At 71.7% G+C, this 55841-nt stretch carries 54 protein-coding genes and 2 pseudogenes (2 of these 56 cut by a window edge); 37 read left to right on the top strand and 19 right to left on the bottom strand.

What is annotated here, in order from left to right; genetic code table 11:
- Together hemC and ACFIF2_RS24650 are read left to right on the top strand one after the other, a co-directional pair.
- Positions 1–207, top strand: partial view of a hydroxymethylbilane synthase gene (hemC, locus tag ACFIF2_RS24655; RefSeq protein WP_395575409.1) — the final stretch only. It extends 753 nt beyond the left edge of the window; the window shows 207 of its 960 coding nt (coding positions 754–960); its start codon lies off the left edge, out of view; its stop codon occupies positions 205–207.
- Positions 204–1901, top strand: a complete 1698-nt coding sequence (locus tag ACFIF2_RS24650; RefSeq protein WP_395575408.1) for a uroporphyrinogen-III synthase — start codon at positions 204–206, stop codon at positions 1899–1901. The genes hemC and ACFIF2_RS24650 overlap by 4 nt, the downstream gene beginning before the upstream one ends.
- A gap of 198 nt (positions 1902–2099) precedes the next feature.
- On the opposite strand, the gene ACFIF2_RS24645 is transcribed toward ACFIF2_RS24650, so the two are convergent.
- Together ACFIF2_RS24645 and ACFIF2_RS24640 are read right to left on the bottom strand one after the other, a co-directional pair.
- Complete coding sequence (locus tag ACFIF2_RS24645) at positions 2100–2279, bottom strand: DUF397 domain-containing protein (protein ID WP_395575407.1); 180 nt, start codon at positions 2277–2279, stop codon at positions 2100–2102.
- A complete protein-coding gene (locus tag ACFIF2_RS24640) occupies positions 2276–3109 on the bottom strand; it encodes a helix-turn-helix transcriptional regulator (protein WP_395575406.1) in 834 nt (277 codons plus the stop codon). The genes ACFIF2_RS24645 and ACFIF2_RS24640 overlap by 4 nt, the downstream gene beginning before the upstream one ends.
- Before the next feature lie 150 nt (positions 3110–3259).
- Here ACFIF2_RS24640 and ACFIF2_RS24635 point away from each other — a divergent pair, with 150 nt between their 5' ends.
- The 3 genes from ACFIF2_RS24635 to ACFIF2_RS24625 all read left to right on the top strand — a co-directional run bounded on the left by ACFIF2_RS24635 (position 3260) and on the right by ACFIF2_RS24625 (position 6139).
- Positions 3260–3616: an ATP-binding protein gene (locus tag ACFIF2_RS24635; protein ID WP_395575405.1), complete on the top strand. Its 357-nt coding sequence runs from the start codon at positions 3260–3262 to the stop codon at positions 3614–3616.
- A gap of 309 nt (positions 3617–3925) precedes the next feature.
- On the top strand, positions 3926–4948 hold the full coding sequence (locus ACFIF2_RS24630) for a helix-turn-helix domain-containing protein (protein WP_395575404.1): 1023 nt from the start codon (positions 3926–3928) through the stop codon (positions 4946–4948).
- Positions 4949–5218: 270 nt separating this feature from the next.
- Positions 5219–6139 carry a nitroreductase/quinone reductase family protein gene (locus ACFIF2_RS24625; RefSeq protein WP_395575403.1) on the top strand — a complete coding sequence of 307 codons (921 nt, stop codon included), beginning with the start codon at positions 5219–5221 and terminating at the stop codon, positions 6137–6139.
- On the opposite strand, the gene ACFIF2_RS24620 is transcribed toward ACFIF2_RS24625, so the two are convergent.
- Positions 6136–6603 (bottom strand): MarR family winged helix-turn-helix transcriptional regulator, encoded by a 468-nt coding sequence (locus tag ACFIF2_RS24620; protein ID WP_395575402.1) that lies wholly within the window; start codon positions 6601–6603, stop codon positions 6136–6138. The two genes, ACFIF2_RS24625 and ACFIF2_RS24620, sit on opposite strands and share 4 nt — an antisense overlap.
- 127 nt (positions 6604–6730) lie before the next feature.
- Here ACFIF2_RS24620 and hemB point away from each other — a divergent pair, with 127 nt between their 5' ends.
- On the top strand, positions 6731–7723 hold the full coding sequence (hemB, locus tag ACFIF2_RS24615) for a porphobilinogen synthase (protein ID WP_395575401.1): 993 nt from the start codon (positions 6731–6733) through the stop codon (positions 7721–7723).
- A 43-nt stretch (positions 7724–7766) separates the two neighbouring features.
- Here hemB and ACFIF2_RS24610 read toward each other — a convergent pair whose 3' ends face one another.
- Positions 7767–8555, bottom strand: a complete 789-nt coding sequence (locus ACFIF2_RS24610) for a DUF4232 domain-containing protein (protein ID WP_395575400.1) — start codon at positions 8553–8555, stop codon at positions 7767–7769.
- A 208-nt stretch (positions 8556–8763) separates the two neighbouring features.
- Here ACFIF2_RS24610 and ACFIF2_RS24605 point away from each other — a divergent pair, with 208 nt between their 5' ends.
- From ACFIF2_RS24605 to ACFIF2_RS24590, 4 genes are all read left to right on the top strand, one after another.
- Positions 8764–10245 (top strand): helix-turn-helix domain-containing protein, encoded by a 1482-nt coding sequence (locus tag ACFIF2_RS24605; protein WP_395575399.1) that lies wholly within the window; start codon positions 8764–8766, stop codon positions 10243–10245.
- A gap of 105 nt (positions 10246–10350) precedes the next feature.
- On the top strand, positions 10351–11253 hold the full coding sequence (locus tag ACFIF2_RS24600; protein WP_395575398.1) for an SAM-dependent methyltransferase: 903 nt from the start codon (positions 10351–10353) through the stop codon (positions 11251–11253).
- Positions 11254–11354: 101 nt separating this feature from the next.
- Positions 11355–12605: a PLP-dependent aminotransferase family protein gene (locus ACFIF2_RS24595; protein ID WP_395575397.1), complete on the top strand. Its 1251-nt coding sequence runs from the start codon at positions 11355–11357 to the stop codon at positions 12603–12605.
- Positions 12606–12667: 62 nt separating this feature from the next.
- Positions 12668–13528, top strand: coding sequence for an arylamine N-acetyltransferase (locus ACFIF2_RS24590; protein ID WP_395575396.1), 861 nt, complete (start codon positions 12668–12670; stop codon positions 13526–13528).
- Between the two features lie 52 nt (positions 13529–13580).
- Here the strand turns inward: ACFIF2_RS24590 and argS are convergent, their stop codons facing one another.
- Positions 13581–15338: an arginine--tRNA ligase gene (gene argS / locus ACFIF2_RS24585; protein WP_395575395.1), complete on the bottom strand. Its 1758-nt coding sequence runs from the start codon at positions 15336–15338 to the stop codon at positions 13581–13583.
- A gap of 221 nt (positions 15339–15559) precedes the next feature.
- On the opposite strand from argS, the gene lysS reads away from it, so the two are divergent.
- Positions 15560–17302, top strand: a complete 1743-nt coding sequence (gene lysS / locus ACFIF2_RS24580) for a lysine--tRNA ligase (protein WP_395575394.1) — start codon at positions 15560–15562, stop codon at positions 17300–17302.
- A 65-nt stretch (positions 17303–17367) separates the two neighbouring features.
- Here the strand turns inward: lysS and ACFIF2_RS24575 are convergent, their stop codons facing one another.
- The 3 genes from ACFIF2_RS24575 to ACFIF2_RS24565 form a co-directional block, all read right to left on the bottom strand.
- The gene (locus tag ACFIF2_RS24575) at positions 17368–18708 is read right to left on the bottom strand and encodes a DUF2637 domain-containing protein (RefSeq protein WP_395575393.1); all 1341 of its coding nucleotides are present in this window, start codon (positions 18706–18708) and stop codon (positions 17368–17370) included.
- Positions 18709–18797: 89 nt separating this feature from the next.
- Positions 18798–19712, bottom strand: coding sequence for a DUF3558 family protein (locus ACFIF2_RS24570; RefSeq protein WP_395575392.1), 915 nt, complete (start codon positions 19710–19712; stop codon positions 18798–18800).
- Positions 19713–19829: 117 nt separating this feature from the next.
- A complete protein-coding gene (locus ACFIF2_RS24565) occupies positions 19830–20705 on the bottom strand; it encodes a DUF3558 domain-containing protein (RefSeq protein ID WP_395575391.1) in 876 nt (291 codons plus the stop codon).
- A gap of 204 nt (positions 20706–20909) precedes the next feature.
- Between ACFIF2_RS24565 and ACFIF2_RS24560 the strand changes: the two genes are divergently transcribed.
- Positions 20910–22103, top strand: coding sequence for an RtcB family protein (locus tag ACFIF2_RS24560; protein ID WP_395575390.1), 1194 nt, complete (start codon positions 20910–20912; stop codon positions 22101–22103).
- Positions 22104–22133: 30 nt separating this feature from the next.
- Here ACFIF2_RS24560 and ACFIF2_RS24555 read toward each other — a convergent pair whose 3' ends face one another.
- Complete coding sequence (locus ACFIF2_RS24555) at positions 22134–22913, bottom strand: SDR family NAD(P)-dependent oxidoreductase (RefSeq protein ID WP_395575389.1); 780 nt, start codon at positions 22911–22913, stop codon at positions 22134–22136.
- A gap of 53 nt (positions 22914–22966) precedes the next feature.
- Complete coding sequence (locus ACFIF2_RS24550; RefSeq protein WP_043372042.1) at positions 22967–23305, bottom strand: YnfA family protein; 339 nt, start codon at positions 23303–23305, stop codon at positions 22967–22969.
- Positions 23306–23423: 118 nt separating this feature from the next.
- Here ACFIF2_RS24550 and ACFIF2_RS24545 point away from each other — a divergent pair, with 118 nt between their 5' ends.
- The 4 genes from ACFIF2_RS24545 (at position 23424) to ACFIF2_RS24530 (ending at position 27608) form a co-directional block, all read left to right on the top strand.
- Positions 23424–24548 carry an LLM class flavin-dependent oxidoreductase gene (locus ACFIF2_RS24545; protein WP_395575388.1) on the top strand — a complete coding sequence of 375 codons (1125 nt, stop codon included), beginning with the start codon at positions 23424–23426 and terminating at the stop codon, positions 24546–24548.
- Positions 24545–25291 (top strand): CE1759 family FMN reductase, encoded by a 747-nt coding sequence (locus tag ACFIF2_RS24540; RefSeq protein WP_395575387.1) that lies wholly within the window; start codon positions 24545–24547, stop codon positions 25289–25291. Before ACFIF2_RS24545 ends, ACFIF2_RS24540 begins: the two co-directional genes overlap by 4 nt.
- A 61-nt stretch (positions 25292–25352) precedes the next feature.
- Positions 25353–26171 (top strand): response regulator transcription factor, encoded by an 819-nt coding sequence (locus tag ACFIF2_RS24535; RefSeq protein ID WP_395575386.1) that lies wholly within the window; start codon positions 25353–25355, stop codon positions 26169–26171.
- The gene (locus ACFIF2_RS24530; RefSeq protein ID WP_395575385.1) at positions 26172–27608 is read left to right on the top strand and encodes an ATP-binding protein; all 1437 of its coding nucleotides are present in this window, start codon (positions 26172–26174) and stop codon (positions 27606–27608) included.
- Positions 27609–27614: 6 nt separating this feature from the next.
- Here ACFIF2_RS24530 and ACFIF2_RS24525 read toward each other — a convergent pair whose 3' ends face one another.
- Positions 27615–28148: a DUF4396 domain-containing protein gene (locus ACFIF2_RS24525; protein WP_395575384.1), complete on the bottom strand. Its 534-nt coding sequence runs from the start codon at positions 28146–28148 to the stop codon at positions 27615–27617.
- A 159-nt stretch (positions 28149–28307) separates the two neighbouring features.
- Between ACFIF2_RS24525 and ACFIF2_RS24520 the strand changes: the two genes are divergently transcribed.
- The gene (locus ACFIF2_RS24520) at positions 28308–28499 is read left to right on the top strand and encodes a hypothetical protein (protein ID WP_395575383.1); all 192 of its coding nucleotides are present in this window, start codon (positions 28308–28310) and stop codon (positions 28497–28499) included.
- Positions 28500–28600: 101 nt separating this feature from the next.
- Here ACFIF2_RS24520 and ACFIF2_RS24515 read toward each other — a convergent pair whose 3' ends face one another.
- The 3 genes from ACFIF2_RS24515 to ACFIF2_RS24505 all read right to left on the bottom strand — a co-directional run bounded on the left by ACFIF2_RS24515 (position 28601) and on the right by ACFIF2_RS24505 (position 30113).
- Positions 28601–28846: a hypothetical protein gene (locus ACFIF2_RS24515; protein WP_395575382.1), complete on the bottom strand. Its 246-nt coding sequence runs from the start codon at positions 28844–28846 to the stop codon at positions 28601–28603.
- A gap of 8 nt (positions 28847–28854) precedes the next feature.
- On the bottom strand, positions 28855–29208 hold the full coding sequence (locus ACFIF2_RS24510) for a hypothetical protein (protein WP_395575381.1): 354 nt from the start codon (positions 29206–29208) through the stop codon (positions 28855–28857).
- A 302-nt stretch (positions 29209–29510) separates the two neighbouring features.
- Positions 29511–30113, bottom strand: a complete 603-nt coding sequence (locus tag ACFIF2_RS24505; protein ID WP_395575380.1) for a CGNR zinc finger domain-containing protein — start codon at positions 30111–30113, stop codon at positions 29511–29513.
- 107 nt (positions 30114–30220) lie between these two features.
- Between ACFIF2_RS24505 and ACFIF2_RS24500 the strand changes: the two genes are divergently transcribed.
- Together ACFIF2_RS24500 and ACFIF2_RS24495 are read left to right on the top strand one after the other, a co-directional pair.
- Entirely contained in the window at positions 30221–31003 is a 783-nt protein-coding gene (locus ACFIF2_RS24500; protein WP_395575379.1) for an MBL fold metallo-hydrolase, read from the top strand.
- Positions 31004–31175: 172 nt separating this feature from the next.
- The gene (locus ACFIF2_RS24495; protein WP_395575378.1) at positions 31176–32453 is read left to right on the top strand and encodes an MFS transporter; all 1278 of its coding nucleotides are present in this window, start codon (positions 31176–31178) and stop codon (positions 32451–32453) included.
- Between the two features lie 660 nt (positions 32454–33113).
- Here ACFIF2_RS24495 and ACFIF2_RS24490 read toward each other — a convergent pair.
- Entirely contained in the window at positions 33114–33887 is a 774-nt protein-coding gene (locus ACFIF2_RS24490) for a hypothetical protein (RefSeq protein ID WP_395575377.1), read from the bottom strand.
- A gap of 117 nt (positions 33888–34004) precedes the next feature.
- Here ACFIF2_RS24490 and ACFIF2_RS24485 point away from each other — a divergent pair.
- Both ACFIF2_RS24485 and ACFIF2_RS24480 read left to right on the top strand, forming a co-directional pair.
- A pseudogene (locus ACFIF2_RS24485) lies at positions 34005–34462 on the top strand (transcriptional regulator); the annotation flags it as partial.
- Positions 34463–35005: a flavoprotein gene (locus tag ACFIF2_RS24480; RefSeq protein ID WP_395575376.1), complete on the top strand. Its 543-nt coding sequence runs from the start codon at positions 34463–34465 to the stop codon at positions 35003–35005.
- Between the two features lie 58 nt (positions 35006–35063).
- On the opposite strand, the gene ACFIF2_RS24475 is transcribed toward ACFIF2_RS24480, so the two are convergent.
- A complete protein-coding gene (locus ACFIF2_RS24475) occupies positions 35064–35690 on the bottom strand; it encodes a hypothetical protein (RefSeq protein WP_395575375.1) in 627 nt (208 codons plus the stop codon).
- Positions 35691–36062: 372 nt separating this feature from the next.
- Between ACFIF2_RS24475 and hemL the strand changes: the two genes are divergently transcribed.
- From hemL to ccsB, 7 genes are all read left to right on the top strand, one after another.
- On the top strand, positions 36063–37379 hold the full coding sequence (gene hemL / locus ACFIF2_RS24470) for a glutamate-1-semialdehyde 2,1-aminomutase (RefSeq protein WP_395575374.1): 1317 nt from the start codon (positions 36063–36065) through the stop codon (positions 37377–37379).
- 35 nt (positions 37380–37414) lie between these two features.
- Positions 37415–38062: a histidine phosphatase family protein gene (locus tag ACFIF2_RS24465; RefSeq protein ID WP_395575425.1), complete on the top strand. Its 648-nt coding sequence runs from the start codon at positions 37415–37417 to the stop codon at positions 38060–38062.
- A 139-nt stretch (positions 38063–38201) separates the two neighbouring features.
- Positions 38202–39500, top strand: coding sequence for a hypothetical protein (locus tag ACFIF2_RS24460; RefSeq protein ID WP_395575373.1), 1299 nt, complete (start codon positions 38202–38204; stop codon positions 39498–39500).
- Positions 39501–39566: 66 nt separating this feature from the next.
- Positions 39567–40229, top strand: coding sequence for a TlpA family protein disulfide reductase (locus tag ACFIF2_RS24455; protein WP_395575372.1), 663 nt, complete (start codon positions 39567–39569; stop codon positions 40227–40229).
- A 1-nt stretch (position 40230) separates the two neighbouring features.
- The gene (locus ACFIF2_RS24450; protein WP_395575371.1) at positions 40231–41001 is read left to right on the top strand and encodes a cytochrome c biogenesis CcdA family protein; all 771 of its coding nucleotides are present in this window, start codon (positions 40231–40233) and stop codon (positions 40999–41001) included.
- Positions 41002–41004: 3 nt separating this feature from the next.
- A complete protein-coding gene (locus tag ACFIF2_RS24445) occupies positions 41005–42771 on the top strand; it encodes a cytochrome c biogenesis protein ResB (RefSeq protein ID WP_395575370.1) in 1767 nt (588 codons plus the stop codon).
- Positions 42768–43907 (top strand): c-type cytochrome biogenesis protein CcsB, encoded by a 1140-nt coding sequence (ccsB, locus tag ACFIF2_RS24440; protein WP_395575369.1) that lies wholly within the window; start codon positions 42768–42770, stop codon positions 43905–43907. Before ACFIF2_RS24445 ends, ccsB begins: the two co-directional genes overlap by 4 nt.
- 229 nt (positions 43908–44136) lie before the next feature.
- On the opposite strand, the gene ACFIF2_RS24435 is transcribed toward ccsB, so the two are convergent.
- Positions 44137–45537 (bottom strand): condensation domain-containing protein, encoded by a 1401-nt coding sequence (locus tag ACFIF2_RS24435; RefSeq protein WP_395575368.1) that lies wholly within the window; start codon positions 45535–45537, stop codon positions 44137–44139.
- 177 nt (positions 45538–45714) lie between these two features.
- Here ACFIF2_RS24435 and ACFIF2_RS24430 point away from each other — a divergent pair, with 177 nt between their 5' ends.
- Positions 45715–47415: a carboxylesterase/lipase family protein gene (locus ACFIF2_RS24430; RefSeq protein ID WP_395575367.1), complete on the top strand. Its 1701-nt coding sequence runs from the start codon at positions 45715–45717 to the stop codon at positions 47413–47415.
- A gap of 199 nt (positions 47416–47614) precedes the next feature.
- A pseudogene (locus ACFIF2_RS24425) lies at positions 47615–47932 on the top strand (hypothetical protein); the annotation flags it as partial.
- Between the two features lie 16 nt (positions 47933–47948).
- Here ACFIF2_RS24425 and ACFIF2_RS24420 read toward each other — a convergent pair.
- Positions 47949–48551: a TetR/AcrR family transcriptional regulator gene (locus ACFIF2_RS24420; protein ID WP_395575366.1), complete on the bottom strand. Its 603-nt coding sequence runs from the start codon at positions 48549–48551 to the stop codon at positions 47949–47951.
- A gap of 246 nt (positions 48552–48797) precedes the next feature.
- On the opposite strand from ACFIF2_RS24420, the gene ACFIF2_RS24415 reads away from it, so the two are divergent.
- Positions 48798–49364, top strand: a complete 567-nt coding sequence (locus tag ACFIF2_RS24415) for a hypothetical protein (RefSeq protein WP_395575365.1) — start codon at positions 48798–48800, stop codon at positions 49362–49364.
- Positions 49365–49377: 13 nt separating this feature from the next.
- Positions 49378–51294: a serine/threonine protein kinase gene (locus ACFIF2_RS24410; protein WP_395575364.1), complete on the top strand. Its 1917-nt coding sequence runs from the start codon at positions 49378–49380 to the stop codon at positions 51292–51294.
- 39 nt (positions 51295–51333) lie between these two features.
- Here the strand turns inward: ACFIF2_RS24410 and ACFIF2_RS24405 are convergent, their stop codons facing one another.
- Positions 51334–51732 carry a PLD nuclease N-terminal domain-containing protein gene (locus ACFIF2_RS24405; RefSeq protein ID WP_395575363.1) on the bottom strand — a complete coding sequence of 133 codons (399 nt, stop codon included), beginning with the start codon at positions 51730–51732 and terminating at the stop codon, positions 51334–51336.
- 77 nt (positions 51733–51809) lie between these two features.
- Here ACFIF2_RS24405 and ACFIF2_RS24400 point away from each other — a divergent pair, with 77 nt between their 5' ends.
- The 5 genes from ACFIF2_RS24400 to mqnE all read left to right on the top strand — a co-directional run.
- Positions 51810–53267 (top strand): menaquinone biosynthesis decarboxylase, encoded by a 1458-nt coding sequence (locus ACFIF2_RS24400; RefSeq protein ID WP_395575362.1) that lies wholly within the window; start codon positions 51810–51812, stop codon positions 53265–53267.
- Positions 53264–54169 carry a menaquinone biosynthesis prenyltransferase MqnP gene (gene mqnP / locus ACFIF2_RS24395; protein ID WP_395575361.1) on the top strand — a complete coding sequence of 302 codons (906 nt, stop codon included), beginning with the start codon at positions 53264–53266 and terminating at the stop codon, positions 54167–54169. The genes ACFIF2_RS24400 and mqnP overlap by 4 nt, the downstream gene beginning before the upstream one ends.
- Positions 54170–54200: 31 nt before the next feature.
- Positions 54201–54905 (top strand): UbiX family flavin prenyltransferase, encoded by a 705-nt coding sequence (locus tag ACFIF2_RS24390; RefSeq protein WP_395575360.1) that lies wholly within the window; start codon positions 54201–54203, stop codon positions 54903–54905.
- A gap of 91 nt (positions 54906–54996) precedes the next feature.
- Entirely contained in the window at positions 54997–55455 is a 459-nt protein-coding gene (locus tag ACFIF2_RS24385) for an Lrp/AsnC family transcriptional regulator (RefSeq protein WP_395575359.1), read from the top strand.
- Between the two features lie 73 nt (positions 55456–55528).
- A protein-coding gene (gene mqnE / locus ACFIF2_RS24380) for an aminofutalosine synthase MqnE (RefSeq protein ID WP_395575358.1) crosses the window boundary here: on the top strand, positions 55529–55841 show its start. The gene runs 851 nt beyond the window's last position; only the first 313 of its 1164 coding nucleotides appear in the window; its start codon is at positions 55529–55531; its stop codon lies off the right edge, out of view.

The following is a 55841-nucleotide window of genomic DNA, read 5'->3' as shown; positions in this document are numbered from 1 at the left end:
GCCGACCTTCTGGCCGACGGGCAGACTGTCAAGGAAATGCGCCTGCGCGGCGTCGTCGGCACGACCGACGGCTCGACGCTGGTGCAGCTGTCCACCACCGGTCCCGTGCCCCAGACGCACGACGCGGCACTGGCACTCGGTCGCGAACTCGCCACCGAGATGCTCGCCCAGGGCGCGGCCGGTCTGATGGGGGAGCGAGCACATTGAGCCCCACCGCCTTTCCCGCCGGTCCGGAACACGGGCACGTCACCTTCCTCGGTGCCGGACCCGGAGATCCGGGACTGCTGACTCTGCGCGCCGTGGAGGCGCTGGCGCACGCGGACGTCCTCGTCGCCGAGCACGAGGTGCTCGACGTCGTACGCACGCATGCGCGGCAGGGTGTGTCCGAGGTGCACACGGATGCCGATCCGTCGGATCCGGGCACAGGGACGCCCCAGCTGACGGTAGTTGACGGTGCGTCAACGGCCGTCGGTGTCCCCGCTGTGCGGGATGCCGCACATCTTGTCATGGAGGCCGCGCGGGGCGGCAGGCGGGTCGTGCGTGCGGTGACCGGGGACCCCGGGCTCGACACGTACGCCGCCGAGGAGATGCTGGCGTGCGCCGCGGCCGGGGTGCCCTTCGAGGTCGTCCCCGGTATCGCGAACGCCGTCGGTGTGCCCGCGTACGCCGGTGTGCCGCTGCGGGACGCCGAGGGCACCGACGTGCGGTTCGTCGACGCCCGTACGGCCTCGGACCGCTGCTGGACCGAGGTGGGCGCCTCCGACGGGACGGTCGTGGTGTCGACGACGCTCGACTCGGTGGCGGCGGCCGCCGGTGAGCTGGTGTCGGCGGGCCGCAAGCCGGACACCCCGCTGACGGTCACCATCGCCGGTACGACGACGCGGCAGCGCACCTGGACGGCGACGCTCGGCACGGTCGCGCAGACGCTGAAGCAGGCGAAGGTGCTGCCGTCCCCGGACGGGGGCCGCCCGGTGATAGCCGTGGTCGGCGAGCGCAGCGCCCCCGCCCGGCGCGACCAGCTGTCGTGGTTCGAGTCCAAGCCGCTGTTCGGCTGGAAGGTCCTCGTGCCGCGTACGAAGGAGCAGGCGGCGTCGCTCTCCGACCAGCTGCGGTCCTACGGGGCCGTCCCCAGCGAGGTCCCGACCATCGCGGTCGAGCCGCCGCGCACCCCGCAGCAGATGGAGCGGGCGGTCAAGGGCCTGGTGACGGGTCGCTACGAGTGGATCGCGTTCACGTCGGTCAACGCGGTGAAGGCGGTCCGGGAGAAGTTCGAGGAGTACGGGCTCGACGCCCGTGCCTTCGCGGGCATCAAGGTCGCCGCGGTCGGCGAGCAGACCGCGAAGGCCCTCGTCGCCTTCGGCGTGAAGCCGGACCTGGTGCCGAGCGGTGAGCAGTCCGCGGCCGGTCTGCTGGAGGACTGGCCGCCGTACGACCCGGTCTTCGACCCGATCGACCGCGTCTTCCTGCCGCGGGCGGACATCGCCACGGAGACCCTGGTCGCCGGTCTGATCGAGCTGGGCTGGGAGGTCGACGACGTCACCGCGTACCGCACGGTGCGCGCCTCGCCGCCGCCGGCCAGCACGCGGGAGGCCATCAAGGGCGGTGGCTTCGACGCGGTGCTCTTCACCTCGTCGTCCACGGTGCGGAACCTGGTCGGCATCGCCGGCAAGCCGCACAACGTCACGGTGATCGCGTGCATCGGCCCGGCGACCGCCAAGACGGCCGAGGAGCACGGGCTGCGGGTCGACGTCATGTCCCCCGAGCCGTCGGTCACCAAGCTGGCGGAGGCCCTGGCCGACTTCGGCCTGCGGCGCCGCGCGGCGGCCCTGGAGGCCGGCGATCCGGTGACGCGGCCGAGCGAGCGGCGGCCGGGGGCGCGGAGGCGGCGGTCTTCGACGTAGTGGTCGACTTGGGTTCGCGACACAGAAGCCCCGCCGTTCCTGGTGAACGGCGGGGCTTCTCGCGCGGTGGGCGGCGGGCGGCGGGCGGCGGTCTCGGAGGTTCTCAGGTGATTCCCATGCCGTGCCCTGGTGCTGAGAAGGGCCCTTCTCAGCATCGTGGCGGAGGGACTGGCCTGATGGCCGCAGGAGGTCGGTCCGTCAGCGGGCGGTGGCGTGCGGCAGGAAGGCCGCCCAGGCGGTGGGGGTGAGGGCGAGGCGGGGACCGGTGGGGTTCTTGGAGTCGCGGACGAGGACCTGACCCTCGTCCGGGGTGGCCACCTCGACGCAGTCGGGGCCGCTGGATGTGCTGTAACTGCTCTTTATCCACTCCAGCTTCATGTCTCTCCAAGCACTTTCTCGATGAGGGCCTTGGACTCCCGTGGGCTGAGAGCCTGTGCCCGGATGATTCCATACTGGATGTCCAGGAGCTGTACCTCTTTCGGCTCCGCGATCACGCGGCTGATGTGCGCCACCTCGACATGACCGACCGTCGTGCCGTCCCCGAGCCTGAGCAGCCTGAATGGGCCGTCGAGCCCCGAGTTCTCCTCGCGGTTCAGGGGCAGCACCTGAAGGTCGACGTTGTGGAACGCGGAGACTTCCAGTAGTCGTTCGAGTTGTCCGCGCATCACCATCTTGCCTCCGATGGGCCGACGAAGAGTCGACTCACACTGGACGAAACTGAAGACGGCCTGGGCCGATGTGTCGTTGACGATGTCCTGGCGAGCTACGCGGGCAGACACCTGCTGGTCCAACTGGTCGGCGGTGAAGGGCGGACGGCGAGCGCTGAGCACGGCCCGTGCGTACTCCTCGGTCTGCAACAAGCCGTGAACGACAGAGTTGTTGTACGCGCACAGTTCCGTGGCCCCCGCCTCCAGCTTCTTCAAGTCCCTCACCTTCTTCGGGTACCGGACCTCCGCCACGTCCTGCTTGAGCGCCGCGATTTTCCCGCCCGCTCCCAACGCCTCGTCCGCCGCGTCCAGATACTCGGGTCGGGGAATCCGCCGCCCCCGCTCCACCGACGAGACCAGTTCCTCGCCGTACCCGATGGCCACCCCGAACTCCGCCTGAGTGAGGCCGGCCGACTCCCGCCACAGCTTCAGTTGCCGTACGACGGTCCGCATCACCGCCCCCGCCTCTTCGTCGTCCAGCCCCGCTTCCCACTCGCTCATGCCGCCGCCCTCCCCTCCCCTGACCAACCTTCACCCTCGCGACCGGTCACCCCGGGCAGCCCGGACGGAACCGGACGCGTCACGGACAGCCACCGACCGCACGGGCCACCGTTCTTCACAGCGTATGCGCGCGCGAACACGCTGGGTGACATGAATCAGGGAATCTCCATCCACCGGGAGCTGCCGTTGGACCCGGCGCGGTTGATCGTGGCCGAACTCGCGACGAATGCCGCCCTGCACGGGCATGTCCCCGGACGTAGCTTCCGCCTCGCCCTCTCCGTCGTGCCTCCGCACACGCTCCGTATCGAGCTGACCGACACCCGAGGCGACCGACTCCCGGTCAGCCCTCGGACGACCGTGGACGGGTGCGCGGACTCGGGATACGGGCTGCTCCTAGTCGAGGAGTTGGCGGACCGCTGGGGCGTGCGGTGCGGGCCGGTGCCGTCCAAGACCGTATGGGCGGAACTGGACCTCGCGGCTGAGGCGAGAGATGTCACGGGACCGTAGCGGCGGGTGGTGGCCGCGGCCGTGGAGCCCAGGAACGCGGGACCCGGTGGGCGGGCCGTCGGGGCGGCGGGCGGTAAAAGACCAAAGAACCCTGGGAAAAAACCTACCCAACCGACCAAACCCGGACTCGATCACACGGGCGGGTGAAAAGCGGCCGAATAGGTGGCGTGCGGAGTGTTCCGGCGTGCAGGCTCTGCGGCGAGGCGAGTTGATGCCTCTGGAATATCCCAGACGACATGAGTCGGCCCCCGCCCGGGACTTGCACTCCCAACGCAGGGGCCTGACCAACGAGGAAGAGAAGGCTTCCCCATGGCTGAGCAGAAGACTAACGCCGACGTGCGCCCGAGTCAGGGTGTTCGCCGGTCCACCACCCACTCCGGTGTCATCCACGTACGCACGTACCAGTCGGGTCAGTACGTCGTCATCGGCAACCACCTCGCCCAGCACCGTGCGCTGTCGCTGACCGCGATCGGGCTGGCCACGCACATCCTGTCGCTGCCGGAGGGCGCCCTCGTGGACATCCGGACCCTTGCCGACCGGTTCCCCGAGGGGCGTGAGCGGATCGCTTCCGGGTTGCGGGAGTTGGAGGAGCACGGCTATCTGGAGCGGGTGCGTGAGCGCTCGGAGACGGGGCGCCTGGTCACCCGTACGTACGCTCATCACACGCCGGAGGGGGCGGTCCCGCACATGGTGCGGAGGCGTACCGTGGCGGCGGCGCGGGACCGCGGTCCTGCTGCTCGCTCCTCGGCAGGAGCGCAGGAGCCGTCCCAGGAGGGCGACCAAACCGTCCGTGTCCCGGACCGGCCGCCGCTCCGGAGCGTTGAGCCCAAGGCCGTGGATGTACGCCCTGACACCCCCGGACTGCCTGAAGTGGCTGTCCCGTCCGCGTCCCGGGGAGGGAACGGGCATCCGCGCCGGCATCCTCACCACGACAAGGCCGTCGCTCTCCTGGCAGGTCTGCGCCGCACGGACGACCGCCTCATCCTCTCCTCGCGAGACGTGAACACTTTGGCCCCGAGTGTCATCCGTTGGTTCGAGAGGGGGGCCACGACCGGCGTCGTCCACCACGTCCTGACCTCCGACCTACCTGCGGACATGCGGCGTGCGGCCGGTGTGCTCGCCTACCGTCTCAGCGAACTGCTGCCTCCGCCCCTCCCTCCGGCCCCGGCGTCCCCGCCGGTTCCGGTCGTGAGTGCCGGAGGCAGCCGCCGGCCCGACCCCTTCCAGACCTGCGACGGCTGCGAACGGGCCTTCCGGGCCGCTCACCCCGGCCGCTGCCGTGACTGCCGGGGGGCGCCCGAGGGTGCCGGTGAGGTCGCCCGCGCGGCCTGAACCCGAGGTCGGTCCACCGGCGTTGACAGGTGATCGACGGGTGCGTGTAATGGGGGCGGTGCCGCGTGGCGCCGGTCAAAGAGCAGTGGGCCGGCCGGCGATCGGGCGAGCGCCCTTCACCAAGGGGTACGTGATGAGTTCACACTCCGCGCCCTGACACGACGTAGCGCATCCGCACGTCGTCGTCCTTCTTCTTGCTTCTTCTTCGTTCATCCCTTTCCGGCACTGTGCCGTCTGCCGCGGCCTGCCGCCTTGGAGACACAGAACCGTATGCCCACGTCTTCTCAGTCTTTTCAGCAGTCCGTCATCGACGAGTTCCGTGCCAACGGGGGGAAGGTCGGCGGTCCCTTCGAAGGCGGGGACCTGCTTCTGCTGACCACCACGGGTGCCCGGGCGGGGGCCTCGCGGACCACGCCGCTCGGTTATGTCCGGCACGGGGAAACGCTCCTCGTGGTCGGGTCCAACCTCGGCGGCCCGCGGCACCCCGGCTGGTACCACAACCTGCTCGCCCATCCCGTCGTACAAGTGGAGGTCGGTACCTCGAGCTTCGAGGCGCTCGCCGTTCCTGCCGAGGGAGCGCGGCGCGAGGAGTTGTTCGCGTACGTCGTGCGGGCCGTGCCCGGGTACGGCGGCTACCAGGAACGGACCCGGCGGGTCCTGCCGGTCGTGGTGCTGGAGCGGGCCGAGCCCGAGGGGTGGGAGGGGCCCGGAGAAGTCCGGACGCTCGCCGACAAGCTCCTGGAGGTCCACACCTGGCTGCGGGGGCAGTTGCGGCAGGTTCGGGCCGAGACCGACGCGCACTTCGCGTCCCGGGGGGCCGGTACGCCGCCGGATCTCGGGTTGCAGATCCGGCAGCGTTGCCTCGCGTTCTGCCAGGCGCTGGAGTTCCATCACATGAGCGAGGACGGGCACCTGTTCCCCGGGATCGCCCGGCACCACCCCCACCTCACCGACGTCTTCGAGCGGCTCGCCGACGAGCACCGCACGGTCGCCCGCATCCAGGGCGAGTTGGCGACCCTGCTGGGCGGTATCGCCATCGCCGATCCGTTGCGCTTCCGGAGGGAATTGGCAGAGATGTCCGCCCAGCTCAACGCGCACCTGGAGTACGAGGAGGGGGTCCTGCTTCCGTTGCTGGCCGATGTGCCGTGGCCGCCGGTCGCGCCTCCTGCCGCGCCTCCTGCCGCGCCCTAGTGGTGCCAGGCCTGGCCGCCCGTGTTGTGGATGAAGCGCTGGAGGACCTTCATGGTGGTCAGGTACTCCTCGTCGGAGATGCCGGCGTGGCGTTCCGTCCACAGGTCGGACTGGAGGGCGGCGGCCTTCTCGTAGAAGGCGGTGCCCTCGGGGGTGAGGGTCAGGTGGCCGTCGGGGTGTTCGGTGACCCAGCCCGCGGTGACGGTCGCGTCGATCTCCGCGTCCATGGCCTCCGGGCCCGTGTCGAGGTAGTTCCGCAGGATGCGGGAGACCTCGTCGCGGGTCTTCGGGGTCTCGGCGTGGGCGGCCTGGTTGAGGACCCACCACTGCGGCTGGGTCGTGCCGATCTCGGCGAGGGCGGCCCGGGTGCGGGTGACGACGGCCTTGTAGGCGGCCCAGCTCCAGTAGCCGATGGGCTGCCGGATCAGTTCGGCGTCGGTGTGCGTGTACTGCGTGGCCTGCATGGTCACTCCCTCGTCCGGTGGGTACGAGAGCGACCGTAGAAGCTCGACCAAACTTGAGGTCAAGCGTCGTTCCGGGCCGACTCCGCGTCGGCAAAGGCACGGGAGGGGCGGGCGTAGCGTAGGTGGTATGTCGACGTACGGATCCTTTCCCGGTACGCGGCCCCGGCGGCTGCGGAGCACTCCTGTCATGCGTCGGATGGTGGCCGAGACCCGGCTGCATCCCGCCGACTTCATCCTCCCGGCCTTCGTACGCGAGGGCGTGAGCGAGCCGGTGCCGATCGCGGCGATGCCCGGGGTCGTGCAGCACACCCGGGACTCGCTGAAGAAGGCCGCCGCGGAGGCGGTCGAGGCGGGGATCTCCGGGATCATGCTCTTCGGTGTGCCGGAGGAGGAGAAGAAGGACGCCCTCGGGACCACCGGTACGGACCCGGACGGCATCCTCCAGGTGGCGCTGCGGGACGTGCGGGCCGAGGTCGGCGACGACCTGCTCGTCATGTCCGACCTGTGTCTCGACGAGTTCACCGACCACGGGCACTGCGGGGTGCTGGACGCCCAGGGGCGGGTCGACAACGACGCCACCCTGGAGCGGTACGCCGAGATGGCGCAGGTCCAGGCCGACGCGGGCGCCCATGTGGTGGGGCCCAGCGGGATGATGGACGGTCAGATCGGGGTCGTCCGGGACGCTCTCGACCAGATCGGGCGGGAGGACGTCGCCATCCTCGCCTACACCGTCAAGTACGCGTCCGCCTTCTACGGGCCCTTCCGGGAGGCCGTCGGCTCCTCGCTGAAGGGGGACCGGAAGACCTACCAGCAGGACTCCGCCAACACGCGGGACGCGATGCGGGAGCTGGCCCTCGACCTGGAGGAGGGCGCCGACATGGTGATGGTCAAGCCGGCCGGCCCCTACCTCGACATCCTGTCCCAGGTCGCCGAGGCCGCGGACGTGCCCGTCGCCGCCTACCAGATCTCCGGGGAGTACTCGATGATCGAGGCCGCCGCCGAGAAGGGCTGGATCGACCGCGACCGCGCCATCCTGGAGTCGCTCACCGGCATCAAGCGGGCCGGCGCGCGCAACATCCTGACCTACTGGGCCACCGAGGTCGCTCGCACGCTGCGCTGAGCGACCTCGCCCGGTGTTTCGCGCAGGGGGTCCGGGGACCCCTTCAGTAGCTGAGGGCGTCGTCCATGCCGGCCTGCCAGTAGGTGACCGTCAGGGCGGTGTCGACGTGGACGCCGCCGGCGGGCAGGGCGACGGTGGCGATGGAGCCGTCCTCGAAGGGGATGGTGAGGGTCTTCGCCTGGTAGCCGTTCTCGCCGCTGCCGTCGGCGGCCGACAGCAGCACACCGGCGTAGCCGGACTTGCCGGGCTCGACGCCGGTCAGCGACTGCGGCTTGGTCGACTCCGCGACCGGCGGCACGGACTGGGCCTCACCGAAGCGCGCCGCCGGGTACTGCGGGAGCATGCAGGTCTTCGAGCCGGTGTTGGTGGCGGTCAGCAGCAGGTGGTTGAGGGGGCGGGACACCTCCGTGGCGGTGATCCTCACGTCCGACGCGGAGCACTTGCCGGGCATGCCCTCGTCGTCCTGGCCGCCGCCGCCGCCGCCGTCCCGGGCGCCGGAGCCGCCGGCCGAGGTGCCCTTTCCGGCGGAGCCGGAGGAGCCGGCCGAACCCGAGTCGGAGGAACCGGAACCGGAGCCGGACGAACCGGCGGAGCCGTTGGCGTCCGTTCCCGAGCCCGAGCCCGAGCCCGTCGTGCCGGACGAGCCCTTGTCGCCGCCCGTGGAGGAGGCGCCCTGGGAGGGGGTGGCCTGTCCCGTGGCCGTCGCGGAGGAGGACGGGGCGCTCTCGGCGCCCGTGTCCGTACCGTTCTCACAGGCCGTGAGGGCGAGGGCGGCCAGCGCGACCGTGGTGGCGGCGAACAGGCGGGTGCGGCGGGTGGTGCGTGCGGACATGAGAGGTCCCCTTCGGGTGGAGTCGTGGTGAGCCGCTCGACCGTTCGGCGGGAGCGGCTGCTTGGATGACCACAGCTTGGGTCCCGGTCCGTCCCGCCCGCCAGCGGTGCCGTGACATGCGGGACAATGGGACGCGGGGAACGGCTCTGACCTGGTGAAACGTCATCCATCTGGGATGCGCTGCGGGGATGCGGGAGAGGGAGAAACGGTGGCGGGGGACAACTTCACGGAACTGCTGCGGGAGCTCAAGGAGCGGTCCGGGCTGAGTTACGGGGCACTGGGCAAGCGGCTGCACATGAGTGCGTCGACGCTTCACCGGTACGTCAGCGGGGAGGTCGTACCCACGGAGTTCGCCCCCGTCGAACGCCTCGCCCGCGTGTGCCGGGCGACGCCCGAGGAACTGCTCGAACTGCACCGCCGCTGGATCCGCGCGGACGCGCTGCGGGGCGTCAAGAAGGCGGGCGAGGCGGGCGAGGCGGAGGGGCCGGGGGAGCACTCCGAGCCGGGCGGGCACCCGGAGTCGGGCAAGGGCCGGGGGTCGGGTGACACCTCGGAGCAGGGCAGGAGCCCGGAGCCGGGGAAGGCTCCGCAGCCGGGGGAGGCCCCGGAGCCGGCCGAGCCCCGGGAGCCCGGTGAGGCCCGGGAGCCCGCCGAAAGCCAAGAGCGCGCCGAGGCCCGGGAGCCGGGCGAGGCACTCAAGTCGACGGGGGCGGTGGGGGCCGCCGACTCCGTCCTGGTGGCCGACGCGGCCCCCGTGTCCCCCGCGTCCCGCGCGCCACGCCGCCGGGTGCCGCGGGCCGCCCTGTACGCCGCGACCGGTGTCGTCGCCGTCAGTGCCGCCGTGGCGCTCGTGGCGAACCTCGTGTCGGGTACGGACGGCGACGGCCGGCACGGGCCGGCCGGCGCCGTGGCGCCCACCTCCGCGCCGGTTTCCCGGAGCGCCGCCAGCACCGGGGCGGCGTCCCCGAGCGGGAGCGCCTCCGCGTCGGCGTCCGCCTCCCCGTCCCCGTCCGCGCCCCGTTCGGCGTCCGCTTCCGCGCCGCGGCCCGGCGCCGCGGCCTCGCCGAGCCGCCGCGCACCCGCCGCCGCCGGACCCGCGCTCGCCGTCTCGACCACCCCGTACTTCTGGGACGTCCCCTGCGACCACGCCTTCCTGGTCGACCGGAGCCCGAAGAGCGTGCTGCCGCCGCCGGCCCAGCAGGACTCGGTCGGCTGGGCCACCGCGTACGGCGCGGTCTCCGCGAACCGGCAGACGGTCGTCCTCACCGTGCAGGGCACCGGCCCGGAGACCGTCGTCCTGGAGGACCTGCACGTGCGGGTGGTGAACAGCATGCCGCCGCTGGACTGGAACCAGTACGTGATGGGCAACGGCTGCGGCGGCCAGGTGGACGTCGCGGCCTTCGACGTCGCGCTCGACCTCGGCAAGCCCCTCGCGATGCCGATCGGGGGACAGCGGGACTTCCCCTACTCGGTCAGCGAGTCCGACCCCGAGGTCTTCCACGTCAACGCGCACACCAGCGGCCACGACGTGAGCTGGTACCTGGAGCTGGAGTGGTCGAGCGGCGGCCGGGAGGGCACGGTGCGCGTCGACGACCACGGCCGCCCGTTCCGTACCAGCGCCTCCAAGGACGACTCCTACTACGCGTATCCGCTGGGCAGTGACGCCTGGGAGCTGGTGCCGGGCGAGTGATCCGGGCGGGGCGGGGTCGGGCGGGGCGGGGTCGGGCGGGCACTGTCAACTGGGCCGGGACGTTGGGTTGTTGACCAGACAGCGGTTCGTTCGTCAGGAGACGCCATGCCCGGTGACGCCCTCAGCCAGGACCCCGCGGAGCTGAGAAGGAGGATCGACAGCAGCAAGGCGCATCCGGCCCGCGTCTACGACGTCTTCCTCGGCGGCAAGGACCACTACCCGGCCGACCGCGACGCGGCCGCCGCCGGGCTCGCCGCCAACCCTCGCGGGTACCTCGACGTACGGCACAACCGGGACTTCCTGCGCCGCGCCGTCACCACGCTCGCCGGGGAGCACGGCATCCGGCAGTTCCTCGACATCGGCACCGGCCTGCCGACCGCCGAGAACGTGCACCAGATCGCCCAGCGCATCGCCCCCGAGTCGCGCGTGGTCTACGTCGACAACGACCCGGTCGTCCTCACCCACGCCCGGGCCCTGCTCACCAGCGGCCCGGAGGGACGGACGGACTACATCGACGCCGACCTCAAGAGCCCGGCGCGCATCCTCGAACAGGCCGCGCGGACCCTCGACTTCGAGCGGCCCGTCGCCCTCTGCCTGGTCGCCATCCTGCACTTCGTCGAGGACGAGGAGGCGTACCCGATCGTCCGCGAGCTGATGGACGCGCTGCCCGGCGGCAGCCGGCTGGTCCTCACCCACCTCACCGAGGACCTCAACCCCGACAGCATCCGCGCGGTCCAGCGGACGTACACCGAGCGGGGGTTCACCTTCGTGCTGCGCTCCCGCAAGGACGTCGAGCGCTTCTTCACCGAGACCGGACTGGAACTCGCCGAGCCGGGTGTCGTCCCGGTGCACCACTGGCGCCCGGACCACGCGGCCCCGGTGCCCGAGCAGCCCGAGGAGTCCTACCTGGCGGGCCTGGAGGACATCGAGAAGGTCCGGTACAAGGACATCGACGACGTCACGGACGCCGACATCAACGTGTACGGAGGGGTGGCCGTCAAGGGGTGACCGCGGGTGCGGTGGGCGTCGGCGGTCGTACGGGTGCCGTACGGGTGTCCGGATCGCGGAAAGGCGCCTGTAGACGCCACGTACCTGCCTAGGGTGCGGGCATGACCGTGACCGAGAACGCCCCCGCACCCTCCGCCCCCCTGCCGCCGCTCGCCGCGCGGACCCGGTCGACCGGGGGTTCGCCGGTACGGGACATCCTCGCCGTCACCGCCCGCCCCGAGGTGATCAACTTCGCGGGCGGGCTGCCGGCGCCGGAGCTGTTCGACGCGGAGGGCATCGCGGCCGCCTTCCACGCCGTCCTCACCGAGGCGCCCGCGCGGGCGCTCCAGTACTCCACCACCGAGGGCGAGCCCGCTCTGCGCGCGGCGCTCGCCGCCCGCACCTCCGCGCGCGGGCTGGACACGGACGCCGACGACCTCCTCGTCACCACCGGCTCGCAGCAGGCGCTGTCGCTGCTCGCCACCGCCCTGGTCGAGCCCGGGGACACCGTCCTGGTCGAGAGCCCCTGCTACCTGGCCGCGCTCCAGGCCTTCGGCTTCGCGGGCGCCCGCGTCGTCGCCGTGCCCGGTGACGAGGACGGGATGGACCCGGCGGCACTGGAGGAACTGGTGGTGCGCGAGCGCCCCAAGCTGCTCTACACCGTCCCCACCTTCTCCAACCCCACGGGCCGCACCCTGCCCGCCGCCCGCCGCGCCGCCGTGGCCACGATCGCCGGCCGGCACGGACTGTGGATCGTCGAGGACGACCCGTACGGGGAGCTGCGCTTCGAGGGCGAGCGGGTGCCGTGGATCGCCTCGTACGACGGCGCCCGGGACCGCACCGTGCTGCTGGGATCCTTCTCCAAGGTCATGGCGCCCGGTCTGCGGCTCGGCTGGCTGCGGGCCCCCGCCGCGCTGCGCCGCGCCTGCGCGGTCGCCAAGCAGGCCGCCGACCTGCACACCCCGACCGTCAACCAGCTCGCCGCCGCCCGCTACCTGGCCGGCACCGACCTCGACGCCCACGTCGCGCGCGTCGCCCGGGCCTACGGCGCACGCCGGGACGCCCTGCTCGCGGGCCTGCCGGAGGCGCTCCCGGCGGGGTCGCGGTGGACCCGTCCGGAGGGCGGCATGTTCGTGTGGGCGCGGCTGCCGGAGCGGTACGACACCACGGCCCTGCTGCCCCAGGTGGTCCGGCACGACGTGGCGTACGTCCCCGGCGCCCCTTTCTACGCCGGTGAGCCCGACCGGGCCACCCTGCGGCTGTGCTTCGTCACGCAGACGCCGGACGAGATCGCGGAAGGGCTGCGGCGGCTGGGGCAGGCGCTGCGGGCGGCGCAGGTCCCGGCCGGGGCCTCCGGCCCGAGCGGGTCGTAGGTCCCCGTCCTAGGTCGAAAAGCCGAGGGCGGGGGCGGCGCGTCGGCACGTACGGTGAAGCCATGTCTGACAGCGCACGGACGACGACGCGGACCCTCGACCTCGACGCGTACCTCGACCGGATCGGCTGGGCGGGGGAGCGGCGGCCGGACGCCGCCACGCTGCGCGGCCTGCACCTGGCCCACCTGCGGGCCGTCCCGTTCGAGAACCTCGACGCGCTCACCGGCTCGGCCCCTTCCCTGGACCTCGCCGACCTGACGGCCAAGCTGGTCCACGGCCGCCGCCGCGGCGGCTACTGCTACGAGCACAACACCCTGTTCGCGGCGGCCCTGGAGGCGCTGGGGTTCCGGGTGACCCGGCTGGCCGCGCGCGTCGTCGTCGGCGCGGACCGCTTCGAGGACCGCCCGCGCACGCACATGGCCCTGCTGGCCGAGGCCCCCGGCGATCCCCGGCCGTACCTGGCCGACGTCGGGTTCGGCGCCATCGGCTCGCTGCTGGAACCGGTGCCGCTGACGGCGGACACGGAGTTCCACGACGCCGGGCGCCGGCACCGGCTCGCGCACGCACCGCACGCGGGTCCGCTGGAGCTGTGGGTGCTGGAGGCGTACGAGGACCGCGGAGAGCGGCCGGGGAGCGGCTGGGTGGCGCAGTACGCCTTCACCCTGGAGCCGTTCGAGCGGCCCGACTACGAGGTCATCAACTGGCACGTCGCCACGAACCCGCGCTCCCCGTTCTCCCGGCGCCCCTACGTCCAGCGCCTCACACCGGACGGGCACCTGCTGCTCGACGGCGACCGCCTCACCGCCACCCGGGCCGACGGCACGGTCACCGAGCGGAAGCTGACGGACGAGGCGGAGGTGCGCCGGGTGCTCGCGCGGGACTTCGGCATCGACGCGCCCGAGGGACTGCGGCTGCCCGGCTGACGGCCTGCCCTCCGTACGGAACGTGCCGTACGGAGGGCAGGTCTCGCCGTGCTCAGAGGCGCTCGGGCGTCCGGATGCCCAGCAGGGCCATGCCCCGGTGCAGCGTGCGGGCGGTGACGTCGCACAGGAACAGGCGGTTCTCCACCTGCTCGGGCGACTCGGCCTTCAGCACCGGGCACTTGTCGTAGAACGACGTGTACAGGGACGCCAGCTGGTACAGGTACGCGGTCAGCTTGTGCGGGGCGTACTCCGCGGCCGCCTCGAAGACCGTGTTCCCGAACGCGTCCAGGTGCAGGCCCAGCGCCCGCTCCGCCTCGTGCAGGTCCAGCTCCGGGTGGGCGGCGGGGCGGACCTCGCCGGCCTTGCGGAGGATGGACCGGATCCGGGCGTAGGCGTACTGGAGGTAGACGGACGTGTCGCCGTTGAGCGAGACCATCTGGTCCAGGTCGAACTTGTAGTCGCGGTTCGGCGACGTCGACAGGTCCGCGTACTTCACGGCCCCGATGCCGACCTGCGCGGCCCGCTCCTGGATCTCGTCCTCGGTGAGGTCCCGCGCCTTCTCCCGGACCACCTCCGCGGCCCGCTGCACCGCCTCGTCCAGCAGGTCCTCCAGCCGCACCGTCTCGCCCTCACGCGTCTTGAACGGCTTGCCGTCCGCGCCGAGCACCGTGCCGTAGCCCATGTTGTGCGCGGTGACCTCGTCGTTCAGCCAGCCCGCCCGGCGGGCCGTCTCGAAGACCATCCTGAAGTGCAGCGACTGGCGCACGTCGACCACGTACAGCAGCGTGCTCGCGTGCAGGTCGGACACCCGATTGCGGATCGCGGTCAGGTCGGAAGCCGCGTAGCCGAAGCCGCCGTCGGCCTTCTGCACGATCAGCGGGACCGGCTGGTCGTCCTTGCCCCGGATCTCGTCGAAGAACACCACGAGCGCGCCCTCGGAGCGCACCGCGACGCCCATCTCCTCCAGGAGGCGGGCGGTCTCCGGCATGCCCTCGTTGTACGCGGACTCGCCGACGATCTCCTCGTCGCGGATCTCCATGTCGAGCTTCTCGAAGACGGAGTAGAAGTAGACCTTCGACTCCTCCACGAACTGCTGCCACAGCTCGAGGGTCTCCTTGTCGCCGGACTGGAGGGCGACGACCCGCCTGCGGGCCCGGTCCTTGAACTCCTCGTCCGAGTCGAAGAGCGCGCGCGACGCCTTGTAGACCCGGTTCAGGTTCGACATGGCCTGCCGGCCGTCGACGTCCTCCGGCGGGGCCAGCTCGCCGGGGTGCTCGACCAGGTACTGGATGAGCATGCCGAACTGGGTGCCCCAGTCGCCGATGTGGTGCCGGCCGATCGTCTTCTCGCCGGTGAAGTCGAGCATGCCGCGCAGGGCGTCGCCGATCACCGCGGAGCGCAGGTGGCCGACGTGCATCTCCTTCGCCACGTTCGGCTGGGCGTAGTCGACGACCGTGACGCCCGGGTTCTCCTTGAGCGGCACGCCGAGGCGCTCGCCGTCCGCGTACCGCGCGGCCAGGTTCTCGGTGATCGCGCGGTCGCCGATCGTGATGTTGAGGAAGCCCGGGCCGGAGACCTCGACGTCCTTGATCAGGCCGCCGGTGGTGAGGTGCGCGACGACCTCGGCCGCCAGCTCCCGCGGGTTCGCCTTGGACTTCTTGGCCAGGGCGAGGATGCCGTTGGCCTGGTAGTCCGCCCGGTCGCTTCGTCGCAGCAGCGGGTCCACGCCGGCGGCCTGAGGCCGGGTGGCCGTGAGCGCGGACGCGAGGTGCTGCTGGACGGAGTCGCTGAGGGACGTGACCGAGGCCATGGAGTGGTTCGCCGTTCTGCTCGGGGTTCCGGGAGTGAGGCTGTCTGTGACCGCATGAAGCTGTCTGCCGGCCGGCTGCATGAGGCTGTCTGCCGGCTACAGAAGCCGAGTATCCCACGCGGTGAAAAGCGGTTTTCGCGGATGCGGGCCGGGCTGGGAGAATGGAGCGGTCAGCCGTGCGACCGTACCGGCTGCTCAGCAGAACCTTCAGGGAAGAGGACGTGCCGATCGTGGCTCAGAGCACAGAGACCACCGACTGGGTCTCCCGTTTCGCGGACGAGGTCATCGCCGAGTCGGAGCGTCGTGCCCCGGGCAAACCTGTGGTCGTCGCGTCCGGACTCTCCCCGTCCGGCCCCATCCACCTGGGCAACCTGCGCGAGGTCATGACCCCGCACCTGGTCGCCGACGAGGTGCGCCGCCGGGGCCACCAGGTCCGGCACCTGATCTCCTGGGACGACTACGACCGCTACCGCAAGGTGCCGGCCGGGATCGCCGGCGTCGACGAGACGTGGGCCGAGCACATCGGCAAGCCGCTGACGTCCGTCCCGGCCCCGAAGGGCTCCGCGTACCCGAACTGGGCGGAGCACTTCAAGGCCGCCATGGTCGCCTCGCTCGCCGAGCTGGGCGTGGAGTTCGACGGGATCAGCCAGACCGAGCAGTACACCAACGGCGTCTACCGCGAGCAGATCCTGCACGCCATGCGGCACCGGCGGGACATCGACGCGATCCTCGACCAGTACCGCACCAAGAAGGCCCCGCCGAAGAAGCAGCAGCAGAAGCCCGTCGACGAGGCCGAGCTGGAGGCCGCCGAGGGCTCCGGCGCCGCCGCCGAGGACGACGGCAGCTCCGGCGCCGCCGGGTACTTCCCGTACAAGCCGTACTGCGGCAACTGCGAGAAGGACCTGACCACGGTCACCGCGTACGACGACGACTCCACCGAGCTGACCTACGCCTGCACCGCGTGCGGCTTCTCGGAGACGGTCCGGCTGAACGAGTTCAACCGCGGCAAGCTGGTCTGGAAGGTCGACTGGCCGATGCGCTGGGCGTACGAGGGCGTGATCTTCGAGCCGAGCGGTGTCGACCACTCGTCCCCCGGGTCGTCGTTCCAGGTCGGCGGGCAGATCGTCGGCATCTTCGACGGCAAGCAGCCCATCGGCCCGATGTACGCCTTCGTCGGCATCAGCGGCATGGCGAAGATGTCGTCGTCCAAGGGCGGGGTGCCCACCCCGGCCGACGCGCTCCAGATCATGGAGCCGCAGCTGCTGCGCTGGCTGTACGCCCGCCGCCGGCCCAACCAGTCCTTCAAGATCGCCTTCGACCAGGAGATCCAGCGGCTGTACGACGAGTGGGACCGCCTCGACGCCAAGGTCGCCGACGGCTCGGCCCTCCCGGCCGACGTCGCCGCCCACTCCCGCGCGGTGCGCACCGCCGCCGGTGAGCTGCCGACGACGCCCAGGCCGCTGCCGTACCGCACGCTCGCCTCGGTCGCCGACATCACCGCCGGCCACGAGGACCAGGCGCTGCGCATCCTCAGCGAACTGGACCCCGCCAACCCGCTGGCGGAGCTGGCGGAAGCCCGCCCCCGGTACGACAAGGCCGAGGCGTGGATCAACACCCACGTCCCCGCCGACCAGCGCACCATCGTGCGCGCGGAGCCGGACGCCGAGCTGCTGAAGTCGCTGGACGAGCAGGGCCGCGCCTCCCTGCGGCTGCTGCTCGACGGACTCGCCGACCACTGGTCCCTGGACGGGCTCACCCACCTCGTCTACGGCGTGCCCAAGGTCCAGGCCGGCTTCTCCGCCGACGCCACGCCCAAGGAGCTGCCGCCGGAGATCAAGACCGCCCAGCGGTCCTTCTTCGCGCTGCTCTACCACCTGCTCGTCGGCCGCGACACCGGCCCGCGCCTGCCCACGCTGCTGCTGGCGGTCGGGCAGGAGCGGGTGCGGACCCTGCTCGGGGAGTAGGCGAGCGATACGCGAAAGGGGGCCCTCCGCAGAAGGAGGGCCCCCTTTCGCGTTCTCCGCGCCCGCTACGCGATGTGCTCCTCCTGGAGCTCCCGGGTGTGGCGCTCGCTGAACACCTTCACCATGCGATCGGCCTCACGCGGAGCCAGCGGCACCCCGAAGGTCGCCTCCACGTCGTCCCTGAACTGGGCGGCCGTGGGGTAGCTGCCGTCGATCGACTTCCGGAAGACCGTGTAGTAGTCCTCCGGCGTCGGCGGCGGCTCGGCCATGCCGCCGCCCTCGCCCAGCTCGCGGGTGCGGGTCGGGCCGACCGGGATCGGGAAGCTGCCGGTCTCCTCGGGGGACGGCTCCTGGGGCGGCGGCTCGTGCGGTGGGGGCTCGTGCGGGGGCGGCTCCTCCTCGTACTGCTCCCGGTACTGCTCGGCCTGCCGCTGCTCCTCCGCCCAGAGGGCGTACTGCTCGGGGTCGGGGTCGAAGTCCGGGTCGTAACCGCCGTGGTACTCCACGGTCTGCGGGTCCCGGGCGTGCAGCCACGGGTTGCGGTCCTCGGCGGGCGCGTCCGGCTGCGGCCCCCGCTCCTCCCGCGGGGCGCCGGCCAGCTCGGGACGCCGCTCGGCCGGGGGCGCCGCCCGCGTGCCCTCGGCCCCCTGCGGGCCCTCGGTCTCCCGCGTGCCCTCGGTTTCCTGCGGCCGGGGCGCCGGCGGGAGCAGCGCCGGCTCGATGCCGGCCGCCGCCAGGCCGGCCGGGGCCGTCTGCGACAGCGGGACGCCGTAGCGGGCCAGGCGCAGCGGCATCAGGGACTCGACGGGGGCCTTGCGGCGCCAGCCGCGGCCGAACCGCGAGCGCAGCCGCGCCTGGTACACCAGGCGCTCCTGCTCCAGCTTGATCACCTGCTCGTAGGAGCGCAGCTCCCACAGCTTCATCCGGCGCCACAGCAGAAACGTGGGCCCCGGGGAGAGCAGCCAGCGGGTGAGGCGGACGCCCTCCATGTGCTTGTCGGCGGTGATGTCGGCGATCCGGCCGATCGCGTGCCGGGCGGCCTCGACCGAGACCACGAACAGGACGGGGATCACCCCGTGCATGCCGACGCCGAGGGGGTCGGGCCAGGCGGCGGCCCCGTTGAACGCGATCGTCGCCGCCGTCAGCAGCCACGCCGTCTGCCGCAGCAGCGGGAAGGGGATGCGGATCCAGGTCAGCAGCAGGTCCAGCGCCAGCAGCACGCAGATACCCGCGTCGATGCCGATCGGGAAGACGTAGCTGAAGTTCCCGAAGCCCTTCTGCAGCGCCAGTTCCCGCACCGCCGCGTACGATCCCGCGAAGCCGATCCCGGCGATGATGACGGCGCCGAAGACGACCATGCCGATGAGAACGCGATGCGTCCGTGTCAGCTCCAGTGGCGCGGCCACCCGTACTCCCCTCCCAGTGCGTGTCGTTGCGCGCAACAGAGTGGCACATGTGTACGGGGGACGGGTGGCCGGTGGGTCGATACGGTCCGTCAGCCCGTCTTCGACGTGGACTTGGAGGGCGACTTCGACCGCGTCGTGGAGTCCGAGCCCGAGCCCGAGTCCGCGTCCGAGCCCGAGTCCGAGTTCGAGCCGGACGCCGACGCCGACTTGGACGGCGAGGCGCCCGCCTTGCCGCCGCCGTTGGCCTTCGTCACCGCGGCCACCGCCTCCTTGGCCGCCTTCTGCGCGTCCTTCACCAGGTCGTCGGCGTCCGGCGTCTTGTCACCGGCCAGGCCCGCGCCGTTGTAGTCGACGGTGACGACGACGTTCTCGACGCGCGTCACGACCGTCTGCTGCTTGAAGGTGCCTTCCTTCTTCTTCAGGTCGTAGCGCACCACCGCCGCCTCGTCGCCCGTGCCGCTCAACGGCGTCGTCTTCAGGCTCTTGGCGCCCTGGGCGGCCTGCGCGTCCCCCAGCTGCTTCGTGTAGTAGTCCCGCGCCAGCTTGTCGCCGGCGCCGCGGTTCACGTCCGACTCGAAGCGCAGCATCGACACGCTCAGCCAGCGGAACTGCGAGCCGTCCACACCGTTGTCGTCGAGGCTGTCCCAGGAGCAACTGCCGCGCGTCGCCGTGTCGTTCGACGCGCCCTCCTTGCCGGAGTCCGCCTTCGGCACCAGGTCGTCCAGGGTCTTCTCCGACAGCACCGCACACGGTTCCGGAAGCTTCCGGTACGCCGCCGCCTGCACGGTCGGGGACGGACTCGCGGACGTGGAGGCGGAGGGCTTGTCCGCGGCCTTGTCCTTGCCGTCCTCGGAGCCGGAGTCCGAGGAGCAGCCGGCTGCCACCAGCATCACGGGGACGGCGGCCGCCGCGCAGACAAGGGCGCGGGGGAGACGCTTCACTCGCTTCGCCTGCTGGTCACGCTGGTCACGCTGGGCTCGTAGCTGCATGGTTCCTTCACTCATGGCACTCGTGGTTCCTGCGGTCGGAACGGGTCCGAGGGGTCACGGTACGCGGTGAAGAAATCGTGCGGTCCCGCATCGGACGCATCGCGCACGGCTGCCCCGGAGCCCGGACGGGGGTCAGCCGCTCAGTGAATCGTCCAGCTGGGAAGCGAGTTTCCGCGCCATGTCCTGCATTTCCTCGCTGTCCGGCACCACTCCGAGCGTCGCCGACTGCTCCGCGTACTCGATGGTCACCAGGACGTTCGACGTGCGGAACGCCACAGTCACCGTGCGCCGCTTCGCCGTCGAACCGGAGCTGTTCAGCGCGTCGTCCACGAACGCCTCGTCCCCCAGGTCGTCGAGGAGCCGGGGCTGGAGGTCGGCGGGGGTGACGCCGGTGGACGCGCCCGGCGAGGGTGCGGACGACGACGCGGAACCCGAGGGCGGGGCGGAGGAGGTGCCGCTCGGGCCGGTGGACGGCTCCCCGGCGGACGACTCCCCGGACGACGGGGTCCCGGACGGCGACGAGGACGGCGACGAGGACGCCGAGTCCGAGACGACCGGCTCGGGCAGGTCGGCCGCCTCCACGCGCTCCGCGAAGAGCTGCTCGGCCTGGCTGTCGTCGCTGACGGCGTTGTCGTAGGAGACGACCCGCTCGAAGTCGACGACGAGGTGGTTCGTCGCGTCCGCGGACTCCACCTTCCAACGGCAGCCCACCTTGCGGTCGCTGTCGTACGCCGGAGTCGCCTCGCCCGCGTACGCCTTCTCGCGCCGCGCCTCGTCCGGGATCTCCTGGATGCCGGGCAGCAGCGAGTCGAGCGCCTTGTCGCCGACCGCGCCGCAGGGCTCCGGGAGCGTGCGGTACCTGCCGGGCTCGGCCGCCTCGGTCGCCACCCCCGGCTGCCCCGGGTTGGAGTCGTCCGCGGTGGCGCCCTTCCCCGAGCCGCCGGTGCAGCCGGCCAGCAACGCCGCCAGGAGGGCGGCACCGCCGGGTACGTAGGCCTTCCGCTGCACGGTGCGGCTCCTCTCGCCGGTGTGGCTGTGGTCGGTACTCCAGTGTCCCCGCCGGTTATTCGGTTGCCGTACGGGGGCGTGCCCAGCAGACAATGTGTATCGCACGCGCCGCTGTGAACGCCGGTCGGTCGTCCCTTTGACTGCCCTTGGCGCCGGTTGTGCGCTTTGAGGCTTCTGCTTGTTTTCCGGGGGAATGAGGACGCTATGTCGTACGTGGAGATGCCGGGCGCGAAGGTGCCGATCCGGATGTGGACCGACCCGGCGACCGTCGAGGAGGGCGCGCTCCAGCAGCTGCGCAACGTCGCGACCCTGCCGTGGATCAAGGGCCTCGCCGTCATGCCGGACGTGCACTACGGCAAGGGCGCGACGGTCGGCTCCGTGATCGCGATGCGGGGCGCGGTGTGCCCGGCGGCGGTGGGCGTGGACATCGGCTGCGGGATGTCGGCGGTGAAGACGTCCCTGACGGCGAACGACCTCCCGGGCGACCTGTCGCGGCTGCGCTCGAAGATCGAGCAGGCGATCCCGGTGGGGCGGGGGATGCACGACAGCCCCGTCGACCCGGGCGGGTTCCACGGGCTGGCCACGGCCGGGTGGGACGACTTCTGGGGGCGGTTCGACGGGGTGGCGGAGGCGGTGCGGTTCCGGCAGGAGCGGGCGGTGAAGCAGATGGGCACGCTCGGCGGGGGCAATCACTTCGTTGAGGTATGTATAGATATGTCCGATTCCGTCTGGCTCATGCTCCACTCCGGTTCCCGCAACATCGGCAAGGAACTGGCCGAGCACCACATCGGCATCGCGCAGAAGCTCCCGCACAACCAGGGCCTGGTCGACCGCGACCTCGCGGTGTTCGTCGCGGACACCCCGCAGATGGCGGCGTACCGCAACGACCTGTTCTGGGCGCAGGAGTACGCGAAGTACAACCGCACCCTCATGATGGCGCTCCTCAAGGACGTGGTCCGCAAGGAGTTCAAGAAGGCCAAGCCGGTCTTCGAGCCGGAGATCAGCGCGCACCACAACTACGTGGCCGAGGAGCGCTACGACGGGATGGACCTGCTCGTGACCCGCAAGGGCGCGATCCGGGCCGGTTCCGGCGAGTACGGGATCATTCCCGGCTCCATGGGCACGGGTTCATACATCGTCAAGGGCCTCGGCAACGACAAGTCCTTCAACTCCGCCTCCCACGGCGCCGGCCGGCGCATGAGCCGCAACGCGGCCAAGCGCCGGTTCTCGACGAAGGACCTGGAGGAGCAGACGCGGGGCGTGGAGTGCCGCAAGGACTCCGGGGTCGTGGACGAGATCCCGGGCGCCTACAAGCCGATCGAGCAGGTCATCGATCAGCAGCGCGACCTCGTGGAGGTCGTGGCGAAGCTGAAGCAGGTCGTCTGCGTGAAGGGCTGACGCGGGTGAGACACCGGTGCGCCGGGGGGCCTACGCCTCCCGGTGCACCTTCGTGTTCGACGCCTGGGCGCGGGGGCGGACGACCAGGAGGTCGATGTTGACGTGGGCGGGGCGGGTGACCGCCCAGGCGATGGTGTCGGCGACGTCGTCGGCGGTCAGGGGGGCGGCGACGCCCTGGTAGACCTTGGCCGCCTTGTCCTCGTCGCCGCCGAAGCGGGTCAGGGCGAACTCGTCGGTCTTGACCATGCCGGGCGCGATCTCGATGACGCGGACCGGGCGGCCGACGATCTCCAGGCGCAGGGTCTCGGCGAGGACGTGCTCGGCGTGCTTGGCGGCGACGTAGCCCGCGCCGCCCTCGTAGGTGGCGAAGCCGGCGGTGGAGGAGACGACGACCACCGTGCCGTCGCCGCTCGCCTCCAGTTTGGGGAGCAGGGCCTGGGTGAGGTTGAGGGTGCCGATGACGTTCGTCTCGTACATGCGGCGCCAGTCGTCCGGGTCGCCGGTGGCCACCGGGTCGGCGCCGAGCGCGCCACCCGCGTTGTTGACGAGGACGCCGACGGTCTTGAAGGCCGAGGCGAACTCGTCGACGGCCGCGCGGTCGGTGACGTCCAGGGGGTACGCGGTCGCCTTGTGGCCGGCCGCCTGGATCTCCTCGGCCAGCGCCTCGATGCGGTCCTTGCGGCGGGCGGTGAGGACGACGCGGTAGCCGGCCGCGGCGAGCTGCCGGGCCGTGGCGGCGCCGATGCCGCTGCTCGCACCGGTGACGACGGCGATGCGGGAGGCGGCGGACGGGGCGGCTGCGGTGGCCATGGGCTGCTCCTGGGGTGTGCGCGGGGCGGTACGGCGGTCGCCGCCCAGGGTAGTCAGCCGCCGTTCCTCGGCGCCCACATGATCACGGCCATGCCCGCGAGGCAGACCAGGGCCCCGGTGATGTCCCAGCGGTCGGGGCGGTAGCCGTCGGCGACCACGCCCCACAGGATCGAGCCGGCCACGAAGATCCCGCCGTACGCGGCGAGAATGCGGCCGAAGTGGGCGTCGGGCTGGAAGGTGGCCACGAAGCCGTAGGCGCCGAGGGCGAGGACCCCGCCGGTGGCCCACAGCCAGCCGCGCTGTTCGCGCACGCCCTGCCAGACCAGCCAGGCGCCGCCGATCTCGAAGAGGGCGGCGACGACGAACAGGGCGGCGGAGCGGAGCACGAGCATGTGGGCAGCCTCGCACGGCGGTGACGTGGTCCTTCCGGGAGGCGGGGCGGAATAACGTCCGGGGGTCCACCGTTGGCGGGTATGGTTGAACAGTCAACAACTCGGAGGTTGAGCGACCATGCAGTTCGGCATCTTCACCGTCGGCGACGTCACGCCGGATCCGACCACGGGCCGTACGCCGACCGAGCGTGAGCGCATCAAGGCCATGGTCGCGATCGCGCTGAAGGCGGAGGAGGTCGGCCTGGACGTCTTCGCGACCGGTGAGCACCACAACCCGCCGTTCGTGCCCTCGTCGCCGACGACCATGCTCGGCTACATCGCGGCGCGCACCGAGCGGCTGATCCTGTCCACCTCCACGACCCTGATCACCACGAACGACCCGGTGAAGATCGCCGAGGACTTCGCGATGCTCCAGCACCTGGCCGACGGCCGGGTGGACCTGATGATGGGGCGCGGCAACACCGGCCCGGTCTACCCGTGGTTCGGCAAGGACATCCGCGAGGGCATCAACCTCGCCGTCGAGAACTACGCCCTGCTGCACCGCCTGTGGCGCGAGGACGTCGTGAACTGGCAGGGCAAGTTCCGCACCCCGCTCCAGGGCTTCACCTCCACCCCGCGTCCGCTGGACGGCGTCGCGCCGTTCGTCTGGCACGGCTCGATCCGCTCCCCGGAGATCGCCGAGCAGGCCGCGTACTACGGCGACGGCTTCTTCCACAACAACATCTTCTGGCCCGCCGACCACACCAAGCGGATGGTCGAGCTGTACCGCAACCGCTACGCCCACTACGGGCACGGCACCCCCGAGCAGGCGATCGTCGGCCTGGGCGGCCAGGTGTTCATGCGGAAGAACAGCCAGGACGCGGTGCGCGAGTTCCGCCCCTACTTCGACGTCGCCCCCGTCTACGGGCACGGCCCGTCGCTGGAGGACTTCACCGAGCAGACCCCGCTGACCGTCGGCTCGCCGCAGCAGGTGATCGAGAAGACCCTCGCCTTCCGGGACTACGCCGGTGACTACCAGCGCCAGCTGTTCCTGATGGACCACGCCGGGCTGCCCCTGAAGACCGTCCTGGAGCAGCTCGACCTGCTCGGCGAGGAGGTCGTGCCGGTACTGCGCGAGGAGTTCGCCAAGAACCGCCCGGCCACCGTGCCGGACGCGCCGAACCACGCATCGCTGCTGGCCGCCGCCCGCAAGGAGCACGCGGGCAAGGAAGGCAAGGAAGACAAGGAAGGGGTACGGGCATGAAGCTCGTCGTCGTCTCGGCGGGGCTGAGCGTCCCGTCCTCCACCCGGCTGCTCGCGGACCGGCTGGCCGCCGCCACGGCCGGCCGGTCCGGCGCCGACGTCCGGGTGGTCGAGCTGCGCGACCTCGCCGTGGAGATCGCGCACACCTTCACCAACGGCTTCCCGGGCCGGAACCTGTCCGCCGCCTTCGACGCGGTGCGCGCCGCGGATGGCCTGATCGTCGTCACGCCGGTGTTCTCGGCGTCGTACAGCGGCCTGTTCAAGTCGTTCTTCGACGCGCTCGGCGCGAGTGACGAGGGTGCGCTGGCCGGGAAGCCGGTACTGATCGCCGCGACCGGGGGTACGGCCCGGCACTCGCTGGTCCTGGAGCACGCGCTGCGTCCGCTCTTCGCCTACCTGAAGGCGGTCGTCGTCCCCACCGGCGTGTACGCCGCCTCGGAGGACTGGGGCGCCGAGGGCCTGGACGGGCGGATCGAGCGGGCCGCCGGGGAGCTGGCGGTGCTGATGGCCGGGCTGGCGGGGGTGGTCGACGGGGCCGCTGGGTCTGCCGGGGCTGTCGGGGCTGCTGGGTCTGTCGGGGCTGCTCGGTCCGTCGGGTCTGCCGGGTCCGCGGGGGCCGCCGGGATGGTGGGGTCCGTCGGGTCCGCCGGGGTGGCCGGCTCGGGGGCGGGGAGGGCCGCCCTGGACGCCGACGCGGTCGTGCCGTTCGAGGAGCGGCTCGCCGCGCTGCGGCCCGCCGGGTGAGATCTCGGTAAGAAGCCCGGCCGTCCGGTCGCGGGGCCCCTGGCCTTGGCAGACTGGGCGGGTGCCCCGGACTGTTCTGCTCGCCGAAGACGACCGCGCGATCCGGCACGCCCTGGAGCGTGCCCTCACCCTGGAGGGCTACCGGGTCACGGCGGTCGCGGACGGCACCGAGGCGCTGGCCCAGGCGCACGCCGGCCGGCCGGACGTGCTCGTGCTGGACGTGATGATGCCCGGCGTCGACGGCCTCCAGGTCTGCCGGGAACTGCGCGCCGAGGGCGACTCCACGCCGATCCTGATGCTGACGGCGCTGGTGGAGACCGCCGACCGCATCGCGGGCCTGGACGCGGGCGCCGACGACTACGTGGTGAAGCCCTTCGACGTCGAGGAGGTCTTCGCCCGCCTGCGCGCCCTGCTGCGCCGCACCGGCCGCGAGGAGGCCGGCCCCGGCGGCCTCCAGGGCTCCGACACCGGGGGCTCCGGCACCGAGGGCTCCGGCACCACGGGCTTCGACACTTCGGGTTCCGGCACCGCCCGTCCGGGTGCGGCCGAGCCGGCGCGGGAGCCGGACGCGCCGGACGCCCGGTACGTGGAGGCGGCCGGGCTGCGCATGGATCCGCGGGCCCGCCGCGCCTGGCGGGACGGGCACGAGGTGGAGCTGACCCGCACCGAGTTCGAGCTGCTGGAACTTCTGGTCCGCAACGCGGGCATCGTGCTCGACCACTCCACGATCTACGACCGCATCTGGGGCTACGACTTCGGGCCCGGCTCCAAGAACCTCGCCGTCTACGTCGGCTACCTGCGCCGCAAGCTCGACCGTCCGGGCGCGCCGCAGCTGATCCAGACCGTGCGCGGGGTGGGTTACGTGCTGCGGGAGGACTGAGTGGGCCCCTCCCCGCTCGGGCGCCGGCCCCGGCTGCTGTCGCTGCGGACGACGTTCGCGGTGTCGTTCGCGACGGTCACCGCCGTGGTCACGGTCGTCGTCGGGGTGCTGTCGTACAACGCGGCGGCCCGGCTGGTCCGGGTGGACCACGAGTCGGTCTTCGCGCAGGTCGTGCAGGATCTGCGGGCCGAGGTGCGGGCGCGGCGGATGTCGCCCGGCGACTTCTCCTCCTCCGCGCCGGGCCACGAGGTCGTCCGTCCGGCCCGCACCGACGTGCAGGTGCTCGGGCCGGACGGCGAGGTCTCCGACCCGGCCGGTCCGCGGCTGCCGGTGACCGACGCCGACCGGCGGACGGCGCACGCCGCCGTGGCCGGGCGGACGGTCCGGCACGAGGACGTCGGGGTCGGGGACGACGTGTTCCGGGTCGCCACCGTCTCGCTGGGCGGCGGCCGGGGCGCGGTGCAGGTGGCGCAGGAGTTCAGCGACACCGAGGACCTGCTGCGGGCGCTCCAGCGGCGGACGCTGCTGCTGATCACGGCGGTGGTGACGGCGGCCGGGCTGTTCGGCTGGTGGCTGGCCCGGCGCATCACCCGGCGCCTGGTGCTGCTCACCTCGGCCGCCGAGGACGTCGCCCGCACCCGCCGGCTCGGGGTCCAGGTGCCGGTCACCGGGCCCGACGAGGTGGGGCGCCTGGGCCGCGCCTTCGACCTCATGCTGGACCGCCTCGCCCAGTCGGAGGAGGACCAGCGGCGCCTGGTCCAGGACGCGGGCCACGAGCTGCGGACGCCGCTGACCTCGCTGCGTACCAACATCTCCCTGCTCCGCCGGATCGACGAACTCCCTCGCGAGACCCGCGAGGAACTCGTCGCCGACCTGGGGCAGGAGGCCCGTGAGCTGACCGACCTGGTCAACGAACTGGTGGAGCTGGCGGCCGGACAGTCCGCCGGCGAGCCCCCGCAGCGGGTCGACCTGGCGCGGGTCGCGCGGGACGTGGCGAGCCTGGCCCGGCGCCGCACGGGGCGGGACATCGGCGTACGGGTGCGCGGCGAGACGGTGACGGAAGGGCGGCCCGCCCTGCTGACCCGTGCGCTGACCAACCTGGTGGAGAACGCCGCGAAGTTCGACCCGGACGGCACCGGACCCATCGAGGTCGCCGTCTCCGGGCCCGCCCTGGAGGGCCCGATCCGCGTCGAGGTCCTCGACCGCGGCCCCGGCATCTCGGGGACCGACCTGACCCGCGTCTTCGACCGCTTCTACCGCGCCGCCGACGCCCGCTCCCGCCCCGGGTCGGGGCTCGGCCTGTCCATCGTGCGGGAGGTGGCGCTGGCGCACGGGGGAGCGACGTTCGCCTTCCGGCGGGAGGGCGGCGGGTCGGTCATCGGCTTCACGGTGGGCTCGGGGCCGGTCCGGGAGGCGGACGACGGGCGTACGCACTGACGCGGGTCAGTGGTAGGCGTGGACGACGGCGTGCCCCTTGCCGCGGCCGATCATCCACTTGTTGACCGGCGTGGTGATCACGAAGGCGACGGCGAAGCCGCCGAGCAGCGCGTACCAGAACAGTCCGTCGGACAGGTGCGCGTCCATCGCTCCCGGAGTCAGCGCGATGATCCCGTTGTCGACCAGTTCCATCACGGCGATGGAGACGGTGTCGGCGGCGAGCGCGACCTTGATCGCGGCCTTCAGCGAGACCCCGGCGCGTACCACCGCGAACAGGGTGAAGGAGTAGCCGAAGACGAAGGCCAGGCTGATGGCCAGGGCCATCGTCGGTACGTTGCCCCACATCAGCGCGGTGCCGATGACCATGCCGAGGATCTCGCCGATGGCGCACCCGGTGAGGCAGTGCAGCGTCGCCTTCACGGCCGTGGCCCAGGTGGTACCGGAGTGATGCGCGCCGGTGTGCTGCGTGCCGTGGTCGTGCGTGCCGGCGTGGTGCGCGCCGGTGTGCTGCGTGCTGTGCTCGTGTCTGCTGTGGTCCATGGTCTTTCGTCCCCCTTCGACGTTCCACGGGGACCCGGTCGGTCCCACTGCCGGGAACAATATACCCCCCAGGGGTATTCCGGGAGTCGGTTGCCCCGTTCGGAGCGGCCAGGTTCGACACCCCCGCCCTCGAACAGGCCGCCAGGAGAGAATGCGGCCATGGCGACATGCAAGAAGTGCGGTGCGCACAAACGCGGTTGGCCCCGCTCCTGCTCCCGGTGCGGTTCCGGTGCGGAGCGGACGGACGCCGCCGCCGACGCCGCGGAGATCGCAGTCGAGTCCGGCCTGCTCGGGTGGATCGGGCGAGGGGTCATGGGAGTCGTGCGGCTGGTGCTGCGCGCCTTCAACTGACCGGGCGGTCCGGAGCCGCCCGGCCGGCGGCGGCCCGGGCACGGTTCTCGGGGCCGGCGACCGAGAGTGTGCGGGACGGTGGTCGTCGCCCGTCCCGCCGCTCAGGACTCCGGCGAGCAGCCGAGCGGCAGGCTCCTGACGACGTCCCACCGGTAACTGCGGCCCTCGCGCCGTAGCTCCACCAACCGCACCTCCCTTACGTGCAGATCAACCGGGGGGAGGCCCCGGAGCGCGGTGACGGCTTCGATGACGGGAGCAGCGGGGCGTGACCGGTTGTTGTAGGCCAGGCTCAGATGCGGGCGGAACAGCGCGGTCGGCTTGCGGGGAGGCAGCCCGAACGGCGCCATGGCCTCGCTCAGTGCCGCGTGCAGCGCCAGTACGGGGGCCCGGGGGGGGCGACCGTCAGGCGTACGGCTCCCCGTGAGCCCGCGAGCGGGACGGCCCGGAGGCGGAAGGCCGTCGGCAGAAGCGGTACCGCGGCGCCGATGACGTCGTCGAGGCGGCTCAGCGGCGGCGTTCCGGCGGAACCGGCGCGCGTGAGCGTGATGTGCAGCCCGTCGTCGGGGACCGGATCCAGGCCGAGCGGCGCGAGCTGCTGCCGGCAGCGACGAGCGAGGCCCACCAGCGCTGGGCTGTCGGGGAAGGTGAGCATCCAGTAGTACGCCCGGGCCTGCGCCGTCCAGCCGGGCCGGTCCCAGTGGTCGACCATGGTGTCCAAGGTGTCGAGGCGGCCTGGTCATGTGCCGCGATCACCGCTGGGTCCTTCAGGTCGGTCGGCGGGCTGACCGGGAAGGCGGAGGGATCGGCGCTGAGCGCGATGCGCGGCCGAGGCACCCGGCGAACTCCCCGCTGATCACCCCGCCCGACCTCCACGAGACCTCAGAAACCCCAGCTCGTGCAGCGATTGGCGGCGGCAGCCGACTGACCTGGGGAGACTTGGGATGGCACGGGACGACCGTCACCGGTGAAGAGCGCACCTTCCGCACCGACCACCGGTCCCTGGCTGGGGCGTCAGCTGCGTCCGGTACGGCGGGCGTAGGCGCGGGCTGCGCGGGCGCGGTCGCCGCAGCGGGTGGAGCACCAGTGGCGGCGGCCGTGGCGGAGCAGGTAGCGGTTGCAGGGGGCGGAGGCGCAGGCGGTGAGCCGCTCGGCTTCGGGGCCGGTAAGGAGGTCGGCGGCGTCGGCGGCCAGGGCCGCCAGGGCGTGGTCGACGAGTTCCGAGGTGGGGTTGGGCATGGCGCGGTAGGGGCCGCTTTTGTCGTCCCAGGCCAGCAGTGGGGCGGTCGGTACGCGGGTCAGGGTGTCGTTGATCGCGTTGACGGCGGCGGGCAGGGCGGGGAGCCCCGCGACACGGGACGCGAACAGTGCCCGGACCTGCTCGCGTAGGGAACGCAGCTGCGCGGCGCACATGTCGAGCATGCCCGCGTCGACCGGGGTGAGGCCCTGCTGCGTCAGCCACTGGTCGGCCCCGGCAGGCGTGCCGAGCTGGTCGACGAAGTGCCCGCCCGGCAGCGCGACGGCGCTGTTGACCAGGGCGAGCGAGGGATGCTGCTCCGCCCCCGGCGCCGGCGGCAGCCCGGACTCGGTGATGACGCTTTCTTCCATACCCCTCATGGTACGACCTGCACGCAACCGTGACTCACGGTTGAACTTGCCATCATCCGTGACACTAACTTAGGGTCATGTCACGGTTCAAGCAATTCTATCCGTGAGGACTTTTCGTGTCTGTCTCCCCTGCGACCACGCAGTTCCCCGTCCGTGTCTTCGGCGGCCCCACGGCGCTGTTCGAGTACGGCGGCCTGCGCTTTCTGACCGACCCCACCTTCGACGCCCCCTGCACCTACCCCGCCCCTCCCGGCGCCCCGGCCCTGACCAAGACCGCCGCCTCCACCGGCACCCCCGCCGACCTCGGCCCCGTCGACGTCGTCCTGCTCTCCCACGACGAGCACGATGACAACCTCGACAACGCCGGCCGCGCCCTGCTCGCCGACATCCCGCTCACCCTCACCACCACCGGCGGCGGCGAACGCCTCGGCCACAAGGCCACCGGTCTTGCCGACTGGGAGTCCATCGAGCTGGACCGCCCCGGCGGCGGCACGCTCACGGTGACCGCCGTCCCCGCCATCCACGGCCCCGGCACCCGCGAAGAAGTCGAACCGATCGCCGGACAGGTCATCGGCTTCGTCCTCACCGGCGAGGACCTGCCCACGGTCTACGTCAGCGGCGACAACGCCTCCCTCGACGCCGTCAGCGAGATCGCCGAACGCTTCGCCCCCATCGACACCGCGATCCTCTTCGCCGGCGCACCCCGCTTCGCCGAGATCTTCGACGGCGCCCTGATCGTCCTGGACAGCGCCCAGGCCGCCGAGGCCACCCAGATCCTCGACGCCCGCCGCGTGGTGCCCGTCCACTTCGACAGCTGGTCGCACTTCACCGAGGGCCGCGACGAGCTGGAGGCCGCCTTCGCCGCCGCAGGTCTGGCCGACCGCCTGCACCTGAGCTAGCTCAACCGGACCTTGTTCTCTTCCTGTGGGGGTGCCCGGCTCGCCGGGCACCCCCACAGGCCACCAAGCGCCCTGCCCCGACCTCTCCTGCTTCCCCGCCCGCGCCTCGAAGCAGTCGGCATCCGCCCCTCCCGCCATGCTCACCTGCGGGCCTTCACCTCCTGGATCAGCAATGCCCCGCCACACGACCACCCCCTCCCCGCCACTGACCGCCTCCGACACCGGCCCGGTGAACACCCGTACGCAAAAGCGCGTTCTGACCGTGCTGTTCGCCTCCCAGATCCTCAGCGGTCTCGGACTCGCCGCAGGCACCACCGTCGCCGCCCTGCTCGTGCAGGACATGCTCCACTCCACCGCCCTGGCCGGCCTGAGCAGCGGCCTGCTCACCGCGGGCTCCGCGCTGGCCGCCATCGCCGTCGGCCGCCTCTCCCAGGCCCGCGGCCGCCGCCCCGGACTGGCCACCGGCTACCTCGTCGGCGCACTCGGCGCCGCCGGCGTCATCACCGCCGCCGCCACCGACAGCCCCGCCCTGCTCTTCGTCGCCCTGTTCCTCTACGGCGCCGGCACCGCCGTCAACCTCCAAGCCCGCTACGCCGGAGCCGACCTCGCCGCACCGGCCCGCCGCGCCCGCGCCATATCCACCGTCCTGGTCGCCACCACCGTCGGCGGTGTGGCCGGCCCCGCCCTCGCCGGCCCCACCGGCAGCCTGGCAGTGGCCCTCGGCCTGCCCAGCCTCACCGGCCTCTTCGTCATCGCCACCGCGGCCTTCACCCTGGCCGCCCTCGTCCTGATGATCTGGCTGCGCCCCGACCCCCTCCTGATCGCCCGCACCCTCCACACCCACGTGGCGGGCACCAGCGCTCCCCCGGCATCCGAGCCTGCACCGGGCACCACACGTCGCGGACCGAGCCTCCCCCTGGGCGTCCTGGTCCTGGTCCTCACTCAGATCGTCATGGTGGCGGTCATGACGATGACCCCCGTCCACATGCACGCCCACGGCCACGGCACCGCCGCCTCCGGCATCGTCATCGCCCTGCACGTCGGCGCCATGTACCTGCCCTCCCCGCTGACCGGCCGGCTCGTCGACCGCTTCGGACCCGCACCCATCGCCGTCTGGGCCGCCCTCACACTCCTGGCCTCCGGCATTCTCGCCGCCACCGCCCCGGACAGCTCCGTCGCCCTGCTCGCCCTGGCCCTCGTCCTGCTCGGCCTGGGCTGGAACTTCGGCCTGGTCAGCGGCACCGCCATCGTCACCGACGCCGTCCCCCTGACCACCCGCGCCAAGACCCAGGGACTCGTCGACGTCGCCGTAGCCATCGCCGGCGCCGCCGGCGGCATGGCCTCCGGCCTCGTCGTCGCCGCCGCCGGCTACCCCGTCCTCGCCATCACGGGCGCAGCCCTCGCCCTCGCGCTGCTGCCCGCCATCATCGCCACCGCCCGCAAGCGGTGACACCAGAGCGAATCACCATGGTCCCGCTGAGGGTCGCATCCCTTCGGGCACAGTGGGGCAGGCACCCCAAACCTCGCCTTCGTGCACCTCAACGCGAAGACTCACTGTCTCTGTGGTGGCGCGAGCCGCGAGGTAGAGGTTCCTCCCCGGCTCGGAGAAGGGCGAGGCCCCTAAACCCCGCCCGAGACCCTCAGATATCCCTACTGCGTTGCGTCGCAGGTCATGCAGCGGCTCACGGCCGCTCGCTCGGTGTTGCCCTGCGTGGCATGTAGCGGGTGGGAAGGTGCGAGACGGCGCCATGCCCCCGGTGAGGGGGTGAGCACCCATCCGTAGAGGGGAGGTCGAATGTCGGCCGGATCGATGTGCCCGCAGCCGGGGAGGTGGGCCTTGCCGCTGGCGTGGATGATGATCGCAGCCGGCGGCCACTCGCCCCATTCGCTGGCGGGCGCACCTCTGCGGGGTGTGCGCGGAGCGCAGTCCGCACAGTTGTGCAGTTCGTGGCGTTCGCAGTACTGCATCGTCCTCTTCCCGTGAGGTCTGGTCAGCAGCCTACTTGTCTCGACCTCGGCGCCAGGTCAAATCCTCGATCTGGCCGTCGACCTGACGGCCCGTCCGTGAGGGCGCTGATCGGGCACCTCTCGCGTCAGCGGGGGCGAGCGGCTACCGTCCCAGGGACGGATCCGGCCCGAAGTCGGCGACCTGCATGGTGGCTGATGCTCCGGGCGGGCTGTTGAGTACCCCGCGGACGCGCACGGGGATGCCGGAGTCATGGCAGCGGACCGCTTCGTGGTAGTCGGCGTCGTGGAGGTCCATCCACACCGTGCGGCTGCGTCGCTGGATGAGGGCTTGGACGCCCACCCTGCCTGTCTCGTCACCAGGATGCCGGTTCAGGTGAGTGACCAGGCCGAAAAGCACGTTCTCGCGGCTGTAGACACTCGTTTTCAGCTGGTTTGACACTCGCTCCACGATGGCGATGGCATCGTGGTTGAACTCCACCTCGCGGGGTGTGCCGGGTGGAGCTGCAGCCACGCGGGACCAGTTGAAGGTGACGTCCAGGGTGTCTACCGCGTCGCTGTTCACGACCTTGGACAGGGCTTGGAACAGCTCGTACGAGACGCCTTCTCCGATGGAATCCGTGATTTCGCTGGGAGTGGGGACCCGCTCGGCACCGGCCATTTCCCCCAACACGCCCAGGGCACGTGACATGGTCGCGGTGACACGTCGATCGAAGAGCGTCTCCTCGACCTCGATGTCGATCTGTTCCTGTCCCCGCTCGTACACGTCCAGCGGCGACCGAGCCTGGCTGATGATGGGCACGATGTAGGAGCCCTTGCGGGTCTGCCCGAGGCGGACATCGCGGGCCTGCTCCCGAGCACGGGCGGGGAAATTCCGGAAGTGCCCCTGGCGGCGGATGGTGGCTGCCGCCGATGCCACGCGGAGGCGCTTGGCGGACTGGAACAGCTCGAATCCGGCGTCCAGGGGAATCGATCCGTCACGGATGGTGGGGTGGGAGGCTGAGCCGCCTGGAGAACGGCAGGGGCACGGAGGACGCTGCTTCGCGGAGCAACCGCCGCCAGCAGAAACGGCGACCGCGACACCACACACGACTTCCTTACCGAGGCCAAAGAAGTGGCCCGCTACGTCGCATTCGACAGGCCGGACGCCTGGGCGAACTTCAGCCCGACCAACGTAGCCCTGCACGAGGTCAGCGCGGCTGTCTCATTCGGCGACGCCGGAATCGCCCTCCAAACCGCTCGTCCGCTCATGCGGCGGCACATTCCCGTCCCGAGCGACGGGCCGCGCTCTGGGTGGAGGCCGCCCGCGCCTACAGTCAGCAGGGCAGACTCGCCGACGGCTACCAGGCCCTGCGCATCGCCGAGAGCTGCGCGGCACAGGACGTCCGCCGCCCGGCCGTACGCGAACTGGTAGCCGACATGGCAGCCCGTGACCGTCGCCGGGCACTGCCCGAGCTCCACCACTTCAGCCGCCAACTGGGAGTGCCAGCGTGAGTGACCAGCGACAAGCCGTTCCTCCAGATCGTGGTCTGCGCGGCCGGGGTCGCCGCCGACGTCGGCCGGCTGATCACGGCAGCACAGGAACGGCACTGGGACGTCGGCGTCGTCGCCACTCCGCAAGGACTCGGTTTCCTCGATGCGGAGGCGGTCGAGGCGCAGACCGGCCGCCCCATCCGCTCGGCCTGGCGGTCACCGGGGCAGCCGCGCCCGAGCCGTGCTGCGGATGCGATCGCGGTCGTCCCGGCCAGCTTCAACACGGTCAACAAGTGGGCTGCTGGGATCTCCGACAACCTCGCGCTGGGGATCCTGTGCGAGGCGCCCGCCATGGGCGTTCCGGTCGCCGTGCTGCCGTATCTGAACTCCGCCCAGGCCGCCCACCCTGCCTACCGCCGGAGTCTGGACCTGCTGCGGGACATGGGTGTCCTGATCGGCTCCTACGAGCCTCATCGGCCGAAGGCGGGCGGCGGGGCGGACCGCTACCGCTGGGAGGAAGTGCTGGAGCTGCTTGCCCCCGGCCTGTCCGTGCGGCGGTCGTAGGGCGGGGCCCGAGGAGCCAGGACCCCGCCCGATCTCCACGAAACCTAGAAGCCCCAGCTCAGGGCCACACCAGGCAATAAGGCTGATGCCCCGCCTCATGCAGCCGGTGTGAGAAGTCCTGCCACTCGTGCAGCAGCTGGTACACGTTGAACGCGTCCCGCGGTCCGCCGCGGTCCGGGACCGTCGACCAGATGAAGGCCGCCGCGCCGACCGCTTCCTCGCCGATGCCGCGCAGGGGGTCGACGACGGTCATCGGGAGTTTCACGACCGCGTAGTCGGGGTGCAGGACGACCAGTTCCAGCGGCGGGACCTTGTGCAGGGGGACGCCCTCGATGCCGGTGAGGACCATGGCGGCCATGGTCTCCGGCTTGATCTTGGTGAACATGCCGTTCATCCCGAGCTCGTCACCGCCGAGTTCCTCGGGGCGCATCGAGATCGGGACGCGGGCCGCGGTCGCGCCGTCGGGCGCGCCGAAGTACTTGTAGGTCACCCCCACCCGACCACCATTCCTGCTCCCCGCCCCCAGCCGGTCGGCCCGCTCCTCGAACCGGTCGGGTTCGCCGGGCGTGCCGTGTGTCTGACGTGCTTCGGTCGATTCCGCCGCCTCGCGCCGGTGCCTTCCCCGCCGGGCACGTCGAGGACCCAGGTCGTCGGTCCCCTCGCCCAGTCCGCCACCGCGATGCATATCTCCACCCGACTGCTTTTCTAGGACGCGTGGCCCCCGCCGCGCAACCCGATCATCGTGTCAGTGACCTCCCCCACGGCCGCTCGGCGAAACGTGCGGTGAAACATATGTCCGTCATATGTCCGCACGGCACCGGCAGCCCCCGCCCGTGCCGCCCGCGTGAGCTGCGTGGATGGCCTCCAGTCTGGCAGACGGCGCGGCGATCGGGCGGGTTGTCTACCCTGTTGAGGTCACCCTGGGCAACCAGAGGCCGGGCAGGGCGCCGCAGCAGGGTCCGGACAGGGTCCGCGCCCGCCGAGGGCGGGGCCCGAGCCGGTCAGGCAGGGTCCGATACGTCGGAGAAGGTCGAGAAGGTCGGAGAAGTCGCAGGTCATGAGCGAACTGGCATATCCATACGAAGCACCGGCCTCGCAGGCTCTGTTCGACCGCGCGGCGGCCGTCACGCCCGGCGGCGTGAACTCTCCGGTGCGGGCCTTCGGCGCCGTCGGCGGCACCCCCCGGTTCATGGTGTCCGGCACCGGGCCGTACCTGACCGACGCCGACGGACGCGAGTACGTCGACCTCGTCTGCTCCTGGGGGCCGATGATCCTCGGGCACGCCCACCCCGAGGTGGTCGCCGCCGTGCAGGAGGCGGTCGCGCGCGGGACGTCCTTCGGTACGCCCGCCGAGGGTGAGGTCGCCCTCGCGGAGGCGATGGTCGAGCGGGTCGCGCCGCTGGAGGAGGTGCGGCTGGTGTCCAGCGGCACCGAGGCCACCATGTCGGCCATCCGGCTCGCCCGCGGGTTCACGCGGCGGACCAAGGTGATCAAGTTCGCCGGGTGTTACCACGGTCACGTCGACTCGCTGCTCGCCGCCGCCGGCTCCGGCGTCGCCACCTTCGCGCTGCCCGACACCCCCGGCGTCACCGGCGCTCAGGCGAGCGACACGATCGTGCTGCCGTACAACGACCTCGACGCCGTGCACGCCGCCTTCGCCGCCCACCCCGGTGAGATCGCCTGCGTGATCACCGAGGCGTCGCCGGGCAACATGGGCGTCGTGCCGCCGCTGCCCGGGTTCAACCAGGGGCTGAAGGACGCGTGCGCCGCGAACGGCGCGCTGTTCGTGTCCGACGAGGTCATGACCGGGTTCCGGACCAGCCGCGCCGGGTGGTACGGGGTGGAAGGGGTCGTTCCCGACCTGATGACCTTCGGGAAGGTCATGGGGGGTGGGTTCCCCGCCGCCGCGTTCGGCGGGCGCGCCGACGTCATGGCGCACCTCGCCCCCGCCGGACCCGTCTACCAGGCCGGCACCCTCTCCGGGAACCCGGTCGCCACCGCCGCCGGGCTCGCCCAGCTGCGGCTGCTCGACGACGCCGCGTACGCGAAGGTCAACGCCGTGTCGGAGCAGATCCAGGGCCTGGTCACCGACGCGCTGAGCAAGGAGGGCGTCGCGCACACCCTCCAGACCGCCTCCAACATGTTCTCCGTGTTCTTCACCGACGGTCCGGTGCGCAACTACGAGGACGCCAAGGCGCAGGAGTCCTTCCGCTTCACCGCCTTCTTCCACTCCCTCCTCGCGCACGGCGTCTATCTGCCGCCGTCCTCCTTCGAGTCCTGGTTCGTGTCCACCGCCCACGACGAGCGGGCCGTCCAGCGCATCGCCGACGCCCTTCCGGCGGCGGCCCGCGCGGCTGCGGAGGCGTCCGCGTGAGCCACGACAACGACGAGCTGACCGTCGTCCACGTGATGCGGCACGGCGAGGTGGAGAACCCCACCGGAGTCCTCTACGGCCGCCTGCCCGGCTACCACCTCTCCGAGCTGGGCCGGCGGATGGCCGACCGGGTCGCCGACCACCTCGCCCCGCGCGACGTGACGTACGTCGTGGCCTCCCCGCTGGAGCGGGCGCAGGAGACGGCGACGCCGATCGCCAAGGCGCACGGTCTCGACCTGGCCACCGACGCCCGGCTCATCGAGGCCGACAACGTCTTCCAGGGCAAGACCTTCGGCATCGGCGACGGCGCGCTGCGCCGGCCCGCCAACTGGAAGCACGTGGTCAACCCGTTCAGGCCGTCCTGGGGCGAGCCGTACGTCGACCAGGTGGTGCGGATGATGGGCGCGCTGGACGCGGCCAAGGAGCGGGCGCGCGGCCACGAGGCCGTGGTCGTCAGCCACCAGCTGCCGATCTGGACGCTGCGCTCGTACGTCGAGCGGCGGCGGCTGTGGCACGACCCGCGCAAGCGGCAGTGCACGCTCGCCTCCCTGACGACCTTCACCTACCGGGGCGACCGGATCGTGTCCGTCGGCTACACCGAGCCCGCCCGCGACCTCGTCCCCGCCCACCTCCTCGCCGGGGCCAGGCCCGCCAAGGGGCAGGGCAAGGCGTACGGGGCCTGACGGCGGCCCGCACCGGACCGCCGTAAGTCCCGGCGATCTGTGGCGCTCGTTACGGAATCCGCACATATTTCCGGAACCCGCCCGTTCGTCTCGTCCTCTGACTGGGTGACCACCAGAGGACGTGACGAACGAGGTTGCGATGCGCACTTCCACCCGCACTCTCACCCGCAGGGGGATGCTCGGACTCGGCGCGGGCGCCGCGGCCGCCGCCGGGCTCGCGGGCTGCGGCACCGGCTCCCACTCATCGCCGGGCGGCTCGCACCAGGCCGGCGGTTCCGCGAAGCCCTCACCCTCCGGCGGCGACCGGGCACCCGCGAAGCCCATCGGGGACGGCTCGACGTCGTACACGGGCAGGCAGCCGCACCAGCCGGAGGCGCCCGTGCCGCTGGAGCCCGGCCAGACCCCGCCGCAGTTCGTCGTCTTCTCCTGGGACGGCGCGGGGGAGGTCGGCAACGGGCTCTTCCCCCGCTTCCTCGACCTCGCCCGCGAGCACGGCGCGCACATGACCTTCTTCCTCTCGGGGCTGTACCTGCTGCCCGAGTCGAAGAAGCGCCTCTACGACCCGCCGAACAACCCGCGCGGCGCCTCCGACATCGGCTACCTCACCGACGCCCACATCAAGGACACCCTCACCGGCGTCCGCCGCGCCTGGCTGGACGGGCACGAGATCGGCACCCACTTCAACGGCCACTTCTGCGGCGGCGCCGGCACGGTCGGGAACTGGACGCCGGCGCAGTGGCGCAGCGAGATCGACCAGGCGAAGTCGTTCGTGAAGGAGTGGCGGACCAACACCGGCTGGACGGACCTGCCGTCGCTGCCCTTCGACTACGACAAGGAACTCGTCGGCGGGCGCACGCCCTGTCTCCTCGGCCAGGACAACCTGCTGCCCACCGCCCGGGAACTGGGCTGGCGCTACGACGCCTCCTCGCCCGGCGGCCTCCAGGTGTGGCCGGCGAAGAAGGACGGGATCTGGGACCTGCCGTTGCAGCAGATACCTTTCCCCGGCCACTCCTTCGAGGTGCTGTCCATGGACTACAACATCCTCGCCAACCAGTCGGTCAACTCGACCAAGGCACCCGCCCACAACTACCCGGGCTGGCGCGAACAGGCCACGAACGCCTACATATCCGGCTTCAAGCGGGCATACGAGACGAACCGGGCACCCTTCTTCATCGGCAACCACTTCGAGGAGTGGAACGGCGGCATCTACATGGACGCCGTCGAGAACGCCCTCGAGCACATCGCGCGGGAGAAGGAGAAGGGCGAGGACGTCCGGCTCGTCTCCTTCCGCCAGTTCACCGACTGGCTGGACGTGCAGAAGCCCGAGGTGCTGGCCAAGCTCCGCACCGTGGGGGTGGGGCAGCGGCCCGCCGGTGGCTGGAGCGCGTTCCTCAAGGAGGCGTCGGCCTCCTCGACCCCGTCGGGGAACGCCGCCTGAAATGCGGGTTTCCGCCCGTGAGGGGGGTGCGCAAGATCCCCGGAACGGACATGCGAAACTTTTCACATGAGTGCCGCCAGCCGCGCCCCCCTGCGCTCGACCCGCACCGCCGCCCGCGTCCGTGACCGCGTCCGCCGCCGCGCCGCCCTCGCCGTCGGCGCGGCCGTCTCGGCGCTGCTCGTGTCCGCCTGCGGCTCCGGCGGCACCTCGGGAGGCGGCGGCGAGACCGGCTTCATCACCGGCGCGGACGGCATCTCCACCGCCGGCAAGGGTGAGCGGGCCGACGCCCCCGACCTGTCCGGCGAGACCGTCGACGGGGGGCACCTCGACGTCGACGACTACAAGGGCAAGGTCGTCGTCCTCAACGTGTGGGGCTCCTGGTGCCCGCCCTGCCGCGCCGAGGCCAAGAACTTCGAGAAGGTCTACCAGGACGTCAAGGACCAGGGCGTCCAGTTCGTCGGCATCAACACCCGGGACACCTCCACGGGCCCGGCCCGCGCCTTCGAGAAGGAGTTCGGCGTCAGCTACCCGAGCCTGTACGACCCGGCCGGCAAGCTGATGCTCCGCTTCGAGAAGGGCACCCTCAACCCGCAGGCCATCCCCTCCACGCTCATCATCGACCGGGACGGCAAGGTCGCCGCGCGCACCCTCCAGGCGCTCAGCGAGGAGAAGCTCCGCACGATGCTGGAGCCGTACCTCCCGGGCGAGCCGGACGAGTCGGAGAAGTGACGTGAGCGCACTGTCCACGCTCGCCGTGGCGGGCACCAACGGCACCGTGCTCAACGGCGCCCTGCTGGTGGCCCTGCCCATCGCGTTGCTCGGCGGCCTCGTCTCCTTCTTCTCGCCCTGCGTCCTGCCGCTCGTCCCCGGCTACCTCTCCTACGTGACCGGCGTCACCGGCACCGACCTGGCCGAGGCCCGGCGCGGGCGGATGGTCACGGGCGCGTCGCTGTTCGTCCTCGGCTTCACCGCCGTGTTCGTCTCCAGCGGTGCGCTGTTCGGCTACTTCGGCCAGACGCTCCAGGAGAACCAGGACGTCCTGACCAGGGTGCTGGGCGTGTTCATGGTCGCCATGGGCGTCTTCTTCATGGGCCTGATGCCCTGGTTCACCCAGCGCGAGTTCCGCTTCCACAAGAAGCCCGTGAACGGCCTGATCGGCGCCCCCGTGCTGGGCGCGCTGTTCGGCATCGGCTGGACGCCCTGCATCGGCCCGACCCTCGCGTCCGTCCTGGCGCTCTCCGCCGACCAGGGCACCGCCGGCCGCGGCGCCATACTGACCGTGGCGTACTGCGTCGGCCTCGGCGTCCCCTTCGTGCTCGCCGCGGTCGCCTTCCGCAAGGCGCTCGGCGCGTTCGGCTGGATCAAGCGCCACTATGTCTGGGTGATGCGGGTCGGCGGCGGCATGATGATCGCGACCGGCCTGCTCCTGCTGACCGGCGTGTGGGACAGCATCGTGCAGGACATGCAGACCTGGTCCAACGGCTTCACTGTAGGGATCTGACCGATGAGCGACACCAAAACGGGCAAGACCCCGACGGGCACCCCGCAGGACACCCCGGCGACCGGCGACGACCAGGACCTCGGCGCCGCCGGCTCCCAGCTCTCCACCGCCCCGAGGGAAGAGGCCCCGAACCTCCCCTCCCTCGGCGTCGTCGGCTGGATCCGCTGGTTCTGGCGCCAGCTCACCTCGATGCGGGTGGCGCTGCTGCTGCTCCTGCTGCTGTCGCTGGGCGCCATCCCGGGGTCGCTGATCCCGCAAGAGGGCGTCGACGCCATGAAGGTCGAGGAGTTCCGCGAGAACCACGACGTCCTGGCGCCGCTCTACGACAAGCTGGGCCTCTTCCACGTCTACAGCTCGGTGTGGTTCTCCGCGATCTACATCCTGCTGTTCGTCTCCCTCATCGGCTGCATCGTCCCGCGCACCTGGCAGTTCGTCGGCCAGCTGCGCGGTCGCCCGCCGGGCGCCCCCCGGCGGCTGAACCGGCTGCCCGCGTACACCACGTGGCGCACCGAGGCCGCACCCGAGCAGGTCCGCGAGGCCGCGCTCACGCTGCTGGGCAAGCGCCGCTTCCGCGCCCACACCGTCGGCGACGCCGTCGCCGCCGAGAAGGGCTACCTGCGCGAGGCCGGCAACCTGGCCTTCCACATCGCGCTGATCGTGATGCTGATCGCCTTCGCCTGGGGCCAGCTCTTCAAGTACGAGGGCAACAAGCTGATCGTCGAGGGCGACGGCTTCTCCAACACGCTCACCCAGTACGACGACTTCAAGTCCGGCAACCTCTTCGACCCGGACCACGACCTCGCCCCCTTCAGCTTCACCCTGAAGAACTTCCACGGCACCTACGAGGCGTCCGGCCCCAACCGCGGCACCCCGCGCATCTACGAGGCCACGGTCGACTACAGCGAGGGCGCCTACGGCGAGGAGAAGTCGACCACCATCAAGGTCAACGAGCCGCTGGAGATCGACGGCTCCAAGGTCTACCTCGTCAGCCACGGCTACGCGCCCGTCCTCACCATCAGGGACGCCGAGGGCGAGGTCGTCATGGACAAGGAGGCGACCGCGCTGCTGCCGCTGGACGCCAACGTCACCTCCTCCGGTGCCGTCATGGTCCGCGACGGCTACCGCAACGCGAAGGGCGAGAAGGAGCAGCTCGGCTTCAACGCGTTCTTCCTGCCGACCTACGGCGGCGAGGGCAGCACCATGCTGTCGACCTTCCCCGCGCTGATGAACCCGATGCTGGCGCTCTCCGCCTACCACGGCGACCTCGGCGTCGACGCGGGCTTCGCGAAGAGCATCTACCAGCTCGACAAGACCAACCTGGAGGAGTTCAAGGGCTCCGACGGCGAGCTGTTCAAGAAGCAGCTCAAGGTCGGCGAGACCATGACCCTCCCGAACGGCGCGGGCACCGTCACCTTCGACGGCGTCCAGGAGTGGGCCGGCTTCCAGGTCACCCAGCAGCCCGCCAGCGGCTGGGCGCTCGCCGGTGCCGTCGCCGCCATCCTCGGACTCGCCGGCTCCCTGTTCATCCAGCGCCGCCGCGTCTGGGTGCGGGCGGTCCGGGGCGCCGACGGCGTCACGGTCGTCGAGATGGCCGGCCTCGGACGCAGCGAGTCCGCGAAGGTCCCCGAGGAACTCGGCGACCTCGCCGGGATCCTGTACGAGCGGGCGCCCGACGCGCCGGAGAACGCGCCGGAGAACCCGCCGGAGAACGACGACACCCCCGATTCCCCCGACACCCACGCCGTACCTGCCGAAGGGGCTGAGAAGTGACTCTCGCCACCGCAACCCACCTGGCCGCCGCGGCCAACGAGGACCTCGCGAGTCTCAGCAACACGCTGATCTACTCCGCGATGGCGGTCTACACCCTCGCGTTCTTCGCCCACATCGCCGAGTGGCTCTTCGGCAGCCGCAGCAAGGTCGGCCGCACCGCCGCCGCGCTCACCGCGGCCGGCGAGGGGAAGGCGAACGGCAAGGCCGCCCCGGCCGTCACCGTGAAGAAGGCCGGCGGCACCGCCGTGCTGGAGCGGCCGAAGGTCGTCGTCCGGGCAGCGTCCGGCTCCCGCGACGTGCCCGACGGGCCCGGCGCCCACGGCGGCACCGAGAAGGGCGACCTCTACGGCCGTATCGCCATCTCGCTCACCGTGCTCGCCTTCGCCATCGAGGCGGGCGGAGTGATCACCCGCGCGCTGTCCGTGAAGCGGGCGCCGTGGGGCAACATGTACGAGTTCAACATCACGTTCACGACGGTCGCCGCCGGCGTGTACCTGGTGCTGCTCGCCCTCAGGAAGAACGTCCGCTGGCTGGGCCTGCCGCTGACCACCACCGTCCTGCTCGACCTCGGCCTCGCGGTGACCGTCCTCTACACCGCCAGCGACCAGCTCGTCCCGGCCCTGCACTCGTACTGGCTGTACATCCACGTCTCCACGGCGATCTTCTGCGGCGCGGTCTTCTACGTCGGCGCGGTCGGCACGATCCTGTACCTCTTCAAGGACAGCTTCGAGAACAAGCTCGCGAACGGCGGCGAACCCGGCCGTTTCGCCAGCTCCGTCCTGGACCGGCTGCCCGCCGCGGCCTCCCTCGACAAGTTCGCCTACCGCGTCAACGCCGCGGTCTTCCCGCTGTGGACGTTCACGATCATCGCGGGCGCGATCTGGGCGGGCGACGCCTGGGGCCGTTACTGGGGCTGGGACCCCAAGGAGGTCTGGTCCTTCATCACCTGGGTCGCCTACGCCTGCTACCTGCACGCCCGCGCCACCGCCGGCTGGAAGGGCCGCAAGGCCGCCTACCTGGCCCTGGCCGCCTTCGCGTGCTGGCTGTTCAACTACTACGGCGTCAACATCTTCGTCTCCGGCAAGCACTCCTACGCCGACGTGGGCCTGGGCGCCCTCCAGTCCGTGGGCTTCTGACACGCCGGACCGGAGGACGGGCCGCACCACCCGGCCTAGGGCCTGTCTGACAATTCCCGCCTGCCTCGCGACGCCATGCACGCTCCCCCAGAGGGGGCACCCCCACTCGCCGCACCGGGCGCAGAGCCGAGTACATCCAGTACGAGGCTCTACGCCCGGCACGCCGAGAGCACGCACCTGACGCCGCGAGGCCGCCCTCCGGGCGACGACGCGAATTGTCAGACAGGCCCTAGGGCCGCGGGCGCGCGACGCCCCTGACCACGTCCCGCAGCCGCTCCACGTACAGCCGCAGGTTCTTGTGGGCGACGTCGGTGTCCGGGTGGCGGGCGGCGAACCAGAGGCCCTCCTGGAGGCGGGTGACCCAGGCGCACACCTGGTCGCCGTAGGAGACCCGGAGCAGGGCGTACGCGGTCTGCTCCGGCCACCGGCCGGCACCCGGGACGTCGCGGGCGTCGACGTAGGAGACGATCGAGTACAGGTCGGGCGAGGTGGGGCGGAAGTCCGTGCCGAGCAGGCGCAGCACCCGGTCGATCGGCATCCGGGACATGCGCCGGTTGGCCTGGAGTTCGGCCCGTACGGTGCGCAGGGCGGCCGGGAAGTCGTGGGCCCGCGCCACCGGGACCTCGATCGGCGCGCCGCCGACGTACCAGCCCACCGACTCCGACCACTGGGACCGCGACCGGGTGTGGAAGGGCACGACGGTGCGGTAGACGGACTCGCCGCCGATCTCGTGGACGATGAGCGCCGTGGCGGCCAGGACACCGACGAGGCTGCCGCCGTAGGGCCGGCAGTACGCCTCGAACGCGGCGGCGTCGGCGGCGTCCACCAGCGGCTCGCGCATCAGCTTCTGCTCGGGCAGCGTGCCCCCGGGCTCCAGGCCGAGGTCGACGGGGAAGGAGGGCAGCCGCCCGTCGCAGCGCCGGATGAACTCCCGCCAGCGGGTGACGACGTCGTGGGTGCCGTCGATCCGGTCCGCGTCCGCCCGCTCGGCCTCGCAGAAGTCGACGTAGCTGCCGACCCGGGGGTGCGGCACGGTCCGGCCCTCGACCCCGGCCGTGTACAACTCGCCGACCTCGGCGGGGATGCGGTAGAGGGAGTAGGCGTCCACGTTGCTGTGGTCGAAGGCCATGTACACGCTGACGCCGTCGTCGCGGACGACCGCCGTGTAGATGAGGTTGGGCCAGCGCAGGGCGTCCGCGACGCCGTCGAAGCGGTCCTGGAGGTGCCGGGCCAGCTCCGTCGCGTCCGGGAAGTCGCCGACGTCCTCGCGCTGCAGGGACACCGCGTCCGCGTCGAGGGTGAACCGCCGCATGGCGTCACCGTCCGCGCCGCCCCAGCGGAAGCCGCTGCGCAGCGTCTCGTGCCGCAGGGTCCAGGCACGCAGCGCCTCCTGGAGCACGTCGAGGTCGACGGGGCCCGGGATGTCGAAGGCCGCGCCGAGCCAGGTCGGCACGAACAGACCGTCCTCGCGCACCGATCGGGCCGTGCGGATGTGCGACTCCTGGATGTACGCGGGGGGCCGCTCGTCCTCGGGCAGCGCCGCCGCGGCCTCGACGGTCGCCGGACTGAGCGTCCACTCGACGAGGCGCCCGGGCCGGATCTCGCAGCGGTGGATGTCGGTCAGTCGCACGAGGGGTCTCCGTTCGCAGATGTACAGACCCGACCAAGGGAATGCCGATCCGGCGACCGCGCACCTGGTGTGTCGGCACGGTTCAACGGAACGGATGGCCCCTCGAACGGCGGTACGGCACCGCCTCGGGGCGGCCCGTCCCGCCGTGGTCCGGGGCGGTGATCAGCGGAGAGACTGGTGATTTACGCGATGCGGGCGGCGCGCGGCGGCACCGACACTGCGGCGACCGCGCCACCACCCGCCCCGCACCCGGAGGTGCCGATGTCCGGCCGCCCGTTCACCACAGACAAGGCAAGGATCCCGCGACCCCCGTCGCCGACGTCCTGGACGCGCCGCTTACGCGGGGCGCTGGCCGGCGCCCTCCTGCTGGCGGCGGCCGGTCTGGGCGGTGCCGCCGGTCCCGCCGCCGCGGCGGCCGACGGCACGACCGTCCCCACCCGGTACGGGCAGGTCCGGGGCCAGGCGGGAGCGTCCGCGCACGACTACCTCGGCATCCCCTACGCCGCGCCGCCGGTGGGGGAGCTGCGCTGGAAGCCCCCCGCCCCGCCCGCGCGCTGGACCGGCGTCCGCGACGCCACCGCGCCCGGCGACCCCTGCATGCAGGGGAACTCCTCCACCCCCTGGGGCGACCTGGCCGGACCCGGCACGCCCAGCGAGGACTGCCTCTACCTCAACGTCCACACGCCCGCCGAGCGCTCCCCGCGCGAGCGTCCCGTCATGGTCTGGATGCACGGCGGCGGCTTCACCATCGGCTCCGGGACCTTCTACGACGGCGGCGAACTGGCCGCCCGGGGCGACGTGGTCGTCGTGACCCTCAACTACCGCCTGGGCGCCTTCGGTTACCTCGCCCACCCCGGCCTGGCCGAGGAGTCCCCCGAGGGCGTCTCCGGCAACTACGGCCTGCTCGACCAGCAGGCGGCCCTGCGCTGGGTGCGGCAGAACATCGCGGCCTTCGGCGGCGACCCGGGCAACGTGACGATCTTCGGGGAGTCGGCGGGCGGCGGCAGCGTCTGCCAGCACCTCGTCTCACCGCGCACGCTCGGCCTGTACGACCGTGCCATCGCCCAGTCGGGCTGCGGCTTCCCGCTGCCCACCCAGGAGTCGCAGCAGCGCACCGGCACCTCCTGGGCCGGCACCCTGGGCTGCGCCGACGTCGCCTGCCTGCGTTCCAGGCCCGCCGCTGAACTGCTCACCGCCTCCCTCACCCCGGGCACCCGCTGGGTTCCCAACGTCGACGGCCGCGTCCTGCCCCTCCAGATCGCGGACGCGCTGGAGAGCGGCCGGTTCCACCGCGTCCCCGTCCTCCAGGGCACCACCGCCGACGAGGGCCGCCTCACCGTGGCGACCACGTACGACCTGGCCGGACGCCAACTGACGGCAGCCGGTTACCCGGTGGCCGTCCGCGCCCTCTACGGCGACCGGGCCGACGCGATTCTGGCCCGCTACCCGCTCTCCGGCCACGGCACCCCCGCCGAGGCCCTGGGCGCGATCCTCACCGACTCCCAGTTCGCCTGCCTCCAGTCCCGCACGGCCCGCCTGATGGCCGGCCACACCCGCTCCTACCAGTACGAGTTCGCCGACCGCCGCTCCATGGACCACCTGAACCTGCCGATCAGCTTCCCGATCGGCGCCCCGCACGGCTCGGAGATCCGCTACGTCTTCGGCGGCGTCTCGGGCACCCCCGCCCAGAACGCCCTCGCGGCGAAGATGCTCGGCTACTGGACCAAATTCGCCCACACCGGCGTCCCTTACGCGGCGAACGCCCCGCGCTGGAACCAGTACCCCCAGGTCCAGATCCTCGCCCCCGAGGCGATCACGGCGTCGACGACCTTCCCCGAGGACCACAAGTGCGACCTGTGGCTCACGGAACGCCCGTAGTACACCGCCGCCCCTCCACCTCCCCCGGGCCCCGACACGGCCCGGGGGAGGCCCTGACCCGCGTCCACCGGCCCACGGCGCCGGTCCACTCGCCTGGGTGAACACCACCGGCCGGGCCGGTTGCCGGTGGCCCCAACTCCCCTACTCTCAGCGCATTGACCGCTGACATATGTCAGCCGGGTCACGGCGGGCTTCCGCGCCGGAAGACGTCGCGGACCCCATCGTCGAATTCACCGCACAGGGACTGGGCAACCGCCCGGCCAAGCACCTCTGGAGGAACCTGGTGGCCGTGGACCTTTCCTTCTACAAGTCCTACATCTCCGAGGAAATCCGCGACGAGGGTCGCGCCCAGCGTGGTGCCGAGGACGTCCTGATCGTCCTTGAGCAGCGCGGTCTCGCAGTCACCGACGAGGTGCGTGCACGCATCACGTCATGTGACGACCCCGAGGTCCTCCGCCATTGGCTCACCCGGGCCGTCACCGCCCCCACGGCCGAGCGGATCTTCGAGGACGAGTGACGCCGTCGCGCCTCACTCATTCCGGTCCCGCGCCGACCGACCTCCAGATCCGTTCCGGCAGGACCCGCGCGGCCTCCTCCAGGTCGATGTCCCGGATGCCGGCGAGCCAGCGACGGGCCATCGCGACGACCGGGCCGAGGATCAGCGTCTCCAGCAGGGGCTGGGGGAGCGGCGCGAGGGTGCCGGACGCGATGTGCGGCCGGGCCCAGGCGGCGAACGCCGAGACGGTGTCGGCGTGCTGGTCCCGGGCCTCCTGCGCCTTCTTCATCATCCGTTCGTCGGCGTACGGGGAGTGGAGGAGCATCGCGGCCCCGGGGTGGTCGCGCACGAAGGCCATGTACGTCTCCACCACCGCCCGGATCCCGGCACGCGCGTCGGTGGTGGCGGTCAGCGCGGTGATCAGCTCGCCGAGCAGCCGCGCCGTCCAGCGTTCCGTGAGAGCCGTGAGCAGCCCGTCGAGGCTGCCGAAGTGGTGGTAGAGGCTGCCGAGGCTGACGCCGCTCATCTTGGTGACCGCGCTGACCGTGACTCCCTGCTCGCCCGACTCGGTGTAGAGGCGCAGCGCGGCGTCCAGGAGCAGGTCGGCGGTGACCTCACCGCGGTGTTGCTTGGGGCTCATGGGCAGGCTCTCGTCGTCGGGAAGGGGCGTCGTACGGCGTCGCGCGGCATGTTCTAGAACGTATTTCTAGAAACCTCTTCCAATTCTACGCACCGCTGACCCAGACTGTCCCTGCCGGGCCCGCGCGTCCGCCCGATCGGAGGGGAGCGGGCGGGCCGCGGGCCCAGGGGTGCGGAGGGATGAATTTCTAGAGTGGTTTTCTAGAAAGCTGTTTCGGTCTGTGCGCGGGCGCTGCACACTGCGCCCATGACCGGACCAGAAGCTCCCCGGAGCCCACAGCGCGATCCGCACGCGCCCACTCGCCGGGACTGGCTGACCTGCGGTGGCTGCCTCCTCGTCGTCGCCGCCCTGATCGGAGGTGTGGTGTGGCTGTTCACGTCACTCGGTCCCGACGACGACGGCGGCGCGTCTTCGGCCTCGGCCTCGTCCTCGTCCGCGGCGGCCGGTTCCCCGCCCTCCCCGCCCGCGACCGGCACGCCGAGCGCCGACGACCCGTACGCCGGGGGCCCTTCCCCGAGCGCGTCGCCGCCCGACCCGTACGACTCCGGCACCTGCCTCGACGGAACGCTGCCCGACTCCACCACCGCGCAGTCGGTGAGCGATGTCGACCGGGTCCCCTGCTCGTCGCCGGACGCGCACTACAAGGTGATCCAGACCTTTCCGTTCACCTCCGAACTGAGCAGGTGCGAGGCCAACTCCCGTACGGAGTACGCTTTTTCCTCGCGTTACACGATCAATGGTGCCACCATCAACGAGTACGTCTACTGCCTGGTGGGGCTCGGCTCGTACGCCCGCGGCCAGGCGGTTCGGTGAACGGGGATGTGCAGTGAACGGGGAGACCGGGTTCGACCTCGCGGGCAGCGGGGCCGACCCACTGGAGGACGAGGACCCGAGGCACGTCGGGTCGATCCCGTTGCTGGGGCGTCTCGGTGCCGGCGGCATGGGGCGTGTCTATCTGGGCGTCCACGAGGGGCGGTTCGCGGCGGTCAAGCAACTGCTGCCGTCGTTCGTCGCGGAGGACAAGGACTTCCTGCGCCGCTTCGGGCACGAGCTGGACAATCTCGGCCGGTTGCCCGAGAGGGCGACGGCCGCGCTCCTGGCGGGTGACCGCGACGCCCGCCCGCCGTGGTTCGCGACGGCGTACGTACCGGGCCTGACGCTCACTCAGGCGCTGGAGGCGCACGGCGGCCCGCTGCCGGCCGAGGCGCTGTGGCTGCTCCTGCGGGAGACCGCCTCGGGCCTCGCCGCGGTGCACGGGCTGGACATGGTCCACCGGGACATCAAGCCGTCCAACGTGATGCTCACCCTGGACGGCGTCGTCCTGATCGACTTCGGGGTGGCGCGGGCCGCCGAGCAGAGCCAGGTGACGCGGACCGGGATGGTGGTCGGCACCCCCGCGTACATGTCGCCCGAGCAGGCCTCGGGCAAGCGCGTGTCGACCGGCGCGGTGGACGTGTTCGCGCTGGGCTCGGTGATGGCGTACGCGGCCGGCGGACAGCCGCCGTTCGGGGACGAGTCGGGGCACGGGGTCCTGTACCGGATCGTGCACGAGGCGCCCGACCTGGACGCGCTGCGCGCCGTCGACCGTGAGCTGGCCGAGGTGGTGGAGTCCTGCCTGGACAAGGACCACGAGGGCAGGCCGACGGCGGCCGAACTGGTGGAGATCGCGGACCGGCACGGGCCGTTCGACGCGCCGCTGTGGCCCGAGGCGGTGAGCGGCCCGCTGGCCGAGCGGGCGGCCTTCGCCTCGACGGTCCCGGAACCCGGGGAACTGGCCCAGCCGCCCGAGGAGGCGCCTTCCGCCCCTTCCGCCCCTGCCGCGCCGGCCGTCCCGGTGCTGCCGGGCGAACAGCCGGTGAAGCGCGAGCGGCGTGGGCGTACCAAGGTGCTGGCGATCGTGGTCCCGGTCGCCGTCACGGGGGCGACGCTCGGCGTCACGCTGCTCCCGTACGTGGTGAGCGACTCCGACAAGGGCCGGGACGCGGGCGCGGCGCCCGCGGCGACCGGCTCCGCGACGCCGGGCCCCGCGGCCTCCGCCACCGGCTCGCCCGGCCCGAGCGCCTCCGCCTCCCGGAGCCCGGACGGCGGGAAGAAGGACAAGGGCGAGGACGGCGGTAAGGGCGACGGCAAGGACGGTGACGGCGCCGCTCCCGGCGCGGGCGCCGGCGGGGGCGGCGACGCGGTTGCCGAGGCGGGGGCGTCCGGCGAGGGCTCGGACACGGGCGGGTCCGGCGGGGCGTCGAGCACCGGCGGCTCGTCCGGCTCGGGCGGCGCGTCCGGCACGGGCGGCTCGTCGTCGAGCACCGGCGGTACGTCCGGCTCCGGCGGCGGGTCAGGGGCGAGCGGTTCCACTGGGGGCGACTCGGGGGACGGCGAGTCCACGTCGGACACCTTCATGCTGAAGAACGGGTCGAGCGGGAAGTGCATGTACGTCGGCACCCCCGTCGACGACGGCACCTGCTCGGGCGACATCGCCGTCTTCCGCTTCCAGAGCACCTCGGGCGGGGCCTTCAGAATCCTCAACCTCGGCACGGCCGAGTGCATCCACTCCAGGACCGCGAACGCCTGGCTCGTCAAGGACACCTGCGGCTCGTTCGGAGGAGAGTGGCAGCAGGGCGCGGACGGCTCGCTCAGGAACCTCAACACGGGCGGCTGCCTCGACCTCAACCGCCGGGCGTCCAGGATCGGCCTGACCACCACGACCTGCACCGGCTCCGCCTCCCAGCGCTGGACCAGGATCTGACGGAGGCGGGACCGACGGAGGAGGAGGGCGCGGGGAGGGTCAGGCCTCGTCGCGCTTGCCGCCCCTGCGGTCCTCGTCGTCCTCGGAGCCGCCACGCCCGGTGTTCCGGGGGCCGTCCTCGCCCCGGTCCTGGTCCTGGCCCTTGTCCTTGTCCGCGTCACCGGGCCGGTCGCCCAGCGACTTGAGGAAGTCGGGGTTGTCGTCCGGCGCCACCCACTGCCGCCGTCCGCCGCCCTGCCAGGGCGACGTCCCGGCCGGGTGCCGCTTCTTGCCGGCGATGAGCCACGAGAGGGAGCCGGCCAGCGGGAACAGCAGCACGAGGATCGCCCACAGGGGCTTGGGCATGTGGCGGATGTCCTGGTCCTTCGTGCTGATGCAGTCGATGAACGCGTACACGCTCAACGCCAGGGGGACGAGGAACATCAGTACCCGGAGCATGCGGCCTCTTCCAGCGAAAGCGGTGGGGTACAGGGTCGGTACAGGGCCAGCGTAACGGCTCGGGGATACTGGACCGCATGGCTTACGACGATCTTCGCTCCCTGCTCAGGGCTCTGGAGCGCGAGGGCGACCTCAAGCGCATCAAGGCCGAGGTCGATCCGTACCTGGAGGTCGGGGAGATCGTCGACCGGGTGAACAAGGCCGGCGGCCCCGCGCTGCTCTTCGAGAACGTGAAGGGCTCCGACATGCCCCTCGCGATGAACGTCTTCGGCACCGACCGGCGCCTGCTCAAGGCCCTCGGCCTGAAGTCGTACTCCGACATCTCGGACAAGATCGGCGGCCTGCTCCGCCCCGAGCTGCCGCAGGGCTTCGTCGGCATCCGCGAGGCCTTCGGCAAGCTCGGCGCGATGACGCACGTACCGCCGAAGAAGGTGAAGCCGGGCAGCGCCCCCGTCCAGGAGGTCGTCCTCACCGGCGACGACGTGGACCTCGACCGCCTCCCCGCCCTCTTCACCTGGCCCGACGACGGCGGCTCCTTCTTCAACCTGGGCCTCACCCACACCAAGGACCCGGAGACGGGCATCCGCAACCTGGGCCTCTACCGTCTCCAGCGCCACGACAAGCGCACCATCGGCATGCACTGGCAGATCCACAAGGACAGCCGCAACCACTACCAGGTGGCCGCCCGGCGCGGCGAGCGGCTGCCGGTCGCGATCGCCTTCGGCTGCCCGCCCGCCGTGACGTACGCCTCCACCGCCCCGCTCCCCGGCGACATCGACGAGTACCTCTTCGCCGGGTTCCTCCAGGGCAAGCGGATCGAGATGGTCGACTGCAAGACCGTCCCGCTCCAGGTGCCGGCGCAGGCGGAGGTCGTCATCGAGGGCTGGCTGGAGCCCGGCGAGATGCTCCCCGAGGGCCCCTTCGGCGACCACACCGGCTTCTACACCCCGCAGGAGCCCTTCCCCGCCCTGAAGATCGACTGCGTGACGATGCGGAAGCGCCCGCTGCTCCAGTCGATCGTGGTCGGACGGCCCCCGACGGAGGACGGGCCGCTGGGGAAGGCCACCGAGCGCTTCTTCCTGCCCCTGCTGAAGATCATCGTGCCGGACATCGTGGACTACCACCTCCCCGAGGCCGGCGGCTTCCACAACTGCGCGATCGTCTCGATCGACAAGAAGTACCCCAAGCACGCCCAGAAGGTCATGCACGCCATCTGGGGCGCCCACATGATGTCCCTGACCAAGCTGATCGTGGTCGTCGACTCCGACTGTGACGTCCACGACCTGCACGAGGTCGCCTGGCGGGCGCTCGGCAACACCGACTACGCCCGCGACCTCACGGTCGTCGAAGGCCCGGTCGACCATCTCGACCACGCCTCCTACCAGCAGTTCTGGGGCGGCAAGGCCGGCATCGACGCGACGAAGAAGCTGCCCGAGGAGGGGTACACGCGGGACGGGGGCTGGCCGGACATGGTGCTGTCCGACCCGGAGACGGCGGCGAAGGTCGACCGCCGCTGGAAGGAGTACGGACTGTGACGTCGGCTTCCGCCGCGCTGCCGCAGCAGCCGGGGCGCACCAAGGCGTTCCTGCGCCTGGTGATGATCGAGCACTCGGTGTTCGCGCTGCCCTTCGCCTATATCGCCGCGCTGACCGCGATGTACCTGTGGGACGAGAACATCCACTGGGGCCGGCTGCTCCTGGTCACCGTCGCCATGGTCGGCCTGCGCACCTTCGCCATGGCCGTCAACCGGATCATCGACCGCGAGATCGACGCCCGCAACCCGCGCACCGCCCACCGCGAGCTGGTCACCGGCGCGATGTCGGTCAAGCACGCCTGGACCGGCGCGCTGATCGCCCTGGTCGTCTTCCTGGGCGCGGCGGCCCTGCTCAACCCGCTCTGCCTGGCCCTGGCGCCCGTCGCGGTGATCCCGATGGTGGTCTACCCGTACGGCAAGCGGTTCACGAACTTCCCGCAGGCCATCCTCGGTCTCGCCCAGGCGATGGGCCCGATCGGCGGCTGGCTGGCGATCACCGGTGAGTGGTCCTGGGAGGCGGTGATCCTCGGCCTCGCGGTCGGCGTCTGGATCGGCGGCTTCGACCTGATCTACGCCTGCCAGGACGTCGAGACCGACCGGCAGGTCGGCGTGAAGTCCGTCCCGGCCCGCTTCGGCGTCCCGGCGGCAGTCTGGGGCGCCCGCGCCTGCCACACCGTCACCACCGCCCTGTTCGCCTGGTACGCCGTCGCCACCGACGCCGGCGTCTTCTTCTGGCTCGGCCTGCTGATCGTCGCGGGCGCGTTCGTCTACGAGCACACCATCGTCCGCCCGCACGACCTGACCCGCCTGAACAGGGCGTTCTTCTCGGTCAATGGCTTTATCGGTATCGCCCTGTTCGTGTGCGCGCTCCTGGACCTGCTGGTGCGGGGGCTGACGGTCTGAAAACCCTGAGCCTGCGACTAGGCTCGGCACCATGAAGCCAGGACAGACGCAGCGCACGCCTTGGATCGTGGGGGTGTCGGGCGCCTCCGGTACCCCGTACGCCGCCGCCGTGCTCCGTGCCCTGCTCGACGCCGGGGAAAGCGTCGACCTGGTGGTCAGCCGGGCCTCGCGGCTCACCCTGCTCGACGAGACCGGCATCTCCTTCCGCGACGCCCACTGGCGGCACGACCTGCGGGAGTGGCTCGCGCGCGGGGCCGACGGCAAGCCGGACACCTTCGACGTCGACCTCACCGGCGACCGGGTCCGGCACTGGAGCGCGGGCGACCTCGCGGCCGGGCCGTCCTCGGGGTCGTACCCGGCCAAGGGCATGCTGATCGTGCCCGCCTCCACGGCCTGCGTCGCCGGCGTCGCGCTCGGGCTGTCGAAGGACCTGCTCCAGCGGGCGGCGAGCGTGACTCTGAAGGAGGGACGCACGCTGGTCGTGGCCGTGCGGGAGACCCCGCTGGACGGCCGGATCCTGCGGCACCTGGTGACACTGGACGACGCGGGCGCGAGCGTGGTGCCCGCCTCGCCGGCCTTCTACGCGGGGGCGACGCACATCCAGGACCTGGTCGACTTCGTCGCCGGACGCGTCCTCGACGCGGCGGGCGTCGGGCACGGCCTGTACCGCCGCTGGCGCGGCGACCTCGGCGGGGCACGCCCCACGACCCGCCCCAACACCCGCCCCACCACCTGAGCACGACCCGAGCACGACCCGGGCAGCAGTACCTCCCCCCACACGTTGTGACCCACATCTTCAGAACTCTTCAGTGGAAGGCTTCGATCGCATGGACGCGGTGGACAGGCAGCTCATCCAGGCCCTGAGGGAGAACGGCCGGGCCTCCTACGCGGAGCTGGGGCGCCTCGTCGGACTGTCGGGACCCAGCGTCACCGACCGCATCAACCGGCTGGAGGCGGCCGGCGTCATCACCGGTTACCGGGCCACCGTTGACTCCGCCTCGCTCGGCCTCGGCGTCACCGCCCTGATCGGCATCTCCCTCTCCGACGCCGCCGACCACGAGGACGTGGCCCAGCGGCTCAAGGAGCTGCGGGAGATCGAGGACTGCTGGTTCATCGCCGGCGACGACTCCTACATGCTCAAGGTGCGCGCCACCGACGTGGACGGCCTGGAGAGCATCATCCGGCGCCTGTCGGGGACGAAGGGCGTCTCCCGGACCCGTACCACCATCGTGCTCTCCACCAAGTGGGAGAACCGGGTGGGCGAGCTGCCGGAAGAGGTCCAGTAGGCGGGGCGTACGGTTTACGGGGTCTGACGGACTCGACGGACCCCACGGACTCGGTCGGAGAAAGAGGTATCGCATGGACGCCGGGCTCAAGCGGGAGCTGGAGCAGAAGGTCCGCTCCGGTGAGCGGCTGACCCGCGAGGACGGCATCGCGCTGTACGAGTCGGACGACCTGGCCTGGCTCGGCGGCCTGGCGCACGAGGTGCGCACGCGCAAGAACGGCGACGTCGTCCACTTCAACGTCAACCGCCACCTCAACATGACCAACGTGTGCACCGCCTCCTGCGCGTACTGCTCCTTCCAGCGCAAGCCGGGGGAGAAGGACGCGTACACGATGCGCATCGAGGAGGCGGTGAAGCTCGCCAAGGCGATGGAGGGTGAGAACCTCA

Origin of the sequence: Streptomyces sp. BK79, from assembly GCF_044142145.1 — a bacterium.
Lineage (GTDB): Bacteria > Actinomycetota > Actinomycetes > Streptomycetales > Streptomycetaceae > Streptomyces.
Note: the sequence above shows the minus strand (reverse complement) of the source record. Positions and strands in the feature narration are given on the sequence as shown.

Coding starts and splice junctions, on each gene's coding strand:
- ACFIF2_RS24645 (WP_395575407.1), bottom strand. CDS start 2,279: ATGAAGCTGGAGTGGATAAAGAGCAGTTACAGCACATCCAGCGGCCCC.
- ACFIF2_RS24640 (WP_395575406.1), bottom strand. CDS start 3,109: ATGAGCGAGTGGGAAGCGGGGCTGGACGACGAAGAGGCGGGGGCGGTG.
- ACFIF2_RS24635 (WP_395575405.1), top strand. CDS start 3,260: ATGAATCAGGGAATCTCCATCCACCGGGAGCTGCCGTTGGACCCGGCG.
- ACFIF2_RS24630 (WP_395575404.1), top strand. CDS start 3,926: ATGGCTGAGCAGAAGACTAACGCCGACGTGCGCCCGAGTCAGGGTGTT.
- ACFIF2_RS24625 (WP_395575403.1), top strand. CDS start 5,219: ATGCCCACGTCTTCTCAGTCTTTTCAGCAGTCCGTCATCGACGAGTTC.
- ACFIF2_RS24620 (WP_395575402.1), bottom strand. CDS start 6,603: ATGCAGGCCACGCAGTACACGCACACCGACGCCGAACTGATCCGGCAG.
- hemB (WP_395575401.1), top strand. CDS start 6,731: ATGTCGACGTACGGATCCTTTCCCGGTACGCGGCCCCGGCGGCTGCGG.
- ACFIF2_RS24610 (WP_395575400.1), bottom strand. CDS start 8,555: ATGTCCGCACGCACCACCCGCCGCACCCGCCTGTTCGCCGCCACCACG.
- ACFIF2_RS24600 (WP_395575398.1), top strand. CDS start 10,351: ATGCCCGGTGACGCCCTCAGCCAGGACCCCGCGGAGCTGAGAAGGAGG.
- ACFIF2_RS24595 (WP_395575397.1), top strand. CDS start 11,355: ATGACCGTGACCGAGAACGCCCCCGCACCCTCCGCCCCCCTGCCGCCG.
- ACFIF2_RS24590 (WP_395575396.1), top strand. CDS start 12,668: ATGTCTGACAGCGCACGGACGACGACGCGGACCCTCGACCTCGACGCG.
- argS (WP_395575395.1), bottom strand. CDS start 15,338: ATGGCCTCGGTCACGTCCCTCAGCGACTCCGTCCAGCAGCACCTCGCG.
- ACFIF2_RS24570 (WP_395575392.1), bottom strand. CDS start 19,712: ATGAGTGAAGGAACCATGCAGCTACGAGCCCAGCGTGACCAGCGTGAC.
- ACFIF2_RS24560 (WP_395575390.1), top strand. CDS start 20,910: ATGTCGTACGTGGAGATGCCGGGCGCGAAGGTGCCGATCCGGATGTGG.
- ACFIF2_RS24555 (WP_395575389.1), bottom strand. CDS start 22,913: ATGGCCACCGCAGCCGCCCCGTCCGCCGCCTCCCGCATCGCCGTCGTC.
- ACFIF2_RS24550 (WP_043372042.1), bottom strand. CDS start 23,305: ATGCTCGTGCTCCGCTCCGCCGCCCTGTTCGTCGTCGCCGCCCTCTTC.
- ACFIF2_RS24545 (WP_395575388.1), top strand. CDS start 23,424: ATGCAGTTCGGCATCTTCACCGTCGGCGACGTCACGCCGGATCCGACC.
- ACFIF2_RS24540 (WP_395575387.1), top strand. CDS start 24,545: ATGAAGCTCGTCGTCGTCTCGGCGGGGCTGAGCGTCCCGTCCTCCACC.
- ACFIF2_RS24525 (WP_395575384.1), bottom strand. CDS start 28,148: ATGGACCACAGCAGACACGAGCACAGCACGCAGCACACCGGCGCGCAC.
- ACFIF2_RS24520 (WP_395575383.1), top strand. CDS start 28,308: ATGGCGACATGCAAGAAGTGCGGTGCGCACAAACGCGGTTGGCCCCGC.
- ACFIF2_RS24515 (WP_395575382.1), bottom strand. CDS start 28,846: ATGGCGCCGTTCGGGCTGCCTCCCCGCAAGCCGACCGCGCTGTTCCGC.
- ACFIF2_RS24510 (WP_395575381.1), bottom strand. CDS start 29,208: ATGGTCGACCACTGGGACCGGCCCGGCTGGACGGCGCAGGCCCGGGCG.
- ACFIF2_RS24505 (WP_395575380.1), bottom strand. CDS start 30,113: ATGAGGGGTATGGAAGAAAGCGTCATCACCGAGTCCGGGCTGCCGCCG.
- ACFIF2_RS24495 (WP_395575378.1), top strand. CDS start 31,176: ATGCCCCGCCACACGACCACCCCCTCCCCGCCACTGACCGCCTCCGAC.
- ACFIF2_RS24475 (WP_395575375.1), bottom strand. CDS start 35,690: ATGCATCGCGGTGGCGGACTGGGCGAGGGGACCGACGACCTGGGTCCT.
- hemL (WP_395575374.1), top strand. CDS start 36,063: ATGAGCGAACTGGCATATCCATACGAAGCACCGGCCTCGCAGGCTCTG.
- ACFIF2_RS24465 (WP_395575425.1), top strand. CDS start 37,415: ATGCGGCACGGCGAGGTGGAGAACCCCACCGGAGTCCTCTACGGCCGC.
- ACFIF2_RS24460 (WP_395575373.1), top strand. CDS start 38,202: ATGCGCACTTCCACCCGCACTCTCACCCGCAGGGGGATGCTCGGACTC.
- ACFIF2_RS24455 (WP_395575372.1), top strand. CDS start 39,567: ATGAGTGCCGCCAGCCGCGCCCCCCTGCGCTCGACCCGCACCGCCGCC.
- ACFIF2_RS24445 (WP_395575370.1), top strand. CDS start 41,005: ATGAGCGACACCAAAACGGGCAAGACCCCGACGGGCACCCCGCAGGAC.
- ACFIF2_RS24420 (WP_395575366.1), bottom strand. CDS start 48,551: ATGAGCCCCAAGCAACACCGCGGTGAGGTCACCGCCGACCTGCTCCTG.
- ACFIF2_RS24415 (WP_395575365.1), top strand. CDS start 48,798: ATGACCGGACCAGAAGCTCCCCGGAGCCCACAGCGCGATCCGCACGCG.
- ACFIF2_RS24405 (WP_395575363.1), bottom strand. CDS start 51,732: ATGCTCCGGGTACTGATGTTCCTCGTCCCCCTGGCGTTGAGCGTGTAC.
- ACFIF2_RS24400 (WP_395575362.1), top strand. CDS start 51,810: ATGGCTTACGACGATCTTCGCTCCCTGCTCAGGGCTCTGGAGCGCGAG.
- ACFIF2_RS24390 (WP_395575360.1), top strand. CDS start 54,201: ATGAAGCCAGGACAGACGCAGCGCACGCCTTGGATCGTGGGGGTGTCG.
- ACFIF2_RS24385 (WP_395575359.1), top strand. CDS start 54,997: ATGGACGCGGTGGACAGGCAGCTCATCCAGGCCCTGAGGGAGAACGGC.